The 55,895-nt window shown below is 71.0% G+C and carries 57 protein-coding genes (2 of these 57 cut by a window edge); 34 read left to right on the top strand and 23 right to left on the bottom strand.

Translation table 11 applies throughout. The annotated features are described in order from the left end of the window. The 6 genes in view from paaZ to paaE are tightly spaced (each overlapping or abutting the next) and all read left to right on the top strand, a layout consistent with a single transcriptional unit that may run on beyond the window. A protein-coding gene (gene paaZ / locus QSK39_RS47305) for a phenylacetic acid degradation bifunctional protein PaaZ (protein WP_285484406.1) crosses the window boundary here: on the top strand, positions 1–1,543 show its 3' portion. It extends 488 nt beyond the left edge of the window; the window shows 1,543 of its 2,031 coding nt (coding positions 489–2,031); the start codon falls outside the window, past its left edge; its stop codon occupies positions 1,541–1,543. Continuing rightward, the gene (paaA, locus tag QSK39_RS47310) at positions 1,540–2,472 is read left to right on the top strand and encodes a 1,2-phenylacetyl-CoA epoxidase subunit PaaA (protein WP_285484407.1); all 933 of its coding nucleotides are present in this window, start codon (positions 1,540–1,542) and stop codon (positions 2,470–2,472) included. Before paaZ ends, paaA begins: the two co-directional genes overlap by 4 nt. Next, a complete protein-coding gene (paaB, locus tag QSK39_RS47315; RefSeq protein WP_160701458.1) occupies positions 2,469–2,753 on the top strand; it encodes a 1,2-phenylacetyl-CoA epoxidase subunit PaaB in 285 nt (94 codons plus the stop codon). The genes paaA and paaB overlap by 4 nt, the downstream gene beginning before the upstream one ends. Then, entirely contained in the window at positions 2,750–3,607 is an 858-nt protein-coding gene (gene paaC / locus QSK39_RS47320) for a 1,2-phenylacetyl-CoA epoxidase subunit PaaC (protein WP_285484408.1), read from the top strand. The genes paaB and paaC overlap by 4 nt, the downstream gene beginning before the upstream one ends. After that, a complete protein-coding gene (gene paaD, locus QSK39_RS47325; protein ID WP_285484409.1) occupies positions 3,601–4,089 on the top strand; it encodes a 1,2-phenylacetyl-CoA epoxidase subunit PaaD in 489 nt (162 codons plus the stop codon). Before paaC ends, paaD begins: the two co-directional genes overlap by 7 nt. Beyond that, positions 4,055–5,140: a 1,2-phenylacetyl-CoA epoxidase subunit PaaE gene (paaE, locus tag QSK39_RS47330; protein WP_502873378.1), complete on the top strand. Its 1,086-nt coding sequence runs from the start codon at positions 4,055–4,057 to the stop codon at positions 5,138–5,140. Before paaD ends, paaE begins: the two co-directional genes overlap by 35 nt. On the opposite strand, the gene QSK39_RS47335 is transcribed toward paaE, so the two are convergent. The 4 genes from QSK39_RS47335 to ccrA all read right to left on the bottom strand — a co-directional run bounded on the left by QSK39_RS47335 (position 5,141) and on the right by ccrA (position 9,521). Continuing rightward, positions 5,141–6,253, bottom strand: coding sequence for an adenylate/guanylate cyclase domain-containing protein (locus QSK39_RS47335; protein ID WP_285484411.1), 1,113 nt, complete (start codon positions 6,251–6,253; stop codon positions 5,141–5,143). Positions 6,254–6,257: 4 nt separating this feature from the next. Further along, positions 6,258–6,710 carry a universal stress protein gene (locus QSK39_RS47340; RefSeq protein ID WP_285484412.1) on the bottom strand — a complete coding sequence of 151 codons (453 nt, stop codon included), beginning with the start codon at positions 6,708–6,710 and terminating at the stop codon, positions 6,258–6,260. A 93-nt stretch (positions 6,711–6,803) separates the two neighbouring features. Next, positions 6,804–8,021 (bottom strand): coiled-coil domain-containing protein, encoded by a 1,218-nt coding sequence (locus QSK39_RS47345; protein ID WP_285484413.1) that lies wholly within the window; start codon positions 8,019–8,021, stop codon positions 6,804–6,806. 159 nt (positions 8,022–8,180) lie between these two features. After that, the gene (ccrA, locus tag QSK39_RS47350; protein ID WP_285484414.1) at positions 8,181–9,521 is read right to left on the bottom strand and encodes a crotonyl-CoA carboxylase/reductase; all 1,341 of its coding nucleotides are present in this window, start codon (positions 9,519–9,521) and stop codon (positions 8,181–8,183) included. Positions 9,522–9,717: 196 nt separating this feature from the next. On the opposite strand from ccrA, the gene QSK39_RS47355 reads away from it, so the two are divergent. Together QSK39_RS47355 and QSK39_RS47360 are read left to right on the top strand one after the other, a co-directional pair. Next, entirely contained in the window at positions 9,718–10,086 is a 369-nt protein-coding gene (locus tag QSK39_RS47355; protein WP_284743107.1) for an SPW repeat domain-containing protein, read from the top strand. 28 nt (positions 10,087–10,114) lie between these two features. Continuing rightward, on the top strand, positions 10,115–10,687 hold the full coding sequence (locus tag QSK39_RS47360; protein ID WP_285484415.1) for a TetR/AcrR family transcriptional regulator: 573 nt from the start codon (positions 10,115–10,117) through the stop codon (positions 10,685–10,687). Positions 10,688–10,973: 286 nt separating this feature from the next. Here the strand turns inward: QSK39_RS47360 and mce are convergent, their stop codons facing one another. After that, a complete protein-coding gene (mce, locus tag QSK39_RS47365) occupies positions 10,974–11,429 on the bottom strand; it encodes a methylmalonyl-CoA epimerase (protein WP_285484416.1) in 456 nt (151 codons plus the stop codon). A gap of 137 nt (positions 11,430–11,566) precedes the next feature. On the opposite strand from mce, the gene QSK39_RS47370 reads away from it, so the two are divergent. The 3 genes from QSK39_RS47370 to QSK39_RS47380 all read left to right on the top strand — a co-directional run bounded on the left by QSK39_RS47370 (position 11,567) and on the right by QSK39_RS47380 (position 14,708). Beyond that, positions 11,567–12,754 carry an acetyl-CoA C-acetyltransferase gene (locus QSK39_RS47370; protein WP_284743291.1) on the top strand — a complete coding sequence of 396 codons (1,188 nt, stop codon included), beginning with the start codon at positions 11,567–11,569 and terminating at the stop codon, positions 12,752–12,754. Beyond that, a complete protein-coding gene (meaB, locus tag QSK39_RS47375) occupies positions 12,755–13,720 on the top strand; it encodes a methylmalonyl Co-A mutase-associated GTPase MeaB (protein ID WP_285484417.1) in 966 nt (321 codons plus the stop codon). 262 nt (positions 13,721–13,982) lie between these two features. Further along, complete coding sequence (locus QSK39_RS47380) at positions 13,983–14,708, top strand: peptidylprolyl isomerase (protein ID WP_285484418.1); 726 nt, start codon at positions 13,983–13,985, stop codon at positions 14,706–14,708. Between the two features lie 239 nt (positions 14,709–14,947). Here QSK39_RS47380 and pdxR read toward each other — a convergent pair whose 3' ends face one another. Beyond that, a complete protein-coding gene (gene pdxR / locus QSK39_RS47385; protein WP_285484419.1) occupies positions 14,948–16,318 on the bottom strand; it encodes a MocR-like pyridoxine biosynthesis transcription factor PdxR in 1,371 nt (456 codons plus the stop codon). Positions 16,319–16,364: 46 nt separating this feature from the next. Between pdxR and QSK39_RS47390 the strand changes: the two genes are divergently transcribed. Both QSK39_RS47390 and QSK39_RS47395 read left to right on the top strand, forming a co-directional pair. After that, complete coding sequence (locus QSK39_RS47390) at positions 16,365–16,826, top strand: carboxymuconolactone decarboxylase family protein (RefSeq protein WP_285484420.1); 462 nt, start codon at positions 16,365–16,367, stop codon at positions 16,824–16,826. Next, positions 16,823–17,560, top strand: coding sequence for an isocitrate lyase/PEP mutase family protein (locus QSK39_RS47395; RefSeq protein ID WP_285484421.1), 738 nt, complete (start codon positions 16,823–16,825; stop codon positions 17,558–17,560). Before QSK39_RS47390 ends, QSK39_RS47395 begins: the two co-directional genes overlap by 4 nt. Positions 17,561–17,617: 57 nt before the next feature. On the opposite strand, the gene QSK39_RS47400 is transcribed toward QSK39_RS47395, so the two are convergent. From QSK39_RS47400 to QSK39_RS47455, 12 genes are all read right to left on the bottom strand, one after another. After that, positions 17,618–19,228 carry a monocarboxylic acid transporter gene (locus tag QSK39_RS47400; protein ID WP_285484422.1) on the bottom strand — a complete coding sequence of 537 codons (1,611 nt, stop codon included), beginning with the start codon at positions 19,226–19,228 and terminating at the stop codon, positions 17,618–17,620. Further along, positions 19,225–19,587, bottom strand: coding sequence for a DUF485 domain-containing protein (locus QSK39_RS47405; protein ID WP_284743116.1), 363 nt, complete (start codon positions 19,585–19,587; stop codon positions 19,225–19,227). The genes QSK39_RS47400 and QSK39_RS47405 overlap by 4 nt, the downstream gene beginning before the upstream one ends. Positions 19,588–19,657: 70 nt before the next feature. After that, positions 19,658–21,382, bottom strand: a complete 1,725-nt coding sequence (locus tag QSK39_RS47410) for a sodium/solute symporter (RefSeq protein ID WP_285484423.1) — start codon at positions 21,380–21,382, stop codon at positions 19,658–19,660. Continuing rightward, on the bottom strand, positions 21,382–21,732 hold the full coding sequence (locus QSK39_RS47415) for a hypothetical protein (RefSeq protein WP_285484424.1): 351 nt from the start codon (positions 21,730–21,732) through the stop codon (positions 21,382–21,384). The genes QSK39_RS47410 and QSK39_RS47415 overlap by 1 nt, the downstream gene beginning before the upstream one ends. Next, the gene (locus QSK39_RS47420) at positions 21,729–22,484 is read right to left on the bottom strand and encodes a LytR/AlgR family response regulator transcription factor (protein ID WP_285484425.1); all 756 of its coding nucleotides are present in this window, start codon (positions 22,482–22,484) and stop codon (positions 21,729–21,731) included. Before QSK39_RS47420 ends, QSK39_RS47415 begins: the two co-directional genes overlap by 4 nt. After that, positions 22,481–23,533: a sensor histidine kinase gene (locus QSK39_RS47425; RefSeq protein ID WP_285484426.1), complete on the bottom strand. Its 1,053-nt coding sequence runs from the start codon at positions 23,531–23,533 to the stop codon at positions 22,481–22,483. The genes QSK39_RS47420 and QSK39_RS47425 overlap by 4 nt, the downstream gene beginning before the upstream one ends. 45 nt (positions 23,534–23,578) lie before the next feature. Beyond that, entirely contained in the window at positions 23,579–24,274 is a 696-nt protein-coding gene (locus QSK39_RS47430; RefSeq protein ID WP_285484427.1) for a hypothetical protein, read from the bottom strand. 248 nt (positions 24,275–24,522) lie between these two features. Further along, the gene (locus QSK39_RS47435) at positions 24,523–25,518 is read right to left on the bottom strand and encodes an ABC transporter substrate-binding protein (protein ID WP_285484428.1); all 996 of its coding nucleotides are present in this window, start codon (positions 25,516–25,518) and stop codon (positions 24,523–24,525) included. Positions 25,519–25,548: 30 nt separating this feature from the next. Continuing rightward, entirely contained in the window at positions 25,549–26,592 is a 1,044-nt protein-coding gene (locus QSK39_RS47440; RefSeq protein WP_285484429.1) for an ABC transporter permease, read from the bottom strand. Next, positions 26,589–27,353, bottom strand: coding sequence for an ATP-binding cassette domain-containing protein (locus tag QSK39_RS47445; RefSeq protein WP_285484430.1), 765 nt, complete (start codon positions 27,351–27,353; stop codon positions 26,589–26,591). Before QSK39_RS47445 ends, QSK39_RS47440 begins: the two co-directional genes overlap by 4 nt. After that, positions 27,350–28,387, bottom strand: coding sequence for a class I mannose-6-phosphate isomerase (locus QSK39_RS47450; protein WP_285484431.1), 1,038 nt, complete (start codon positions 28,385–28,387; stop codon positions 27,350–27,352). Before QSK39_RS47450 ends, QSK39_RS47445 begins: the two co-directional genes overlap by 4 nt. Then, entirely contained in the window at positions 28,384–29,367 is a 984-nt protein-coding gene (locus QSK39_RS47455; protein ID WP_285484432.1) for a LacI family DNA-binding transcriptional regulator, read from the bottom strand. Before QSK39_RS47455 ends, QSK39_RS47450 begins: the two co-directional genes overlap by 4 nt. A gap of 304 nt (positions 29,368–29,671) precedes the next feature. Between QSK39_RS47455 and QSK39_RS47460 the strand changes: the two genes are divergently transcribed. From QSK39_RS47460 to QSK39_RS47515, 12 genes are all read left to right on the top strand, one after another. Next, positions 29,672–32,896, top strand: coding sequence for a GH92 family glycosyl hydrolase (locus QSK39_RS47460; protein ID WP_285484433.1), 3,225 nt, complete (start codon positions 29,672–29,674; stop codon positions 32,894–32,896). A 166-nt stretch (positions 32,897–33,062) separates the two neighbouring features. After that, positions 33,063–33,482 (top strand): hypothetical protein, encoded by a 420-nt coding sequence (locus QSK39_RS47465; protein WP_285484434.1) that lies wholly within the window; start codon positions 33,063–33,065, stop codon positions 33,480–33,482. A 32-nt stretch (positions 33,483–33,514) separates the two neighbouring features. Next, on the top strand, positions 33,515–34,078 hold the full coding sequence (locus tag QSK39_RS47470; protein WP_285484435.1) for a phage tail tube protein: 564 nt from the start codon (positions 33,515–33,517) through the stop codon (positions 34,076–34,078). A gap of 16 nt (positions 34,079–34,094) precedes the next feature. Next, positions 34,095–34,403 (top strand): hypothetical protein, encoded by a 309-nt coding sequence (locus QSK39_RS47475; protein ID WP_284743130.1) that lies wholly within the window; start codon positions 34,095–34,097, stop codon positions 34,401–34,403. Positions 34,404–34,501: 98 nt separating this feature from the next. Further along, positions 34,502–34,780 carry a hypothetical protein gene (locus QSK39_RS47480; protein WP_285484436.1) on the top strand — a complete coding sequence of 93 codons (279 nt, stop codon included), beginning with the start codon at positions 34,502–34,504 and terminating at the stop codon, positions 34,778–34,780. Continuing rightward, complete coding sequence (locus QSK39_RS47485) at positions 34,780–36,312, top strand: phage tail protein (protein ID WP_285484437.1); 1,533 nt, start codon at positions 34,780–34,782, stop codon at positions 36,310–36,312. The genes QSK39_RS47480 and QSK39_RS47485 overlap by 1 nt, the downstream gene beginning before the upstream one ends. Next, a complete protein-coding gene (locus QSK39_RS47490; RefSeq protein WP_285484438.1) occupies positions 36,294–37,151 on the top strand; it encodes a phage distal tail protein in 858 nt (285 codons plus the stop codon). The genes QSK39_RS47485 and QSK39_RS47490 overlap by 19 nt, the downstream gene beginning before the upstream one ends. 20 nt (positions 37,152–37,171) lie before the next feature. Continuing rightward, positions 37,172–38,119, top strand: coding sequence for a hypothetical protein (locus tag QSK39_RS47495; RefSeq protein WP_285484439.1), 948 nt, complete (start codon positions 37,172–37,174; stop codon positions 38,117–38,119). A gap of 9 nt (positions 38,120–38,128) precedes the next feature. Then, complete coding sequence (locus QSK39_RS47500) at positions 38,129–39,226, top strand: hypothetical protein (protein WP_285484440.1); 1,098 nt, start codon at positions 38,129–38,131, stop codon at positions 39,224–39,226. After that, positions 39,223–39,633, top strand: coding sequence for a hypothetical protein (locus QSK39_RS47505; RefSeq protein WP_285484441.1), 411 nt, complete (start codon positions 39,223–39,225; stop codon positions 39,631–39,633). Before QSK39_RS47500 ends, QSK39_RS47505 begins: the two co-directional genes overlap by 4 nt. 101 nt (positions 39,634–39,734) lie before the next feature. Beyond that, complete coding sequence (locus tag QSK39_RS47510) at positions 39,735–42,122, top strand: GH92 family glycosyl hydrolase (RefSeq protein WP_285484442.1); 2,388 nt, start codon at positions 39,735–39,737, stop codon at positions 42,120–42,122. A gap of 215 nt (positions 42,123–42,337) precedes the next feature. Next, positions 42,338–42,703, top strand: a complete 366-nt coding sequence (locus tag QSK39_RS47515; protein WP_285484443.1) for a DUF3817 domain-containing protein — start codon at positions 42,338–42,340, stop codon at positions 42,701–42,703. A gap of 58 nt (positions 42,704–42,761) precedes the next feature. On the opposite strand, the gene QSK39_RS47520 is transcribed toward QSK39_RS47515, so the two are convergent. Continuing rightward, entirely contained in the window at positions 42,762–43,262 is a 501-nt protein-coding gene (locus QSK39_RS47520; RefSeq protein ID WP_285484444.1) for a MarR family winged helix-turn-helix transcriptional regulator, read from the bottom strand. A gap of 77 nt (positions 43,263–43,339) precedes the next feature. Between QSK39_RS47520 and QSK39_RS47525 the strand changes: the two genes are divergently transcribed. Beyond that, positions 43,340–43,642 (top strand): thiamine-binding protein, encoded by a 303-nt coding sequence (locus tag QSK39_RS47525; protein WP_285484445.1) that lies wholly within the window; start codon positions 43,340–43,342, stop codon positions 43,640–43,642. Here the strand turns inward: QSK39_RS47525 and QSK39_RS47530 are convergent, their stop codons facing one another. After that, positions 43,643–44,050 (bottom strand): hypothetical protein, encoded by a 408-nt coding sequence (locus QSK39_RS47530; RefSeq protein WP_285484446.1) that lies wholly within the window; start codon positions 44,048–44,050, stop codon positions 43,643–43,645. It lies immediately after the preceding gene. 92 nt (positions 44,051–44,142) lie between these two features. Here QSK39_RS47530 and QSK39_RS47535 point away from each other — a divergent pair, with 92 nt between their 5' ends. Beyond that, entirely contained in the window at positions 44,143–45,123 is a 981-nt protein-coding gene (locus QSK39_RS47535; RefSeq protein ID WP_285484447.1) for a tetratricopeptide repeat protein, read from the top strand. Between the two features lie 52 nt (positions 45,124–45,175). Here QSK39_RS47535 and QSK39_RS47540 read toward each other — a convergent pair whose 3' ends face one another. After that, positions 45,176–46,609 carry a neutral zinc metallopeptidase gene (locus QSK39_RS47540; RefSeq protein WP_285484448.1) on the bottom strand — a complete coding sequence of 478 codons (1,434 nt, stop codon included), beginning with the start codon at positions 46,607–46,609 and terminating at the stop codon, positions 45,176–45,178. A gap of 129 nt (positions 46,610–46,738) precedes the next feature. Here QSK39_RS47540 and glgP point away from each other — a divergent pair, with 129 nt between their 5' ends. Together glgP and QSK39_RS47550 are read left to right on the top strand one after the other, a co-directional pair. After that, positions 46,739–49,267, top strand: coding sequence for an alpha-glucan family phosphorylase (gene glgP / locus QSK39_RS47545; protein WP_285484449.1), 2,529 nt, complete (start codon positions 46,739–46,741; stop codon positions 49,265–49,267). 73 nt (positions 49,268–49,340) lie between these two features. Further along, the gene (locus QSK39_RS47550) at positions 49,341–50,327 is read left to right on the top strand and encodes an LLM class F420-dependent oxidoreductase (protein ID WP_285484450.1); all 987 of its coding nucleotides are present in this window, start codon (positions 49,341–49,343) and stop codon (positions 50,325–50,327) included. Here the strand turns inward: QSK39_RS47550 and QSK39_RS47555 are convergent. Together QSK39_RS47555 and QSK39_RS47560 are read right to left on the bottom strand one after the other, a co-directional pair. Beyond that, positions 50,324–50,719 (bottom strand): rhodanese-like domain-containing protein, encoded by a 396-nt coding sequence (locus QSK39_RS47555; RefSeq protein ID WP_285484451.1) that lies wholly within the window; start codon positions 50,717–50,719, stop codon positions 50,324–50,326. The genes QSK39_RS47550 and QSK39_RS47555 overlap by 4 nt on opposite strands. After that, positions 50,716–51,261: a cysteine dioxygenase gene (locus QSK39_RS47560; protein WP_285484452.1), complete on the bottom strand. Its 546-nt coding sequence runs from the start codon at positions 51,259–51,261 to the stop codon at positions 50,716–50,718. The genes QSK39_RS47555 and QSK39_RS47560 overlap by 4 nt, the downstream gene beginning before the upstream one ends. A gap of 331 nt (positions 51,262–51,592) precedes the next feature. Between QSK39_RS47560 and QSK39_RS47565 the strand changes: the two genes are divergently transcribed. The 5 genes in view from QSK39_RS47565 to QSK39_RS47585 are tightly spaced (at most 54 nt apart) and all read left to right on the top strand, a layout consistent with a single transcriptional unit that may run on beyond the window. Further along, positions 51,593–52,414 carry an ABC transporter ATP-binding protein gene (locus QSK39_RS47565; RefSeq protein WP_285484453.1) on the top strand — a complete coding sequence of 274 codons (822 nt, stop codon included), beginning with the start codon at positions 51,593–51,595 and terminating at the stop codon, positions 52,412–52,414. Positions 52,415–52,468: 54 nt separating this feature from the next. Next, entirely contained in the window at positions 52,469–53,248 is a 780-nt protein-coding gene (locus QSK39_RS47570; protein WP_285484454.1) for an enoyl-CoA hydratase/isomerase family protein, read from the top strand. Between the two features lie 4 nt (positions 53,249–53,252). Continuing rightward, positions 53,253–54,218: a class I SAM-dependent methyltransferase gene (locus tag QSK39_RS47575; RefSeq protein ID WP_285484455.1), complete on the top strand. Its 966-nt coding sequence runs from the start codon at positions 53,253–53,255 to the stop codon at positions 54,216–54,218. Beyond that, positions 54,219–55,412, top strand: coding sequence for a class I SAM-dependent methyltransferase (locus tag QSK39_RS47580; RefSeq protein ID WP_285484456.1), 1,194 nt, complete (start codon positions 54,219–54,221; stop codon positions 55,410–55,412). Between the two features lie 48 nt (positions 55,413–55,460). Then, positions 55,461–55,895, top strand: partial view of an HAD family acid phosphatase gene (locus tag QSK39_RS47585; RefSeq protein ID WP_285484457.1) — the 5' portion only. Its footprint extends 330 nt past the window's final position; the window shows 435 of its 765 coding nt (coding positions 1–435); its start codon is at positions 55,461–55,463; its stop codon lies beyond the right edge, outside the window.

Genomic DNA, 55,895 nt, shown 5'->3' on the forward strand with positions numbered 1-55,895 from the left:
CCCGCTGGAGAAGTTCGCCCCGGCGTTCCTGGCCGGGGTCCCGAGCCTGGTCAAGCCGGCCAGCTCCACGGCGTACCTGACCGCGCGGCTGGTCGAGCTGATCATCGGGTCCGGGATCCTGCCGGAGGGGTCGCTGCAGTTCGTCGCGGGCAGCGTCGGTGACCTGCTCGACCACGTGACCGCGCAGGACCTGGTGTCCTTCACCGGCTCGGCGTCCACCGCCCAGAAGCTGCGCGCGCACCCGGCGATCGTGCGGAACTCGGTGCGGTTCAACGCCGAGGCCGACTCGCTGAACTGCTCGATCCTCGGCCCGGACGCGGTCCAGGGCACCACCGAGTTCGACCTGTTCGTCAAGCAGCTGACCAGCGAGATGACGGTCAAGGCGGGCCAGAAGTGCACCGCCATCCGCCGCGCGTTCGTCTCGGCTTCGCTGCTCGACGACGTCGCCGCGGCCGCCTCGGCGCGGCTGGCGAAGGTGACGGTCGGCAACCCCACCGCCGAGGGCGTCCGGATGGGTGCGCTGGCGAGCCTGGAGCAGCGCGAGGAGGTCCGGCGGTCGCTCAAGGCGCTGCTGGACGCCGGCAGCGTCGTGTTCGGCGACCCGGAGCACGTCGAGGTCGTCGACGCCGACGCCGAGCGCGGCGCCTTCCTCTCCCCGGTGCTGCTCAAGGCGGACCCGGAGCGCTCGGAGCCGCACGAGGTCGAGGCGTTCGGCCCGGTCTCGACGCTCATGCCGTACACGTCCACCGAGCAGGTCGTCGAGTTCGCCGCACGCGGCGGCGGCAGCCTCGCCGGGTCCGTGGTCTCGGCCGACAAGGAGTTCGTGCGCGAGGTCGTGCTCGGCGTGGCGCCGTTCCACGGCCGGCTGCTGGTCCTGGACGCCGACGACGCCAAGGAGTCGACGGGGCACGGCTCGCCGATGCCGCAACTCGTCCACGGCGGTCCCGGCCGCGCGGGCGGTGGCGAGGAGATGGGCGGCATCCGCGGCGTCCTGCACCACATGCAGCGCACGGCGGTCCAGGGTTCCCCGGCGGTGCTCTCCGCCGTCACCGGCCGCTGGGTCACCGGCGCGCCGCGCACCGAGGGCGACGTCCACCCGTTCCGCAAGTCCCTGGCCGAGCTGAAGATCGGCGACTCCGTCGTCGCCGGGCCGCGGACGGTCAGCCAGGAGGACGTCGACCACTTCGCCGAGTTCACCGGCGACACGTTCTACGCCCACACCGACCCCGAGGCCGCGGCCGCGAACCCGCTGTTCGGCGGGATCGTCGCGCACGGCTACCTGGTGGTCTCGTTCGCGGCCGGGTTGTTCGTCTCGCCCGAGCCGGGCCCGGTGCTGGCCAACTACGGCCTCGAGAACCTGCGGTTCCTCACGCCGGTCAAGGTCGGCGACTCGCTGACCGTGACCCTGACCGCCAAGCAGATCACCCCGCGGATCGACCAGGAGTACGGCGAGGTCCGCTGGGACGCCGACGTCACCAACGCCGACGGCGAGTCCGTCGCGAAGTACGACGTCCTGACCCTCGTGTCGAAGGAGCAGCCGTGACCGCAGTGGCTTCCCTCGAAGACCACTTCGAGGCGACGATCGAGCGCGACCAGCGCATCGAACCGCGCGACTGGGTGCCCGAGGGCTACCGCAAGACGATGATCCGGCAGATCGCGCAGCACGCGCACTCGGAGATCATCGGCATGCAGCCCGAGGGCAACTGGATCACGCGGGCGCCGTCGTTGCGGCGCAAGGCGATCCTGCTGGCCAAGGTCCAGGACGAAGCCGGCCACGGCCTCTACCTGTATTCGGCGGCGGCGACGCTGGGCGCCGACCGCGCGGACCTGACCGACAAGCTGATCACCGGCAAGCAGAAGTACTCGTCGATCTTCAACTACCCGACGCTGACCTTCGCCGACGTCGGCGTGATCGGCTGGCTGGTCGACGGCGCGGCGATCTGCAACCAGGTGCCGCTGTGCCGGTCGTCCTACGGGCCGTACGCGCGGGCGATGATCCGGATCTGCAAGGAGGAGTCCTTCCACCAGCGGCAGGGCTACGAGCTGCTGATGACGATGATGAAGGGCACCCAGCAGCAGCGGGACATGGTCCAGGAGGCCGTCAACCGCTGGTGGTGGCCGTCGCTGATGATGTTCGGCCCGCCGGATGTCGACTCGCCGAACACCGCGCAGTCGATGGCGTGGAAGGTCAAGCGCCACACCAATGACGAGCTGCGGCAGCGCTTCGTCGACATGTCGGTGCCGCAGGCGGAGGCGCTGGGCGTCACGTTCCCGGACCCGGCTCTTCGCTGGAATGCGGAACGCGAGCACTACGACTTCGGCGCGGTGGACTGGGACGAGTTCAAGAACGTGTTGAAGGGCAACGGCCCGTGCAACGCTTCGCGGATCGCGCACCGTCGCCGTGCGCACGACGAAGGTGCCTGGGTCCGCGAAGCCGCCGTGGCGCACGCCGAAAAGAAGGGTTCGCGATGAAGCACGACTGGCCGCTGTACGAGGTGTTCGTCCGGGGCAAGCGCGGGCTGAACCACGTGCACGTCGGCTCGCTCCACGCGGCCGACGACGAGATGGCGCTGCACCACGCGCGTGACCTCTACACCCGCCGCAACGAAGGCGTGTCGATCTGGGTCGTGAAGGCGTCGGACATCACGGCGTCGTCGCCGGACGAGAAGGACCCGTTCTTCGCGCCGAGCGGGGACAAGGTCTACCGGCACCCGACGTTCTACGACATCCCCGAGGAGGTGCCGCACATATGAGTTTCGACAACGTCTACGAGTCGCTGACCGAGGAGAACGACGCCCGCTGGGCGTTCGGCACCGGCTTCGAGGACCCGCTGTCCGGTGTGGACACCTCGGTGCCGTCCGGGGTGGACGGCGTCCAGCTGGCGGCGTACTGCCTGATGCTGGGCGACGACGCGCTGATCTTCTCCCACCGGCTGCAGGAGTGGTGCACCAACGCACCCGAGCTGGAGGACGAGGTCGCGATCGCCAACATCGGCCTCGACCTGCTCGGCCAGGCCCGGCTGCTGCTCGCGCGCGCCGGCAAGGCCGACGGCTCTTCGCGTTCGGAAGACTCGTTCGCGTTCGGCCGCGTCGAAAACGAGTTCCGCAACGTCCGGCTCGCGGAGCTGGGCGGCGGGCACTTCGGGCACCTGATCGCGCGGCTGTTCGTGTTCTCGACGTGGCGCCTGGCGCTGCTGCAGCGGCTGGTGACATCGGTGGACCCGGTGCTGGCGGCCATCGCGGACAAGGGCGTCAAGGAGGTGACCTACCACCGCGACTACGCGGCGCAGTGGCTGGTCCGCCTCGGCGACGGGACGTCGTTGTCCCACGAGCGCATGCAGGAAGGGCTCGACGCGGTGTGGCCGTACGTCGGCGAGCTGTTCCGCACGCACCCCGCCGAACTGGTGGACGCGGCCACGCTGCGGCCGGAGTTCGACGCGGTGCTGGACCAGGCTCTGGCGGCGGCGACGTTGTCCGTTCCTGCGGCCGGTGAGCTGGCCGGCGTCTCGGGACGGACGGGCCGCGACGGCGTCCACACCGAGCAGATGGGGTTCCTGCTGGCGGAGCTGCAGAGCGTGGCCCGGGCGATGCCGGACGCGAAGTGGTGACCGCCGAGGCCGTCGCCGCGACGGTCACCGACCCCGAGCTGCCGATGCTGACGCTCGCGGACCTGGGCGTGCTGCGTTCGGTGTCCGAAGTGGACGGCCGGGTGGTCGTCGCGATCACGCCGACGTACACGGGCTGCCCGGCGATGGACACCATGCGCGACGACCTGGAGCACGCGCTGGTCACGGCGGGCTTCGCCGACGTCGAGATCCGGACGCAGCTGTCGCCGGCGTGGACGTCGGACTGGATTTCGCCCTCGGGGCGGCAAAAGCTTTCGGACGCCGGGATCGCCCCGCCGGGCGCGGCACCGCGGCGGTCGGGACCGATCCCGCTGATGCTGTCGGCGCCCGTGTCGGCGGTCCGCTGCCCGTTGTGCGGGTCGGCGGACACGGAGGAGCAGTCCCGCTTCGGCGCGACGGCGTGCAAGGCGCTGCGGCGCTGCCGCGCGTGTGCCGAGCCGTTCGAACACGTCAAGGAGATCTGAGGTGGCGTTCCATCCCCTGAAGGTCGCGGGCGTCACGCGGTTGACCGACGACGCGGTCGCGGTGACGTTCGACGTGCCTCCCGCCCTGGCTTCGGACTTCGCCTTCAAACCGGGCCAGTCGTTGACGCTGCGGCGTTCGGTCGAGGGCCGTGACGAGCGCCGGTCGTACTCGATCTGCGCGGCGGCGGGCACGGCGCCCCGGGTCGGCGTCCGGCTGGTCCCGGACGGGTTGTTCTCGTCCTGGCTGGTGAACGAGGTCCGCGCGGGCGACACGATCGAGGTGGCCACGCCCACGGGGTCGTTCACCCCGGACCTTTCCGAAGGCGGCCACCACGTCCTGATCGCGGCGGGGTCGGGGATCACGCCGGTGCTGTCGATCGTGTCGTCGCTGCTGGCGACCCCGGACGCGACGGTGACGGTGCTGTACGGCAACCGCCGCACGGACACGGTGATGTTCGCGGACGAGCTGGCGGACCTGAAGGACCGGGCGCCGTCCCGGCTCGAGCTGATCCACGTGCTGTCGCGCGAGCCGCGCGAGGCGGAGCTGTTCACGGGGCGCTTGGACGTGCCGAAGCTGCGTTCCCTGTTCTCGTCCCTGGTGCCGGTGTCCTCGGTGGACCACTGGTGGCTGTGCGGCCCGTTCGAGATGGTGACGGGAGCGCAGGAACTGCTGGCGTCCCTGGAGGTCCCGCGTGCGCGGATCCACCAGGAGCTGTTCTACGTCGACACCCCGCCGGCGCCGGTCGAGCACCTCGACCCGGCGGTGGCGGGGGAGTCGTCGGAGGTCCGCGTCGTCCTGGACGGCCGCTCGTCGTCCATGACGCTGCCCCGCTCGACGTCGGTCCTGGACGGTGCGCAGAAGTTCCGCCCGGACCTGCCGTTCGCCTGCAAGGGCGGCGTGTGCGGCACCTGCCGGGCACGCGTCACGGACGGCAAGGTGGACCTGCGGCGCAACTTCGCACTGGAGGAGGCCGAGGTCGAGGCCGGGTTCGTGCTGACGTGCCAGTCCTACCCGGTCTCGGAGACGATCACCGTGGACTTCGACGCCTGATCAGCGGATGCGCCCTCGCCGGCGACGGCGGGGGCGCGCCTCGGTCTCCTCTTCGGCGGCGGGCTCGGCGGTCGGGTCCGTGAGGCCCAGCATCTCCGCCGCCAGCGCTTGCGAGCTCGCGAACATCCCCGTCGGCGCCTCGCTCGCCCGCCGCAGCGCGGCCGGGCGGAGGCGGTTGTAGCCCCGGACCGTCACCGGCCGGCGCGGCCGCAGCTCGTACGCCTTCTCCTCCGCGAGCTCCGCGGCCAGCTCCCGGTCCACCAGGATCGTGCCCGGGCGAGCCACCGACGTCAGGCGGGCCGCCAGGTTGACCACCGATCCGTACACGTCGCCGAAGCGCGCCAAGATCCGGCCCGAAGCCATTCCCGCGCGGACCGCGGGCAGGCTCTCGTCCGCCGTCGTGCGCTCCGTCAGCGCCAGGGCGATCTCGGCCGCGTCGACCGCCGAGTCCGCCACGAACAGGACCTCGTCGCCGATCATCTTCACCACGCGGCCGCGGTGCTCGGCGATCGTCTCCGCCGCGAGCAGCTCGAACGCGTCGAGGACCCGGCTCAGCTCTTCCTCGTCGATCTGGCGCGTCAGGCGCGTGTAGCCGACCATGTCGACGAACCCGACCACCTCGGTGCGCGCCTCGACGTTGTCACCCGCCGCCGCGAAGGCCCGCCCCGCGTACGCCGCGAGGTGCCGGCGCCAGACGAAGTTCTGCACCCGCTCGAGCTCCGGCAGCAGCCGGTCGACCAGGCGGGCCACCTGGCGCTCGCTGCGGCCCAGCTCAGGTTGCTCCTTGATCAGCTCCCAGAGCATGTCGACCTGCCACTCGGCCAGCCGCGACAGGTGCTGGCCGAGCGCGCGCGTCACCGACACCTCGATGCTCGGGTCGATCAGCCCCGACTGGACCAGCTGGTCCGCCGTCCGCATGGCCTCGACGTCCGCGTCGGTGAAGACGACCTCGTCGTCGCGCACCGTCGCGAACCCCAGGGCACGCCAAAGCCGGCGTGACCGCTCCTCGGGCACGCCGGCTTTTTCGGCCACTTCGAGCCGGGTGTACTTCCGCCTGCCGCCGAGCAGGACGCGTTCGAGCCGCTGCTGGAGCTCTTCGCTCGAATCGGCCACGAGCTCAGGTCGTGTGGACGATCAGCACGTCCACGCCGGACTTGCGCGCCACCTCCGACGGCACCGAGCCCAGGATCCGGCCGGCGATCGTGTTCAGGCCGCGGTTGCCGACCACCAGCAGGTCGGCCTCGCGCTCCTTGACCACCTTGCGCAGCGAGTCGACCGGGTCGCCCTTCACCGCGACCGTGTCGATCTTCTCCGCCCCGGCCTTCGTCGCGCGGTCCCGCGCCGACTGCAGGGTGTCCTCGGCCGGGGCCGAGCCGACGACCTGGTACGCCTCGTCACCGAGAGCGTCCTGGGCCTTGTCGACGTCGGACTGACTGGCCGGGTAGAACGCACACGTGATGACGAGCGTGGCGCCCGCGTCGCCGGCCACCGCCGCCGCGCGGTCCACCGCCGCGAACGAGGACTCCGAGCCGTCCGTGCCCACCACCACGGTCCGATATGCCGCACCCATGCGCAAAACCTCCAGGTGATCCCGCGTGAGCAGGGACGATAGCCGGTCGGTACCGACCGTGCCGGCTCGTCCGCGCCCGTGTCGGGAGGAAGGTTACTCGCCAGTCGCTTTCTGCGCTCCGCTTGGCCGCGGACTCGGCTTCGGGGCGGGCTTGGGGGCCTGTTTGGGGGCCGGCTTCGGCTTCGGGACGTCGGACGCCTTGATCCGGATCGTCTCCTCGACGTCGCCCACCGGCGTCGTCTTCCCGGTGTCGGCGGCCGGCTTCTCCGCCTTGAGGTCTTCGGCCTTGAGGTCGGCCGTGACGTCGGCGGGCACCTTCACCTCGTCGCCGAGGACGGTGTGTGCCTCGGCCAGCACCGCCCGCGCCGCGCGGACCTGCTCGGCCAGGCCGCCCCGCACCTTGCGCAGGCTGTCGACGCGCTCGTTGGCCTGGGTGATCCGCCGGTTCGACTCCTCGGTCGCCGTCGTCACGCGGCGCCGCGCCTCGTCGGCGGCCTCCGCGAGCCGGGCGTTCGCCTCGTTGATCGAGTCCTGACGGCGCTTGTTCGCGTCCGCGACCGACTCCCGCTGACGGCGCTCGACCTCGGCCTTGGTCGTCTTCTCCTCTTCGAGGATCTTCGCGCGGATGTCGGCGGCGTCCTGCGTCGCTTCCTGCACGCGGCGCGCGGCCTCGGCCTTGCTCGCCGCCTCCTGCTCGGCCAGCACGCGCATCGCCTCGGTGCGGCGCGAGGCCATCGCGATCTCGAAGTCCTCTTCGACCTTGGTGCGGCGATCCGACGACTCGGTGTCGAGCTTCGTGCGCTCGGCCTCGGCCTTGTCGGTGATCTCCTTGGCCTGCACGCGGGCGTCCTCCAGCACCTTGCGGTGCTCCGCCTCCATCTCCTTGCGGCGCAGGTCGAGCTCGGTGAGCAGCTGCTCGTAGCGGGCGCGCATGGCGCTCGCGTCCGTCTCGGCCTTGGCCCGGATGTGCCCGGCCTCGGCTTCGGCGCGGGCGCGCGTGTCGGCGGATTCGTCCTGTGCGAGGCGCAGCATCCGCTGCAGCCGCTCGGACAGGCCTTCGACGCTCGTCGGCGGCTGGGCGAGCCGGTCGACCTGCCCGCGCAGGTCCGCGATCTCGCCGCGCGCGATCTCCAGCTGCCGGGCCAGGTCGCCGGCCTGCGCGATGGCCGCGTCCCGGTCGGCGGTGAGCATCTTCAGATCGGCGTCCAGCCGTTCGAGGTGCTCGTCGACCTGCGCTCGGCTGTACCCGCGCTTCGCCACGTCGAAGCCGGCTCCCAGCGGCACAAGCTCCCGTTCATCGCCAAGGCTCATGCGCCTACCGTAGTCGCAGCCGGGTCACGGAAGGGTGAGCACCCGTGCGGTGCGCCGAACGTGCCGTGTGGTGCGGCGAAGGGAACTGGCCGGATCCGGTGGTACCCCGGTGGTTTCCGACGCCGGGAGCGGAGCCGCCCCCGGCGTCGTGCTTCCCGGTCAGGCGCCGCGGAAGGCGTTGATCCCGTCGATGTGCTTCGCGCGCTTCTCCTCGTCCCGGACGCCGAGGCCCTCTTCGGGAGCGAGCGCGAGCACGCCGACCTTGCCCTGGTGGGCGTTGCGGTGCACGTCCAGCGCGGCCTGCCCGGTCTCCTCGAGCGGGTACGTCTTCGACAGCGTCGGGTGGATCAGGCCCTTCGAGATCAGCCGGTTGGCTTCCCAGGACTCGCGGTAGTTGGCGAAGTGGGAGCCGATGATCCGCTTCAGGTTCATCCACAGGTAGCGGTTGTCGTACTGGTGCATGTACCCCGAGGTCGACGCGCACGTGACGATCGTGCCGCCCTTGCGCGCGGCGTAGACGGACGCGCCGAACGTCTCCCGGCCCGGGTGCTCGAACACGATGTCCGGGTCGTCGCCGCCGGTCAGCTCGCGGATCTTCGCCCCGAAGCGCTGCCACTCCTTCGGGTCCTGCTCGGTGTCGCTCTTCCAGAACTGGTAGGCCTCGGCACTGCGGTCGATGATCAGCTCGGCGCCGAGCTTCCGGGCGATCGCGGCCTTCTCCGGGCTGGACACGACGCACACCGGGATGGCGCCGCCGTTCAGCGCGTACTGCGTCGCGTAGGAGCCGAGGCCACCCGAGGCACCCCAGATCAGGACGACGTCACCCTGCTTCATGTCCGCGCCGTTGCGCGAGACCAGCTGGCGGTAGGCGGTGGAGTTGACCAGGCCGGGGGAGGCGGCTTCCTCCCAGGTCAGGTGGTCCGGCTTCGGCATCAGCTGGTTGGCCTTGACCAGCGCGATCTCGGCGAGGCCGCCGAAGTTCGTCTCGAAGCCCCAGATCCGCTGCTCGGTGTCGAGCATCGTGTCGTTGTGCCCGTCCGGGCCTTCGAGCTCGACGTTCAGGCAGTGCGCGACGACCTCGTCGCCCGGCTTCCAGTTGTGCACGCCGACGCCGGTGCGCAGCACGACACCGGACAGGTCCGACCCGACGACGTGGTAGGGCAGGTCGTGCCGCTTGGCCAGCGGCGAGAGCTTCCCGTACTTCTTGAGGAACTTGAACGTGGGGATCGGCTCGAAGATCGACGTCCACACGGTGTTGTAGTTGATGGCGCTCGCCATCACGGCGACCAGCGCCTCACCCGGTCCCAGCTCGGGGACGGGGACGTCGTCGACGTGCAGCGACTTGCGCGGGTCCTTGTCCCGGCTCTCGAGGCCTTCGAACATGTCGACCTCGTCCGCGCGCACGGTCACCCCGCGATAGCTCTCGGGCACGGGCAGGGCGCCGACCGCGGCGGACTCGCCGTTCAGGATGGCCTGCTGGATCTCGCGGAGCTGCGTCATCGATTCCTCCGGGGTCAACGGCGTTGGCGGCAGAAATTACTCGCCGGTAACTCGCGGGCACAACTGTACGAGACGGACAGCACGATTACACGTCGAACTGTGACGGAGCAGTCTTGACCGGCCGGCCAGTCAAGCGGATCATCGGCAGTGGGAACACCCACCCGAACAGCAGTTTCACCGACGGAGGTGAGCACGAATGAGTGAAGTCTCTACGCGCGCATGGGCCCGGCCGCACGATTGGGCCGAGGTCGTCATCGGGGTCGTCGCCGCTCTTTCACCCCTTTGGCTGAGCACGGACACGACCGCGATGTGGACGATGGTCGTCCTGGGCGCCTTGATCGCACTCGACGGCCTGGTCTCGCTGGCCATGCCGGGCATGGTCTACGGCGAAGGCATCCAGATCGCGCTCGGCGTGCTGTTCTTCATCGCGCCGTGGGTGATGGGGTACACCGAGTTCAACGGCGCTTCCTGGACGTCCTGGATCGCCGGGGTGCTGACGGTCATCGCCGGCGCGGCAGCGATGCCGGTCGCGAGCGCCGCGCACCGCACGGCAGGCCAGCACTGACGGTTTCGACGCCCTTGGAGGCACCGGAATGACCGAGGATTCGGCGAAGGAGCGCATCCTCTGCGCCGCCGAGGCGCTCTTCGCCGAGTCCGGCTTCGACGCCACCCCGACCTCTCGCATCGCCGAGCGGGCCGGGGTGCCGAAGGGCCTGGTGCACTACTACTTCCGCCACAAGGCGGACCTGCTCACGGCGCTCGTCGAGCGCCTGCCCGACGAGCGCATCGAGCCGGCGGTGGTCGTCGTCCCCGGCGACCTCGTCGCCAGCCTGCGGCGGCTGGTCCGCGAGCTCGACCACCGATTCAGCAGGTCGCTCGGGCTATCGCACCTGCTCTGGCGCGAGGCCGACACCCACCACGTCGTCCGCGACGCCCTCCACGAGCGCTTCCAGGTCCTGGTGCGCCAGGTCCACGCGGTGATCCTGGCGGCAACAGGCGGCGGAGTACCCGCGGCCGACGTCGACCGAGCATCGGGCCTGCTGGCCCGCGCGGTCAGCCACCGCCACGCAACGGCCCGCCACTCGGACGACGACCTCCCCGCCGAGTTCGACGGCGAGCTGACGTTCATCGCGGACGCCCTGGTCTCGAAGACCGCGCCGGCTTAGGAGTGTCGGGTCGGCCCGGTGCCGCCGATCGGCTGCGGCTGCCCGGCGGTTCGGGTCATGCTTCCCCGCCAGCCCGCCAGCCCGCCAGCCCGCCAGCCCGCCAGCCCGCCAGCCCGCCAGCCCGCCAGCCCGCCAGCCCGCCAGCCCGCCAGCCCGCCAGCCCGCCAGCCCGCCAGCCCGTCAGCCCGTCAGCCCGTCAGCCCGTCAGCCCGTCAGCCCGCCAGCCGCACTGTCACGCGCGTGCAGGCCTTCGGCGCCGAACCTGTTATGCCGGAACGGGTTCGCGTCAGTGCACTGCGCTGTCCTTGGCGGGCTCCACCAGCTCCACCAGGACGCCGCCCGCGTCCTTCGGGTGGATGAAGTTCACCCGGCTGTTGGACGTTCCGCGCTTCGCCGCCTCGTACAGCAGGCGCAGGCCCTGCTCGCGCAGTGCCGCCGATGCCGCGTCCACATCGGACACGCGGTACGCCAGCTGCTGCAGCCCCGGGCCGCTCTTGGCCAGGAACTTGCCGATCGCCGAGTCGTCGCGCAGCGGGGCGAGTAGCTGGATCTGTGTCTCCGTGCCCGCCGTTCCCGGTGCGCGCAGCATCGCCTCCCGCACTCCCTGCTCCTCGTTCACCTCCTCGTGCGCCACTTCCAGGCCGAAGTGCGCGCGGTGGAACTCGATGGCCGCGTCCAGGTCCGGGACCGCGATGCCGACGTGGTCGATGGCCGTCACGAACGGCCGCAGGGCGTCATTCATGGACGCAGGATAGGGGGCGCCCGCCCGGCGTTCTCCCAGAATCGTCGCGTGCCCCGCCTCACACTGGCTCCATCAAGAAGCCCACCCTCCGGGTATGGTCGGAAAAACTGCCCATGCGCCGAAGCTTGGAGGACGCCGTGTCCGGTTCCGTGATCCTGGGTGCCGCCCGTACGCCGATCGGGCGCCTGCTCGGATCCCTCAAGGACTTCACGGGGGCACAGCTGGGCGGGGTCGCGATCAAGGCGGCGCTCGAACGCGCCGGGGTCGCCCCGGACGCGGTGCAGTACACGATCATGGGCCAGGTGCTGACCGCCGGCGCCGGCCAGATCCCGGCCCGCCAGGCCGCGGTCGCCGCGGGCATCCCGATGAGCGTGCCCGCCCTGACGATCAACAAGGTGTGCCTCTCCGGCCTCGACGCCATCGCGCTCGCCGACCAGCTGATCCGCGCCGGCGAGTTCGACATCGTCGTCGCCGGCGGCCAGGAGTCGATGACCCAGGCGCCGCACCTGCTGCCGAAGTCCCGCTCCGGCTTCAAGTACGGCGACACCACGCTCGTCGACCACATGGCCTACGACGGGCTTTTCTGCGCCTTCGACCAGGTCGCCATGGGCTCCTCGACGGAGAAGTACAACTCCCGCTACGGCGTCACCCGCGAGCAGCAGGACGCGTTCTCCGCCCGCTCGCACCAGCGTGCGGCCGAGGCGATCAAGAACGGCTACTTCGCCGACGAAATCGCGCCGGTCTCCATCCCGCAGCGCAAGGGCGACCCGGTCGTCTTCGACACCGACGAGGGCGTCCGCGCCGACACCACCGCCGAAGGCCTCGCCAAGCTGCGCCCCGCCTTCGCCTCCGACGGCACCATCACCGCGGGCTCGGCCTCGCAGATCTCCGACGGCGCCGCCGCGGTCGTCGTGGCCAGCAAGGCCAAGGCCGAGGAGCTCGGCCTCACGCCGATCGCCGAGATCGGCGCGCACGGCGTCGTCGCCGGACCGGACGCGAGCCTGCACGAGCAGCCGTCGAACGCCATCCTCGCCGCGCTGGCGAAGGCGAACCTCGGTGCCGACGCGCTCGACCTCGTCGAGATCAACGAGGCCTTCGCCGCGGTCGGGCTCGTCTCGACCGAGAAGCTCGGCCTCGACCCGGAGAAGGTCAACGTCAACGGCGGCGCCATCGCACTCGGCCATCCGATCGGCGCCTCCGGGGCGCGGCTCGCCGTACACCTGATCCACGAGCTGCGCCGCCGCGGTGGCGGGCTCGGCGCGGCCGCGTTGTGCGGCGGTGGCGGCCAGGGCGACGCCCTCCTGCTGCGGGTGCCGTCCGCGTAAGTGGCCGGTGCACTCGACCTCGACGACCTGGTCGGCCGCGCGCGGGACGGGCAGCCCCGTGCCGTCGCGCGGCTGCTGTCGCTCGTCGAGGACGCCCACCCCCGCGTCGCCGAGATCGCCCGGGCGCTGACCCCGCACACCGGGCGGGCCCGGGTCGTCGGGCTCACCGGCCCACCGGGTGTCGGCAAGTCGACTTCGACGTCTGCGCTGCTCACTGCGTTGCGCGCGGAGGGCAAGCGGGTCGGGGTGCTCGCGATCGACCCGTCTTCGCCGTTTTCGGGCGGCGCGCTGCTCGGCGACCGGATCCGGATGACCGAGCACGCCACCGATCCCGGCGTGTTCATCCGCTCGATGGCCACCCGCGGGCACCTCGGCGGGCTGTCGTGGGCGACCCCGCAGGCGGTGCGCGTGCTCGACGCCGCCGGCTTCGACGTGGTGCTGATCGAGACCGTCGGCGTCGGACAGTCCGAAGTGGACGTCGTGAAGCTGGCCGACACCACGGTGGTGCTGCTCGCGCCGGGGATGGGCGACGGCATCCAGGCCGCGAAGGCCGGGGTGCTGGAGATCGCCGACGTCTTCGTCGTGAACAAGGCCGACCGCGAGGGCGCGGACGCGACGGTGCACGACCTCAAGCAGATGATTTCGCTGGCGCGCCGCGAGATCCGGGGCGCGAGCTGGCGCCAGCCGATCGTGCGGACGGTCGCGGCGAAGGGCGAGGGCGTCGACGAGGTCGTGCGGGCGCTGGCCGCCCACCACGACTGGCTGGTGGAGCACGGCGAGCTGGCCCGGCGCCGGGTCGCGCGGGCACGCGACGAGGTCGAGGCCATCGCGCTGCGCCGGTTGCGGGCGGAGCTGGCCGACCTGCGGGGCGGGGGACGGCTCGCCGGGGTGGCCGAGCGCGTCGTGGCGCGGGAGATCGATCCTTTCGCCGCCGCCGACGAGCTGATCGCGGACCTGCGGCGCTAGCGCGTCCTGGATCCATCCGAGCAAGAATCGCGCTGCCGCAACGGGTCTTCGCTTCATGACTGCTCCTTTCGCCGTGCGGTGTCCTCCGCGTGATCGACATCGTGCTCCGGGGGTCCGACAGTTTCGGGGCCTGCCCGATCACGGGTGCCGGGGTTCACCCGACCGTGTGACATGGGCGACTTTCGCCGGTTCTGGCTGTCGGTGCCGGGCCCTAGACTCCGGGGCGCTCCGGAACCGGGCGATCACTGGGAGGGCGTGCAGGATGAAGAAGACACTCGTCACCGCGCTGGCGGCGGGCGCGTTGTTCGTCGCCGGCAACGGCGTCGCCACCGCGGCCGACGCACCACCGCCGAAGACGACGCACGGGCCGTGCCAGTACACCGAGACGCCGGACGAACCGGCGTCGCGACCGGTGCCGCTGCCGCCCGACCCGCGGCACACGCCGAGCCACGGCAAGGTCGACGTCGCCGTCCCGACCAGCCAGGGTGCGCTGCCGCTGCGGCTCGACCGCGCTGAGGCGCCGTGCACCGTGCAGAGCTTCCTGCACCTGGCGAACCACCGGTTCTACGACCACACGGTGTGCCACCGGCTCACTGCGTACCCGACGCTGAAGGTCCTGCAGTGCGGCGACCCGAGCGCGACCGGCGAGGGCGGGCCGGGCTACAAGTACAAGGACGAGCTGCCGGTCGACCTGCCGCCGTCGCCGACCGACCCGACCGGGGCGCGCAAGGTCTACGCGCGCGGGTTGCTGGCGATGGCCAACGCGGGACCGGACACGAACGGCTCGCAGTTCTTCGTCGTGTACGGCGACTCCGCGCTGCGGCCGAACTACACGGTGTTCGGCACGGTCGGCGCCGAAGGGCTGAAGACGCTCGACAAGGTGGCCGCCGGCGGAATCGTGCCGACGGCGGAGGACCCGGCACCGGTCGACGGGACGCCGGCGCTGCGGACGGAACTGCTTCGCGTCCGGCCCGGCTGCTGGTTCTGACGGCGAACGCGGGCCACTCCCGGCTCGGGGGTGGCCCGCGTGCCGGGCATCACGTGTGATTGGAGGGGCATCACACGTGACTGGGGAGGCATCTCGCGTGATTAAAGGGACATCACGTGTGATTGGAAGGTCGACTCGTGTGATTGGAGGGTCGACTCGCGTACCTGGAGGGTCGGTTCGCGTACCTGGGCGGTCGGGTCGCGTGCCTGGAGGGTCGGCTTGCGGGATTCGGGATGGGGTCAGGTGGTGATTTCCCAGAGGGCCTCGATCAGCGTCTGGGTTGCGCCGGCGAAGGCGTGCTTCGGGGTTGCCGCGTAGCCGACTATCAGGCCGCCGGGGCGGTCGGTGTCCATCCAGTAGCCGGTCAGGCCCTCGATGCCGAGCGCGCGGCGGCGGCAGGCCGCCATGGCCGTTGCCTCCGAGGGGCCGTCCGGCGGGAGCATCAGGAGCAGGTGGAGGCCGGCCGCGATGCCTTGCGGGCGCACCGAGTCCGGGAGGGCGGCCAGCAGGCGTTCGCGGCGGGAGCGGTACTCGGCCCGGCTGCGGCGGACGTGCTGGTCGTACCCGCCCGAGTCGATCAGCTCCGCCAGGGCCAGCTGGTTCAGCACCGCCGGCCGTGAACCGCTGTCGGCCATCGCCGCGCGGACCGGCTCCACCAGCGTCCGCGGCAGCACCAGCCACGCCAGCCGCAGCGCCGGGGCCAGGGTCTTGCTGGCCGTCCCCGCGTAGATCACCCGCTCCGGGGCGAGGGCCTGCAGCGCCCCGACCTGCTGGCGGTCGAAGCGGAACTCGCCGTCGTAGTCGTCCTCCAGCACGAACGCGCCCGAGCGCGCCAGCTCGGTGCGGCGGTGCGGGGCCAGCGTGACGCCGGTGGGGTACTGGTGGGCCGGCGTCACGACCACCGCCGGACTGTCCAAAGCGGACACGTCCAGGCCGTGCTCGTCCACCGGGACGGCGACGACCCGCTGGCCCTGCGCCGCCGCGATCGAGCGGTACATCGCCAGCGACGGGTTCTCGAACGCCGTTTCGCTTATGCCCAGCGAGGAAAGCGCGCGGGACACCACGGCGATGGCATGCGAATACCCGTGGCAGACCACGATCCGCTCCGGGTCCGCGACCACCCCGCGGGCCCGGGCGAGGTAGCCGGCCAGGGTGCCGCGCAGCTCGGGCGCGCCCAGCTCCGACTCGTAGCCGAACGCCGCCGCCGGCGTCCGCAGCAGGGCCCGCCGGGTCGCGGTGATCCAGGCCTGGCGGGGGAACGCCGTCAGGTCCGGGCGTCCCGGTCGCAGGTCCCAGCGCGGGGCCGGCTCGCGGGGCGCCTGCCGCGGCGCGGACTGGGGGAGCGAGCCCGCCGTCGCCACGCGGGTCGGCGCGCCCTGGGCCGTGCGCAGGTACCCCTCGGCGGCCAGATCGGCGTACACCCGCGTGACCGTGCCGCGCGCGATGCCCAGGTCATGGGCCAGGGAACGGGTCGACGGCACCGTCGCGCCCGCCTGCCACCGGCCTTCGCGGATGGCCGCGCGGATCGCCGCCGCGAGGCCGCCGCGGCCGGTCGAAGGCGCCCAGTCGAGGTGGACGTCGAGCCCGGAACTGGACCACGAATCCGTCATGTGACTGGACCATACCTGTGGACCAGTTCGGGCTAGCGTGGATGGCATGACGAAGCGAATCGGACTCGGGCGCGCGCCCGAGATCTACCAGGCGATGGCGAACCTGCAGGCCGAGGTGAACAAGGCCGCGGCAAACGCGGGTGTGGAGCCGAAGCTGCTCGAACTGGTGAAGATGCGGGCCTCCCAGCTCAACGGCTGCGCGTACTGCCTCGACATGCACAGCCGCGACGCCCTCGAAATGGGCGAGTCGGCGCGCCGGCTGTTCGTGCTCGACGGCTGGCGCGAGACCGACCTCTTCACCGAAGAGGAAGAGGCCGCCCTCGTCCTCACCGAGGCGATGACCAAGCTGTCGGCGACCCAGAGCGTGCCCGACGACGTCTACGAGCGGGCGACGAAGGTCCTGACCGAGGACCAGTACCGCGCGATCGCGTGGGAGGTCATCGCCATCAACAGCTGGAACCGCATGGCCGTCACCAGCCACAGCCCGCTCCCGAAGCGCGACGCGTGACCGCCGCCGCGCTCAAGGCGCTCCACGTGCCCGGCAAGCCGCTCGTGCTGCCGAACGCGTGGGACGCCGACACCGCCCGGCTCGTCGAGGCCGCCGGGTTCCCGGTCGTGGCGACCAGCTCGGTCGCCGTGGCGTCCGTGCTCGGCTTCCCCGACGGCGAGAAGGCGCCGGCCGAGGAGATGTTCGCCGCGGCGAAGCGCATCGCGAAAGCCGTGAGCGTCCCCGTCACCGTCGACGCCGAGTCGGGCTACGGCCTGTCCGGCGCCGAGCTGGCGGGCCGGCTGCTCGACGCGGGCGCCGCCGGCTGCAACTTCGAAGACACCGACCACGCCACGGGTGACGTGCGGCCGGTCGCCGAACAGGCGGAGCGGATCGCCGCCCTGCGCGAGGCGGCGGGAGACGGCCTGGTGATCAACGCCCGCGTCGACTCGTTCCGCGGCGTCGACCCCCAGGACCACCTCGCCGACGGCATCGCCCGGGCGAAGGCCTACCTCGACGCGGGCGCCGACTGCGTCTACCCGATCCACCTGCGCACCCCCGAGGTGCTCGCGGCGTTCGTGCAGGGTGTCGGCGGCGCCGTCAACGCGCCCGCGTGGCCGGGCAGCCCGGGCCTGGGCGGCCTCGCCGAGCTGGGGGTGGCGCGGATCTCGCTCGGCGGCGGGCTCTGGCAGTACGCCCGCAAGCACCTCGAAGCGACCCTCGCGGGTGTCGCCGAAGGAAAACTGCCGTACTGAATGGCCGAAGGCCGCCGCGAGGGTGACCCGCGACGGCCTTCGGTGTTTCGGGGACCGTCAGTGCGCGACGGCCTTCTCGGCGCCCGCGCCGGTCAGGGAGCGGACCTCCATCTCGGCGTACTTCTTCTCGTCGTGCTCCTTGGACAGGACCGTGCCCAGCCAGCCCAGGATGAACGCGGCCGGGATCGAGACGATGCCCGGGTTGCTCAGCGGGAACCAGGCGAAGTCCACGGTCTTGATCATCGACGTGCTCTTGCCGGACACCGCCGGCGAGAACACGATCAGCACGATCGTGATGGCCAGGCCGCCGTAGATCGACCACAGCGCGCCCTGGGTGTTGAACCGCTTCCAGAACAGCGAGTAGAGGATCGTCGGCAGGTTCGCCGACGCGGCCACCGCGAACGCCAGCGCCACCAGGAACGCGACGTTCTGCCCGTTGGCCAGGATGCCGCCGCCGATCGCGAGGGCGCCGATCACCACCGCGGTGATCCGGGCGACCCTGACCTCCGAGTCCGGCGACGTCTTGCCCCGCTTGACGACGTTCGCGTAGACGTCGTGGGCGAACGACGCGGACGCCGTGATCGTCAGGCCGGCGACCACCGCGAGGATCGTGGCGAACGCGACCGCGGAGATCAGGCCCAGCAGCACCGGCCCGCCCAGTTCGAGCGCGAGCAGCGGGGCCGCGGAGTTGACCCCGCCCGGCGCCTTCTTGATCGTGTCCGGCCCGACCAGCGCACCGGCGCCGTAGCCGAGGACCAGCGTGAACAGGTAGAACACGCCGATCAGCACGATCGCCCAGACCACCGAGCGACGCGCGTCGCGAGCCGTCGGCACCGTGTAGAAGCGCATCAGGACGTGCGGCAGGCCCGCGGTGCCCAGCACCAGCGCGATGCCGAGGGAGAAGAAGTCCAGCTTGGACGTTCCGGTGGCGCCGTACTGCTTGCCCGGGCCGAGCAGCGTCTCCCCGGCCTTGCCCGCCTTGTCGACGGCGGCTTGGAGCAGGCTGGAGAAGTTGAAGTTGTACTTGCCGAGCACCCACAGGGTGATCACGAGCGCGCCGACGATCAGCAGCGCGGCCTTGATGATCTGCACCCAGGTAGTGCCCTTCATGCCGCCGATCAGGACGTAGGCGATCATGATGATGCCGACGACGGCGATCACGAGGGCCTGCGCGCCACCGCCTTCGACGCCGAGCAGCAGCGCGACGAGACCGCCGGCCCCGGCCATCTGCGCCAGCAGGTAGAAGAAGGACACGGCCAGCGTCGACGTCGCGGCCGCGGCCCGCACCGGGCGCTGCTTCATGCGGAACGCCAGCACGTCGCCCATCGTGAACTTGCCGGTGTTGCGCAGCAGTTCCGCGACCAGCAGCAGCGCGACGAGCCACGCGACCAGGAAGCCGATGGAGTAGAGGAAGCCGTCGTAGCCGTTGATGGCGATCGCGCCGGCGATGCCGAGGAACGACGCCGCCGACAGGTAGTCACCCGAGATCGCGATGCCGTTCTGGGGACCGGTGAACGCGCGGCCGGCAGCGTAGTAGTCGGACGCCGTCTTGGTGTTCCGGCTGGCCCGGAACACGATCACCAGCGTGATGACCACGAAGGCGGCGAAGATGAGGATGTTGAGGAGCGGGTTGCTGCCTTCCACACCCGCGGCGAGGTTCGTCGTCATGCCTGCTCCTTCGAGGATTCGCCTTCGATGTCCTCACGGATCTTCTCGGCGACCGGGTCCAGCTTCCGGTTGGCGTACCGGACGTAGAGGCCGGTGATCACGAACGTCGAGACGAACTGCAGCAGGCCGAAGATCAAGCCGACGTTGATGTTGCCGAACACCTTCGTGCTCATGAAGCCGTGCGCGTAGTCCGCGAGGAGCACGTAGAGCAGGTACCAGAGCAGGAACACCGCCGTCATCGGGAAGACGAACCGGCGCAGACGGCTGCGCAGCTCGCGGAACTCGGTGCTTTCGTGCGCCCGTTCCCAGATGGTCTCTGACGTGTCCGGGGGCCCGCCGCCAGTGTCGGTCGTGCTCATCGCTGCTCCCTGCGACGTTGCGGAAAGTGACCTGCGACACCGTAGGGACGTGTGAGTCTCGCGTGAAGATTCAGCGGCTCAACAGCCGGGCCAGACGACGAACGGTTGACGAACGGTCGCGCGGTCCCGTCGAACGGGGTTCGTCGAGATGCAGCCGCAACATCGCCGCCGTCGACCAGGCGGGGGGCCTGCCCCGCAGGGAGACCAGTGCCATTACGCCGAACGCCAGCGGTACCGACCAGGGTGCCGGTTGCTGCACCAAGATCGCCACCCAACCGTGCAGCGGCGGCCCGGCGAGCGCGAACAAGATCGAGCCGGACGACGCGACGAGCCCGGTCAGCACCCCGGCGATCCCGCCGGCCGCGGTCAGCCGCGGCCACCAGATGCCGAGCACAAGCAGCGGGCAGAACGTCGACGCGGCGACGGTGAAGCCCCACGTGACGAGCACCCCGGCGTCGAGTTCGGCCGAGCGCAGCGCCAGCAGCACCATCACGCCGGCGACGCCGAACACGGCGATCCGCAGGCGGCGCAGCCCGCCGGGCACGAGGTCGTGCGCGATGGCGCCGGACATCACCAGCAGCAGGCCGAGCGACGTCGCGAGGAACGCGGCGAACGCGCCCGCGGTCAGCAACGCCGTGAAGAGGCCACCGGCCCAGCCACTGTCCACTTGGTACGGCAGCGCGACGACCACGGTGTCCGTGGCGCCCGACAGGTAGAGACCCGGCACGAGGACGCGGCCGAGGACGCCGTAGACGCCGGGGAAGAGGTAGAAGATCCCCAGCAGCGCCACGGTGATCGCGGCCGTGCGGCGGGCGGCCCGGCCGTCCGGGCTGGTGTGGAAGCGCATGAGCACGTGCGGCAGGCCCATCGTGCCGAGCATGGTCGCGATGAGCACCGCCCACGTCCCGAGCAGCGGGTAGCCCTGGTCGCCGAGGTCGAGCAGCGGGCGCTGCCAGTCGTGCCCGCCGAGCGGGGCACCGCCGCGGACCGCCGGGACCGCGGTGCCCGCGCCGAACACGACCTCGTCCTGGCTGTGCGCGGTGAACTCGCCCGGTGGCAGGGTTTCCGCGACGCCGTTGCGGCGGACGGTGGTCGGCTCGCGGATCTCCATCGTGACGTCGACTTCGAACTTGACCGGCGTCTCGCGGGTGAAGTGGGTGAACTCGACCGGGTTGAGGGCGTCGGTGCGGTTGACGGCGCCGGCCTGCAGCACCAGCCAGATGGCCGGGATCAGGAACAGCAGCAGCTTCAGCACGAACTGGAACGCCTGCACGTACGTCGCCGCGCGCATCCCGCCGAGGGCGAGGGTGATGCTGACCGCGGCGCCCGCCAGCACGACGCCGACCCAGTACGGCGTGTGGCCGACGGCGGTGAGCACCAGGCCGGCGGTGCGGAACTGCGGGACGACGTAGATCGTGCCGATCACCAAGACGACCACCGCGGTGAGGCGGCGCAGCGCGGGGGAGTTGAGGCGGGCTTCGGCGAAGTCGGGGACGGTCAGCGCGCCCGAGCGCCGCATCGGGGCCGCGACCAGGACGAGCATCGCGATGTAGCCGGCGGTGAAGCCGACCGGGTACCAGAGCGCCCCGATGCCGTCCTTGACCACGAGCCCGGCGACGCCGAGGAACGACGCCGCGGACAGGTACTCGCCGGAGACGGCGGCCGAGTTCACCAGCGGCGAGATCCGCCGGGACGCGACGAGGAAGTCCGACGTCGTGCGCATGGCGGCGACCCCGCGCACGCCGATGAGCAGCGTCACGAGCACGACGGGGGTGACGGCGAGCGCGACGCCCACTAGCCGTCGTCCTCGAGGCGTTCGGCGCGGCGCAGCTGCCAGCGCGCGAGGACGGCCATCGCCGGGTACGGCAGGACCGCGATCATCAGCCAGGACACCGGGATTCCGAGCAGCCGCACGGTGTCGAGGCCCGGGAAGATCGCGAAGACGCCCGGCAGGCCGAGGAGGAGGACGAACATCAGGACGAGCGCGGGGACACCACGGCGGCGCTGGGCGCGATACAACGCCGACGCGCGCTGGGTGTCCCCGACGGGGAGCCGGGTCTGGCGCCAGCGGTGCCGGGAGCGGCGCCGGGCGTGGGCGAGGCGGGTCTGCGGGCTGGTGACGGCGACCCGGCGGATCTTGCTCATCGCTGACCCGGCCCGAGCTGCCCTCGTTGAGCGGCTTCCAGCAGCCGGTCTCGCAGGTCCCGCGCGTGCCGGCGGCTGACCGGGACGTCGCCCGCCTCCGTGTGGGCCAGCAGCCCTCCCGCGCTGTCGCTCCGCAGTTCCAGCACCGCCGCGACGGAGAGGAGGAACCCGCGGTGGACCCGGCTGAACCCGGTGCCCTCCCAGTACTCCTCGAGCCGCGAGATCGGCATCCGCACCAGGTGCACGCCACCCCGGGTGTGCAGGCGGACGTAATCGCCGTGAGCCTCCACGAACAGCACGTCGTCGCGGCGGACGTACCGCGTGCGCCCGCCGGACTCCACCGGGAGCGCGGCCATCGCGTCCGGGGTCGAGCGCGACGACGGCGTCGCGTTGCGCGTCACCTTCGCCAAGGCCGCGGCCAGCCGTTCGGCGCGGACGGGCTTGAGCAGGTAGTCGACGGCACCGATGCCGTACGCCGTCACGGCGTGGCCGTCGTGCGCCGTGACGAACACGATCACCGGCGGCTCGCTCAGCTTCGCCAGCAGCCCGGCCAGCTCGAGCCCGTCGAGGCCCGGCATCGAGATGTCGAGGAACACCGCGTCGAACCTGTCGGCCTGAAGCAGCCTCAACGCCTTCAGCGCGTCGGCCGCGCCGACGACTTCGCCGACTTCGGGCGCTTCGCGGAGCATGCGGCACAGTTCGTCCAACGCCGGCGCCAAGTCGTCGACGGCGAGGACGCGAAGCCCGGTCACGGCAGCACCCCGGGCTGGAACCGCGGCACCCGGACGACCACGCGGGTGCCCGCGCCGACCTCGGTTTCCACGGTCAGCCCGTACCAGGCGCCGTAGACGTCCCGCAGTCGTCTGTCCACATTGGCCAGTCCGAGTCCGGCGGGGTCGTCCTCGCCGGTGCGCCCGGCCAGGATGTCCGCCGCGCGCTTCGGGTCCATGCCCACCCCGTCGTCCTCGACGAAGATCACGCAGTCGTTCCCTTCCGCCTGGCCGTGCACCTGGACGAAGCCGGTGCCCGAGCGCGGCTCGATGCCGTGCCGGATCGCGTTCTCCACCAACGGCTCCAGCACGAGGTAGGGCACCGCGACGGCGAGGATCTCCGGGGCGACGCGCACCTGGACGCGCAGCCGTTCGCCGAGCACCGCCCGCTGCAGCGCCAGGTACGTCTCGATCGCGCGGAACTCCTCGGCGACCACCGTGTACTCGCCGTGCCGCGCGAGGCTGTAGCGCGTGTAGTCGGCGAAGTCGAGCATGAGGTCGCGGGCGCGGTCGGGGTCCGAGCGCACCAGCGACGCGATGACGGTCAGCGCGTTGTAGACGAAGTGCGGCGACATCTCCGCGCGCAGGGCCCGCAGTTCGGCCTGGGCCGCCTGCTCCGCCGACGCTTCGAGCCGACCTCGCTCCAGAGCCTGGACGACGAGGTCGGCGGCCTGGGCCGCGACGGCGTCCCGGACGTCGCCGACGACCAGCAGCGCCCCGGCCAGTTCGTCGTGGACGTGCAGCGGCAGCACGAGGACGTCCGGCGCGGAGCCGGGTTCCTCGGTGTGGAGCACGCCGTCGAGGACGGTCGCGACGACCGCGTCCGGCCCCGGCCGCCCCGACCAGAGCAGCGAGCCGGACAGGTCGGTGAGGCCGAGCCCCGGGAAGCCGAACAGCCGGCGCAGGTGGTGCGCGGCGCGGCGGGCCCGGGTGCCGGAGAGGCCGTCGCGCAGGTCGTCGGTGATCCGGCGGGCGGCGGCGAGCACCGGCAGCGGGTCGGCGCGGGACGCCGGGCGCAGGTGCACGGTCATCGGGCCTCCCCTCGGCGACGGTGTCCAGGGGACCAGATCCTACGGCTACGCGGGGTCCTCGCGGTCGGCCAGCACCTGGGCGTGGCGGCGGAAGCGGCGCCAGGTGCGGTAGTCGTCGAGCGCCGGGACGTCACCGAGCAGGGTCGCGTTCGGCGGGTACGGGCGGTCCGGCAGGGCGACCCAGGCGGTCGTGCGGGTCTCCTTGACCGCCACCGGCACCGGCCGGAACGTCGTCGGGTCGAGCGCCTCGCTGTGCCGGACGACCTCGTCGAAGAACCAGGTCGACGTGATCAGCGCCAGCACCCCGCGCGAGGACTTGAGCGCCTTCCTCAACGGCGCGGCCTCCAGGAGCCGGAACGTCTGGTTGATCGCCGGCGCGGTGACCCCGAAGTCGTCGTGGGCGACCTCGCCCGCGTGCAGTGCCATCCGCAGCCGGATCCGGGCCTCGGCGTGGTGGGTCAGGTTGTGCCGGTGCAGCGCCACGGCGAGCGCGTTGGGCAGGTACTCGACGAAGGGTCCCTTGGGGATCTCCGGCGGGGCGAGCACGAAGACGCCGTCCCCGCAGTCCTCTCTCCGGCAGTGCCGCCACGGGACGCCGGCGTCGTCGAAGGCCCGGAACAGCGCGCGGTAGAGCCCTTCGCGCAACGCCAGGCGGTGGGGCGTCGTCCTGCGCCGGTCGCCGTAGCCCTCGACGTCGACGGCGAAGATCGTCCGGTGTGTCGCCGGCCGCTCGTAGTTCATCGCACCCTCCCTGCGATCATGCATGTGCCGATGCATGTGCATTTGAGTGTGACGCGGGACACCCGGATCGGGAACCGGCCGTGCGGTGAGCGGTGCTCCTACCGCGGTGACCGGCAGTGAGCGATCGGCGTTGGTGAAATCGCCTGGTGAGCGGATTGACAACCATCACCGCGGGAGCTGACGGACAGAACGTGAAAGCGGCGGGACCGTGCCGGGTCTCGGCACGGCCCCGCCGCCGGATCAGGGGGTCAGCAGGACTGCTTGTAGAAGTACTGCGAGTTGGCGTCCATGTCCGCCTTGGTGATCGAGTGCAGCTGCGCGGTCAGGTTCCGCGTCACCGGCTTGCCCTCGATGGCCGCCACGGCCTGCTGGACGCCCTGGGTGCCGATCGAGGCCGGGTCCTGGGCGATCAGGGCCTGGTACTGGCCGTTCTTGAGGCCCTCGACCTCCGACGGGCTGGCGTCGAAGCCGATCAGGTTCACCGCACCGACCTTGCCCGCGTTGCGCAGGCCGGTCGCCGCGCCTTCACCGGTGTTGAGGTTGGTCGCGAAGACGCCGATGAGGTCCGGGGTCGACGACAGCGCCGCCGTCACCTTGGCTGCGGCCTGCTCCGGCTCGTTCTGGGTGAACTGGACGCCGATCGACTTCAGGTTCGGGGTGTTCTTCAGCTCGTCCTCGAAGCCCTTCACGCGGGCCGCCGTGGTGGACGTGCCGGCGATCGTGTCGAGCACCAGCACCGAGCCGCTCTTGCCGCTCGCCAGCTTGGCCATCGTCTGGGCCGCGAGCTTGCCGCCCGCGGTGTTGTCCGACGAGACGGACGACGCGGCCACGCTCGTGTCCTTCAGCGAGGTGTCGACCTCGACGATCTTCGAGCCGCGCGCCTTCACCTGCTGGATCGGCGCCAGCATCGCGGTGTCGTCGGTGGGGGCGATGAGCAGTGCCGCCGGCGGGTTCGAGCCGAGGGCGTTGACCAGCTGGGTCTGCAGGGGCGCGTCGAACTTCTGCGGCGCCTGCGTGGTCAGCTCGTAGCCGAGCTTCTTCGCCTCGGCCTCCGCGCCGCACTGCAGCGAGATGTAGAACGGCTCGGCCTGCACACCCGGGATCAGCGCCAGCTTCTTGCCGCCCACCGGCTGGGCCGAGTCACCGGACCCGGTCTGCCCCACCGTGCCGGACCCGCACGCGGTGAGCAGGGCGGCGGCGGAGACCACGGCACCCATGGCGGTGAGAGTCTTGGTCAGCTTCATTCGTAAGCACCTCTTTGTACTCGGGGGAACTCAGCGGGAGTTGCGGCGACGGCGGCGTTGCTGGTCGAACCAGACCGCGGCGATCAGGACCCAGCTGACGATGAACATCTGCCAGAAGTCCTGGACGTGGATGATGTTGAAACCCTTGCGCAGCACGGCGGGGATGAAGACGCCGATGACCGTGCCCAGGATCGTGCCGACCCCGCCGAAGAGGCTGGTCCCGCCCATCACGACCGCGGCGATGGCGTTGAGGTTGTCGGTGGTGTGCCCGGAGATGGTCGTCGAGTTGTAGTAGGCCAGCGAAAGGAAGCCGGCGATCCCGGCCAGGAAACCGGTGAGCGTGTAGACCTTCAGCAGGTGCGCGGTGACGCCGATGCCCACGCGCCGCGCGCCCTCGGCGTTGGAGCCCACCGCGAACGTGTACCGGCCGAACTTCGTCGTCCGCAGCAGCCAGGCCCCGATCACCGTGATCACGATCGCCACGATCACCAGGTTCGGCACCACGCCGAAGGAAGTGCCGTAGCCCAGCGTCTTCGTGAGCTCGGACGGCACCGTGCGTAGGTCCGAACCGCCGTTCAGCAGGTAGGCGGTAGCCAGGGAGGCCCCCATGGTGCCGAGCGTGACGATCAGCGGCGGCAGTTTCGTCAGCGCGACCAGGGCGCCGTTGATCAAGCCCCAGATCGTGCCGGTGACCACGGCGACGACGAGCCCGACGAAGATCACGCCCCAGCCGGCGTTCGACGCGTCGCCACCGGAGAGCGCTTCCATCGTCTTGCCCCCGACCATGCCCGAGAGGATCAGCACCGAGCCGACCGAGAGGTCGATGCCCGAGGTGATGATCACGAACGTCATGCCGACGGAGAGGATGAGCAGGACCGAGGACTCGATGAACAGCGTCTGGAAGGTGAACAGCGTCGGGAAGGTGTCCGGCGCGATCACGCTGAACAGCACGACCAGGGCCAGCAGGACCAGGCCGATCCAGAACGTGTTGGCCTCCACCAGGCGCTTGCCCAGCGGTCGCTTGCCGAAGCCGGCTTCGGGTGTTTCCTGGATGTCCTTCGTGGGGGCGGTCACGCGGCCTCCTCCTGCACGAGCGCGCCGGTCATCGCGGCGACGAGGTCCTCGAGCTTCGTGTCCGACCCGGTGAACCGGGCGACGCGCTTGCCGAGCCGCAGCACCTCGACGCGGTCGGCGACCGACAGCACCTCGGGCATGTTGTGGCTGATCAGCACGACGGCGATGCCCTTGTCGCGCACCTTCTTGATGACTTCGAGCACGCGCTCCCGCTGCACGACGCCCAGCGCCGCGGTCGGCTCGTCCATGAACACGACCTTCGACGCCCACACGACCGACCGCGCGACCGCGACGCTCTGGCGCTGCCCGCCGGACAGCGAGCCGATCGGGACGTCGGTGCTCTGCAGCGTCACGCCGAGGCGCTGGAACTCCTCGACGGCCTGGCGCCGCATCTCGGCCTTGTCGAGCATGCCGAGCTTGCCGAGGATGCCCTTGCGGTGGATTTCGCGGCCCAGGAACAGGTTCGCGGCCGGGTCGAGCTCCGGCGCGACGGCCAGGTCCTGGTAGACGGTCTCGATGCCCAGGCGACGCGCCGTCGTCGGCGAGTCGAAGTGCACCTCGGCACCGTCGAGGACGATCTTCCCGGACGTCGGCTGTTCCGCGCCCGAGAGGCACTTGACCAGGGTGGACTTGCCGGCGCCGTTGTCGCCGATCAGCGCGGTCACCTCGCCCGCGCGGGCCTGGAAAGCCGCACCGCGCAGGGCTTCGACCGACCCGTAGTGCTTCGTCAGGTCGACCGCTTCCAGCAGGATTTCGCTCATCCGTGCCTCTCTTCCGGCGCCGGCGGCCGGCAGCGGATCACCGTCGCCGTGCCGGACAGCTCGGTCTGGCCGGCGTCGAACGGCACGACGTAGGTGTCGCCCTTCGCCAGCGCGTGCTCGCCGCCGTGCTCGGTGCGCAGGGTGCCTTCGCCGTCGAGGACGACGAGCACTGCGAACGACGGGTCGAGTGACAACGTTGTCGTCTTGTCCGTACGCAGCTGGTCGGCTCGGAAGAACCGCTCCGATCCGCCGGCCAGCAGGTCCACTGTGGACGCGTGGTCGCCCGCGGTGCGCTTGATGATGCTCTCCAGGCGCCCGGCGTCCCAGCCCGACGTGTCGAGCGCCTCGATGGCGGTGTCGAACCCGATCCCGAGGTGACCCTTCTCCGGCGACGCGAGGAAGTCACGCCACTCGATGGTCAGCGAGAAGTCGGTCGGCTGCTGCAGTTCGACGACGAACACGCCCTCGCCGATCGCGTGCGGCAGCCCGGCCGGGATGTAGACGGTGTCGCCCGCGGTCACCGGGACGCTGTTCAGCGCGCCCAGCATCGACGGCACGTCCTGCTCCCGCGTCCACTCGGACACGGTCGCCTTGGACAGCGTCTCCTTGAAGCCGGGGTAGACGCGCGGGTCGTCGCCGTAGGTGCCGACCACGATCCACGCCTCGGTCTTGCCGAAGTGCGAGTCGAAGTGCTGCTTCGCGAAGGCGTCGTCCGGGTGGAAGTGCACGGGCAGCCGCTGGCCCGCGTCGAGGAGCTTGACCAGCAGCCCGGTCGACGTCCCGAGCGCTTCGACGTGCTTCGCGCCGAGCCAGGCGTTCGGGTTCTCGAGCACGGCGTCCCGCAGCCAGGCGCCGTCCGGGAGCCGGGTGAGGCCGTTGGTCTCCTGGCCGAACATGGTGCTGACCGAGGCGACCCAGTCCTCCGGGCCGAACTTCTTCTCGGAGGACGCCCCGCGCAACGCCGCGATGGCGTCGCCGCCGCGGTAGAACTGCGGCGGCTGGTTGGCCGGAAGGCGGATCGGTTCGAGGGTCACGGGGCGACCTCACCGGAACCACGGGCGACGAGATGCACGGGCAGGACTACCTTTCTCGGCGGGGACTGATCTCCTTGGACGCGCGCGAAGAGCAGCTCGGCCGCGGCGTGGCCGAGCGCGCTCACGTCGTGCGCGACGACGGTGACCGGCGGGTCGAGCAGGTCCGCCAGCTCGAAGTCGTCGAAGCCCACCATCGCCGGGCGCTGCTCGGCGTGGGCCAGCGCGCGCAGCACGTGCACGGCGACCCGGTTGTTGCCGGCGATCACCGCGGTGGCCGCGTCGGGGCCGTGCAGGAGGCGCTTCACGGCGTCGCCGATGTAGTCCTGCGTCGGCGTCCGCATGGAGACCAGGGACTCGTCGTAGGAGATCCCGTTGCGGACGCAGCCCTCGCGGAACCCGCGCAGGCGCTCGGCCGCGGTGAAGATGTCCGGGCTGTCGCCGAGGAACGCGATCCGCCGGTGGCCGTGCTTCGCCAGGTGGGTGACGGCTTCGATGGTGCCGCCGAGGTTGTCGACCAGCACCGTGTCGGCCACGATGTCGCCGGCCGGGCGGTCGATGAACACCACCGGCGTGCCCGCGCGCATCTCCGGCACCAGGTAGCCGTGCTGCAGGCCGGCCGGGACGACGAGGATGCCGTCCACCCGCCGCGCGCAGAACTCCAGGACGAGCTCGCGCTCGCGGTCGGAGTTCTCCTCGGAGGAGCCGGTGAGCACCTGGCGGCCGAACGACGTCGCGATGCGCTCGACCGCGCGGTTCAGCTCGGAGTAGAAGGGGTTGCCGACGTCCTCGACGATCAGCCCGATGGTGCCGGTCGTCGACCCGCGGCGCAGGTTGCGCGCGCCCAGGTTGCGCCGGAACCCCAGCTGCTCGATGGCCGCCATGACCCGCTCGGCGGTGTCCGGGTGCACCGCGGGTTCGTCGTTGACCACGCGCGAGACGGTCTTGATGGACACGCCCGCCAGCCGGGCCACGTCACTCATGGTGGCCCGCCTGCTCGCGGTGCGCGGTGCGCCGTCGCGGTCCCGGCCGGGAGGAGACAACGTTGTCATAGTGACCGGGATTGAACGCCACCCGGACGTGGGTTGTCAACGGTCTGCGTGCGGATTGTGCCGATTCGGCTACCGACGTCGTAGGTCAGACGGCTGATCATGCTGTCCCGAAGTGGACAGGTCTTGACGGGACCCTTGACTGCCTGGTGAGCCGCTGCCCAAGGTGGCCCCGTTCGACCGACTGCGCGACAAGGTTGTCATTTCGGTCGCGCTGACGACGTGAGAGGCGATGGCCATGGCGCGATTGCGCTTAAGAGCCGGTTTGACCTTTTTGACATTGGCGGTGACGGCAGCGGTGGCTCCCGCTGTCCCCGCCGCGGCCGCCCAGGCGACGGACTTCGCGAAGTGGGTCAACCCCTTCGTCGGCACCCGCCCCGGCGGCGCCGACCACGGCACCGGGGGCGGTGCCGGCAACACGTTCCCGGGCGCGGTCGCTCCCTTCGGGATGGTCCAGTGGAGTCCCGACACGGTGAAGTCCCAGCCCGGCGGGTACTTCTACGACGACAACGCGCTGACCGGGTTCAGCCTCACGCACCTCTCGGGCGCGGGCTGTTCGACCTATCAGGACATCCCGTTCATCCCTTATGTCGGTGAAGTGACGACTTCGCCGGCGACCGACCCGGCGCACTACACGTCGAAGTTCTCGCACGCCAACGAACACGCGACCGCGGGCGCCTACGACGTCACCCTCGACAGCGGCGCGAAGGTCGAGCTGGCCGCGACCCAGCGAACCGGCTCCGCGCGGCTGACCTACCCGGCCGGCGCGTCCTCGACGCTGCTGGTCAACACGTCCGGCTCGGTCAACGGCACCGACGACGCGTCGATCACCATCGGCAAGGACACCATCAGCGGCTGGGCCACGAGCGGCCGCTTCTGCGGCGCGAAGAACAGCTACCGCGTCTACTTCTCGGCCAAGTTCGACACGCCGTTCGAGTCGATCGGCACCTGGAAGAACGGCGCCGTGACGCCGGGCAAGTCCGCCGAAACCGGTGGTGCGAAGGCGAAGGTCGCGCAGCCCAACGGCGTCGACGCGGCCATCGCGCGCCCGGCCAAGGCCAAGCAGCAGGACACCACCGTGTCCGGCCCGGGCAGCGGCGGGTACGTCACCTTCGCGAACCTCAACGGGGCGCAGGTGAACGTCCAGGTCGGACTGTCCTTCGTGTCCGTCGACGGCGCGAAGGCCAACCTCAAGGCCGAGAACACCAAGAAGTCGTTCGACACCGTGGCCGCGGGTGCGCGGAAGGCGTGGAACGACCAGCTGGGCAAGATCGCCGTCACCGGTGGCTCCGACGCCGACATGACGACGTTCTACACCTCGCTGTACCACTCGCTGATCCAGCCGAACGTCTTCTCCGATGTGGACGGTCAGTACCCCGGCTTCGACGGGCGGATCCACAAGGCCGACAAGGGCCACGCGATGTACACCAACTTCTCCGGCTGGGACATCTACCGCTCGGAGGTTCCGCTCCTGGCGACGATCGACCCGAAGGAGACCTCGGACATCGTCCGGTCGATGATGGCCTACGCCGAGCAGGGCGGGTCGTGGGACCGCTGGACGGTGGCCAACGACTACACCGGCGTGATGAACGGCGACCCGTACCACATCATCGTGTCGAGCGCGTACGCGTTCGGCGCGCGTGACTTCGACGCCCAGAAGGCGTTGCTGCTCATGATCAAGGGCGCCACCCAGCCGACGCAGGGCTACACCGAGCGGCCGGGCCTCGACGACTACCAGAAGCTGGGTTACGTGCCGGGTGCCGGCGCGGACACGCTCGAATACACCAGCGCCGACTTCTCCATCGCCCAGTTCGCGAAGCGGCTCGGCGACAGCGCGACGTACACGACGTTCATGAAGCGCGCGCAGAACTGGCAGAACCTCTACAACCCGGGTACCGGTCACCTGCAGCCGCGCAACGCGGACGGCTCGTTCGCCGGCACCTACGACCCCGCCAGCTCGCAGGGCTGGGTCGAGGGCAACGGCGCGCAGTACGAGTGGATGGTGCCCTACGACCTCGGCGGCGTCGTGACGGCGTTCGGCGGGAACACCGCGACCCAGTCGCGGCTGGACACCTTCTTCACGCAGCTGAACGCGGGCACGCAGGAGCCGTACGCCTTCATGGGCAACGAGCCGAACTCCAACGCGCCGTACGTCTACTCGTACGCGGGTGCCCCGGCCAAGACCCAGTCGATCGTGCACCGCTCGATGGACGAGCTGTACAACCCGCGTCCCGAAGGCCTGATCGGCAACGACGACCTCGGCCAGATGTCGGCCTGGTACGTCTGGTCGGCGCTCGGCATCTACCCGGAGATCCCGGGCCGCGCCGAGACGCTGCTCGTCACGCCGCGCTTCGAGCACGCCGTGCTCACCACCGGTTCGGGCAAGAAGGTCACCATCAACGCGCCGGGCACCGGCGACTACGTGGGCAGCCTGAAGGTCAACGGTGGCGCGGCCGCGAAGGCGTGGCTGCCGGAGGCGCTGATCTCCAGCGGCGGCACGCTCGACTACACGCGGTCCGCCACGGCGACCGCGTGGGGCAGTGCCGCGGCCGACGCACCGCCGTCGTTCCGCGAGCAGGAGAAGCCGAGCCTGTCCTTTGTGGACCCGGCGCGCGCGGTGACGCCCGCGGGGGCGACGTCGCAGGCGTCGGTGGGCGTCCAGGACCTGTCCGGCACCGCCCGGACCTGGACCTACAGCGCGGGCAGCGTCGACGGGATCACGCTGACCCCGGCGACGGGCAGCATCGCCGTCCCGGCGGGCGGCAAGGCAAAGGCCGACGTGACGGTGACTGTCCCGGCCGGCCTGGCCGACGGCGCCCGCCGCATCCCGGTGACGTTCTCCGCGCCGGGCGTGGCTTCGTCGCAGGCGGTGCTGACGGTGCTGGTGGCCCAGCCGAACAGCTGGCTGGCCACGGTGGACAACGCCGGCATCTCCCCGGACTCGAACTCGGGCGCGGCGAACTTCGACGGCGGCGGCTGGAGCTACTCGGCCGACGCGCTGGCCGCGGCCGGTGCCACCCCGGGCGGGACGGTCACCAGTGACGGCATCAAGTTCACCTGGCCGTCGTTCCCGGCCGGCGACCCGGACAACGTGGTCGCCGCGGGCCAGACGGTGAACGTGTCCGGATCCGGCCGCCTGGCGTTGCTCGGCTCGGCGTCCAACGGCAACGCGTCCGGCACGCTGACGGTGACCTACACCGACGGCAGCAAGTCCACGGCCACCATCGGGTTCTCCGACTGGACCCTCGGCGGTGGCGGTGCGCAGCCGGCGTTCGGCAACCGGATCGTGCTGTCGACGCCGTACCGCAACGCCGCGGGCAGCGACCCGCAGCAGATCCGCACGATGGTGTTCGGCACCAACCCGATCACCCTGGACGCGGGCAAGACCGTGGCCAGCGTGACGCTGCCGGACAACGTCAGCGGTGGCGCGCTGCACGTGTTCGCGATCGGCGTCGGCGCGTAGTTCCCGAAGACGGAACGGCCCCCTCCCGCGCCGGGAGGGGGCCGTTCCGCGTTCGCGGGGTTGGCCGGATCCGGCCACTGTCATCGCCCGTTCGGCCCCTTACCCGCGATCATCGCTGGGCTAGGTTGGGGCACACCCCAGGGGGAGCGGGAGGTGGGGGTCGATCGTGCCGGTTTCGCAGGAACCACTGGTATTCCCGGACGTCGAGCAGGTCGTCGCGGAGTTCGTGCGCGCGCGGCCCGAGCTGTCCGGCGTACCGGTGGGGTCGTCGGTCCCGCCGGGCTTCGACGGCACGCAGCGCGCCGTCGTGCTCACCCGGCTCGGCGGCTTCTACCTCGACGACGACCGGCTCGACAACGCGGAAGTGCGGCTGGACTCCTACGGTCCGGACAAGACCGCCGCGCACGCGGTCGCGCTGACGGTGCGGGGTGTGCTGCCGCTGCTGGGCGTTTCCGGCGGGACGGTGTTCCCCGACGTGACCGAGCTCCAGGGTCCGTGTTTCGTGCTCGACCGAAGGCATTCCGACGCGAACCGCTACGTCATGCGGTACCGGTTCGTCGCGCAAGTCGAATCCAGACCGGCCTGACCGGGCCGGGCGCCGCAGTGGGAGGGCTGCTGATGCCAGGACTGAACGCCAGCGAAATCCGGGTCGCGGGAACCGGGGCCGTCTACGTGGCCCCGGCGCACACGCCGATGAACTTCACCGGGGAGTGGGCCGCGCCGTGGACCGACCTCGGCTACACCACCGCGGACGGGGTGAAGTTCGTCAAGAAGGACAAGCTCGACCCCGTGGACACGTGGCAGTCGGTGGCCGCGATCCGGTACGTCTTCAGCGATCGAGACTTCTCGGTGAAGTTCTCGCTGCTGCAGCTCAACAGCGACACCCTGCAGTTCTTCTTCAGCTCGCCCGCGCCGAGCGGCGGCGTGTACACCATCGCGGCCGCGCCGAAGGTCGACGAGCGCGCGCTCGGCATCGAATTCACCGACGGCGCGGTCAAGAACCGCTTCTACATCCCGCGCGGCGTGGTCACCGAGACCGACGAAACCGCGATCACGCGGACGTCGGCGATCAAGCTCGGCGTGACGTTCACGGCGATGACGCCGATCAGCGGTGATCCGGAAACACTGGCGCAGTGGTCGATCAGCGGGGCGGCCGCCGCGGCCGCCGGGACGTCCGAGTAACGGGGGAACGCACCAGATGGCGAAGTACGACGTCAACGCCGCGCGCGCCCAGCGCCTGGAAGCACTGGGGGAGCGCTGGGAGTTCGAGCTCGACGGCGACACCTTCAGCCTGCCGACCGAACTGCCGAGGGACGCGGTGAGCGCGCTGGCCGCACTCGACCCGTCCGATTTGGACGGTCTGCTCCAGGTCCTGCTCGGCGACGAGCAGTTCAAGCGGCTGGACGACCACTCGCTCAGCGTCCAGGACGTCCAGGCACTGCTGGAGGCCTACGGTCGCGACACCGGTATGGCGCTGGGGGAATCCTCGGCCTCGACGCGCTCCTGAGCGAGCACGGCGAGGCCGTCGAAGCCGACCTGCTCCGGTTCTACCGGGTCGACCTGCTCGACTACTACCGCGGCCTGCTGTCGCCGCGGCGGCTGCGGGTGCTCATCCGGCACCTGCCCCGCGAGTCCGCGCTGGTGCGCGCGCTGCACGGGGACGCGGCCGAGTGGGGCCTGACCGAGCACCTGCTCGCCGGCGCCGTCGACGAACTGGCCGTCGGCAACTGGCTGTTCGTCACGGCCAACTCCGGCGAGCAGGCCGAGGCACCGCCGCGCCCGCGTCCGGTGCCCCGGCCCGGGGTCGAACCGGAGCCGGACACCGCGGCCACCCCGGCCGAGATCGCCGCGTTCTTCGGCGCGCCCGCACGAGGAGGTGACTGATGCCCGAAGCGACTTCCGTGATCGTCGCGGACGCGCAGGCTCAGGTGAGCGCCCTGGTCACCAGCATCCGCGAGTCCGTGACGAACGCCGTCGCCGACGCGGCGAACAAGATCTCCGAGGACTTCGCCGCGCACGTCGACAAAGAGCTCACCGAGATGACGGCGAAGTTCAAGGCGACGCACCCGGCGGTGACCCAGGCGGTCACCGACGTCGTCGGGTACGCCGACGCGGTGAACACGGCGTCGACCGCGATCCGCGACAGCGCCAAGCAGCTCAAGGAGACGAGCACGGCGGTCAAGCAGCTGCCCGCCTCGATCCGGGACGTCCGCACCGGATTGCGCGAAAGCGCGACGGAGGCCGCGAAACTCGGCCGTGACCTCAAGCAGATGGTCACCGGCGTGCCCGGCATGGTGCGGGACCTGGCCACCGCGATGAAGACGAACCTCATCCAGGGCTTCACCGCCGTGCGCCAAGGGGCGGTGCAGGGCGCGAAGGCCGTGCTCGACTTCGCCAAGTCGACGTTCACGTTCTCGAACATCCAGAAGGCCGCCGCCGTCATCACCGGCATCTTCAAGGGCGCGATACAGGCTCTCGGGAACGCGTTCCGGGCCAACCCGATCGGGTTCGTGGTCACCATCATCACCCTGCTCGTCGGGGCGCTGATCCTCGCCTACCAGCGAAGTACCACGTTCCGGACCATCGTCAACGCGGCCTTCAACGCCGTGCGGTCGGTGGTGACCGCCGCGATGGGCAAGGTCCGCGAGATCATCTCCGCGGTCTGGCCCGCCGTGTCCAAAGTGGTCCAGGTCGCGGCCAAGCTGATCCGCGACTACGTGAGCACCTACTTCGGGGCGGCCCGCAAGGTGGCCGAAACCGTGTGGAACGCGGTGAAGACGGTCGTCACCGGCGCGGTGAACACCGTGGTCGCCACGGTCAAGGGCGTCGGCAAGGTGGCCGGCATCGTGAAGGGTGCCTTCGACCAGGCGAAGTCGGCGGTGAGCGGCGCGCTGTCCGGCATCGTCGGCTTCGTGAAGGGGCTGCCGGGTCAGCTCGTCAAGGCACTCGGGAACCTGGGCCGGACGCTCTACGACACCGGCCGGTCGCTGATCGACGGCTTCCTCCACGGCATCCGCGACATGGCGGGCAGCATCGTCTCGACGCTGCAGAACTCGGTGATCGACAAGATCCCGGGCCCGATCAGGAAAGCGCTCGGCATCAGCTCGCCGTCGCGGGTGATGGCGCAGATCGGCACCGACATCGGCGCCGGGCTCACCACCGGCATCGACTCGACGCGCGACCGCGTGGCCGAGGCGATGACGAAGCTGGTGCCCCTGCCCAAGTCGGCGACCATCGCACCCGCGCTGGCGAGCCTGCGCACGACCCTCGCGGCCACGGTGACCGGCCCGCTCGCCCGCGCGGTGCCCGTCGCGGCCGGCGCGGTCACGGTGAACGTGCACCCGCGCGCCGGGCAGTCGGAGTACGAGATCGGGCGCATCGCGGCCAGGGAGGTGGCATGGGCGGCGAAGCGGTGACCCTGGTGCAGCCGGTGTACGAAGTGGACGGCTGGGCGGCCAACACGATCGACACCGACGGCGTCGAGTGGTGGGTGACCAAGGAGGACGGCTGGTCCGGCGGGCCGGGAGTGCGGCTCGAGCTGTCCGACCGCCCCCAGCGCGACGGCAGCTTCGACGCGCCTTCGTTCCGCTCGGCACGGGTGATCACCCTGGAGGGGACGGCGATCGCCCCGGACGAGTGGGTTCGCGAGCGGGCCAAGGACCGCTTGGCCGCGGTGCTGGCGGACGGGTCCGCGTTGACCCCGCTCGTCGTGGCGGAGAGAACGGTACGCCGGACCGCCCAGGTGCGGCTGTCGTCGGCGATCAAGATCGTGGACACGACCCCGGTGAGCTTCGACTGGTCGATCCAGGTGACCGCCCCGGACCCCCTCCGCTACGGCGACCCACACGACGCAACCTGCGGCCTGCCGCGGCCCGCTCGGGGCATGGCGTTCCCCGTGCGGTTCCCGCTGGTGTTCGGCCAAGGCGAAGGAGGCGTGCTCGCGCTGGTGAACTCCGGAACCGCGACCGTGCGTCCGGTGTGGACGATCACGGGGCCGTGCGACCAGCCCGTGATCCGCAACGACTCCACCGGCGAGCGGATGGCGTTTTCGCTCAGCCTCGCCGAGGGCGACGTGCTGACCGTCGACTCCGCCGCGCGGACGGTGTTCTTGGGCGAGGCTTCCCGCCGTGCCGCGTTGCTCCCCCGGTCGAAGTGGTTCGGGCTGCCGCCCGGCAGCACGACGATCGGGTTCGAAGCTCTGGACAACACCGCGACAGGCAAGCTGACCGCCCACTGGCGCGACGCGTGGATCTGAAGAAAGCAGGGGGAACGGCGATGGTAGAGCGGGACCCGGGTTGGGTGGACGGCGTCGACTCCGCCGAAGCCCGGCTCATCACCGGCGCGTTGGTGCAGGCGGGAGGCATCGGTGACGCGCTCGATCCACTGCGTGCGCGCCCAGGTGTGCGTGACAGCCCCGGAGACCCGGGCAAGGTGGCGCTCGTGTCGAACAAGCTGCGGGTCAACCCTTTCCAGGCGGTGCTGAGCGACTCGGCCAAGCCGGGTGACGGCCCGTACATCGTGACCCTCGACGCGGTGAAGGAGCTGCCGTTCGCCGCGGCGCACGCGTCCCTGTCCCGGTGGGACCTGGTGGTGGCCGAGCTGGCCGGCAGCGGCTTCGTGGTGAACGTCTACACCGGGGTGAGCGCGGCCAGCCCCGTGCGGCCGGTGCCGAACCCGGGACCGAGCCTGGTCCTGGCCGAGGTCCAGGTCCCCAAAGACGGCACGCCACCGACGGTCACCGACCGGCGGCAGTTCACCGCCGCGATGAGCGGGATCCTGCCCGTGCGCGGCGACACCGATCTGCCGCCCGCCGCGACCGCGCACAGCAGCCAGCTCGTGTACCGCGTCGACACCGGGGTCCTCCTGTGCAAACGGGATTCGGCCTGGGTGCCCTACCGGCCGCCCCGCGGGGACAGCTGGCATCCCATGACGCCCCTCGAAGGCGGCTGGAAGAATTTCGTCAGCGGCTACAACACTCCCGCGTACACCCTCATGGACGACGGCTGGGTGCGACTGCGCGGTGTCGTCTGCAACGGCACGATCGGCGAGACGATCTTCACGCTCCCGAACAACTGCAAGCCTCCGGTGCAGTGGCTGCTCGGGTCCAGCACGAGTCCCGACGCACACGGCCTGGTCAACGTCCTGCCGACCGGCGCGATCAAGGCGACCAAGGGCAATCCCGCCTGGATCTCGCTGGACGGCCTGACCTTCGCCACCTACTAGGCGGGGAAGATGGGCACGACCTACACCTACCTCATCGCCGATCTGCGGACCGGGACCATCCTCGACGAGCTGCCCCTCTCCGGCGTCTCCTTCGACAAGAAGCTCAACGACGCCGGCACCTTCCGCGGCCGGCTGCGCGTCGACGATCCCGAGATCCGGATCCGCGAGCCGCGGGTGCTCGCCGAACCCGGGCGCTGTGCCGTCTACGTCGATCGGGATGGTGAGCTGCTGTGGGGTGGCGTCGTCTGGACGAGCCGCTACAGCGCGGCCGGCGGCGTGCTGGAGCTCGGCGCCGCCGACTTCCTTTCCTACTTCGACCACCGGCTGGTGCTCGATCCCGTCGATCCGGCGAAACCCGTCCCCCTCACCGGGGACCAGCTCGACGTCGTCCGGCAGCTCGTCGCCCTCGTGCAGTCCCCTGTGGACGGTGACGTCGCCGTTCGGGTCACCGGTCCCGCGTCTTCCGGGGTGTCCCGCGCCCTGACCTACGCGGCCGCCGATCTCAAGGTGGCCGGTGAGGTCCTGCGCGACCTGGCCGGCACCGACGACGGCCTCGACTTCGCCTTCGACGTCCGCTACGACGGCAACGGCGTGCCCGAACGCCTGCTGAACCTGGGCCACCCGCGGCTCGGGTCCGCGGCCGGCGCGGACGCCTACGTCTGGGAGTACGGCGCGAACCTCGTCGACTTCGTCTGGCCGAGCGACGCGGCGAACATGGCCACTCGCGTGCTGGGGACCGGTGCCGGCGGCGTTGTCGTGCGGGCCGACCCGACCGCGCACGACGCCGGCTGGCCGCTGCTGGAGGCGGCCGCGTCCCCGATCGACACCGCGGACCCGGCGATGCTGGCCGCGCACGTCGCGGGCGAGCTCGCCACGCGGCGGCGGCCCGTCGTGCTGCCCGAGCTGACCGTGCGCGCCGACCTCGATCCGGTGGTGGGCTCGTACTCGGTCGGCGACGACGTCCGGGTGGTCGTCGACGACCCGTTCTTCGCCGGCGACCAGCTCGACGTGACCGTCCGGCTGCTCGGCCTGGCGGTCACCCCCGGCGACGACGCCGGGCAGGAGGAGGTCGTCCTCACCGTCGCACCCCTGCTGGAGCCCTCGTGAGCCGCGTCAACCAGCCGGACACGCTGGTTTCGGTGCTCCGCGAGATCCAGCGGCGCCTGCGTGTACTCGAAAGCACCCGCCGCACCGCGGGATTCGCCGCACGCGCTTCGACGGTGACCGCGTTCCAGCCCGCGCGCCCTGAAGAGTGGCCAAGCACGACCTCCGCCGAGTGGACGCCGCTGGTCCGGTTGCTCACCCGGCCCGGCGACGTCCTGGTCGTCCTCGACGCCGTGGCGGACGACGCGGGCGAGGTACGGGTGCTGGTGGACGGCGAACCGGTCTTCACCGGCGAGGCGGGTCGCCACGAAGTCGCCGTCACCGCGAACGCGGCCGTGGCCGAGCTGACGGTCGAAGCCCGCCGGACCGGCGCCACGGGGACGGTCCGGGTGGCGGCGTTCGCCCTGTGACCCGCTGTCCGGAACGAGACAGGTATTCACCGCCCTCTTGACCGGTTCGTCGGGCGTTGCCGAAGGTGTCGAGGGATGACATCGTTGGCAGGAGGAGCTCAGTGAAGAGCAAGGTCCTGGCGGGCGCGTTGACGCTCGCCGTGGTGGCGACGGGGGTGAGTCCCGTTGCCGCTGAAGCGTCCGGTGGGGACGCCCTCGATGCCGTCAACACGTTCATCGGCACGCAGGACGAGGGCAACACGTTCCCCGGCGCATCGGCGCCGTTTGGGATGACGCAGGTCAGCCCGATCACCTCGCACTACGCCGGCTACCGCTACACCGACACCGCGATCCGCGGCTTCGGGCACTTCTTCCTGTCCGGCGCGGGCTGCTGGGAGCAGGGCGGCCTCGTCTCGACGCTGCCGACGACCGGGGAAGTGGGCCCCGGCAAGGCCTTCGACACGACCAAGGCGTCCACTTTCGACCAGAAGCTGTACGCGGCGCCCTTCACCCACGACGGAGAGGTCGGCAAGCCCGGCTACTACAAGGTCCACCTGACCGGCTACGGCGGCGTCGACGTCGAGACGACCGCGGCCACGCGGGCGGGTGCCGAGCGGTACACGTTCGCGCAGTCCGGTGACGCCAACGTCTTCGTCAACGTCGGGCAGGCCAACGACAAGGAACCGGTGACGGGCAGCAGCATCCGCGTCGTCGACGACCGGACCGTCGAAGGAACCGTGGAGTCGCAGGCCTTCTGCGGCGGCAAGGCCTACACGACCTACTTCACGACGAAGTTCGACAAGCCGTTCAAGTCCTCGGGCACGTGGTCGCCGACCGGTGGCACCCCGGGCAGCCGCGAGTCGAGCGGCGGCGCGGGCCTGCGTGGCGCGTGGCTGACCTTCGCCGGCGGCGGCCAGGTCACCGCCACCACCGCGATCTCCCAGGTGGACGCGCAGGGCGCGCGGGCCAACCTGGCCGCCGAGCGCATCCGGTCGTTCGACGCGGCGAAGGCCGACGTCCAGCGCACCTGGCGCACGGAATTGTCCAGTGTGGACATCAAGGGCGGCTCGACCGACGACCGGACCGTGTTCTACACCTCGCTCTACCACGCGCTCCTGCAGCCGCTGACCGCGAACGACGCCGACGGCCGCTACTACGGCTTCGACAAGAAGATCCACCGCGCGGTCGGCTGGACCTACTACGACTTCTTCTCGCTGTGGGACACCTACCGCTCGCAGAACCAGCTCCTCGCGCTGCTGAAGCCGGACCGCGCGAAGGACATCGCGAAGAGCATCCTCGCCATCCACGACCAGGGCGGCTGGCTGCCGCGGTGGGCGTACGCGAGCCAGGAGACGAACACGATGACCGGCGACCCGGTCACGCCGTTCCTCGTGGACCTTTGGCGGTTCGGTGCGCTGTCGGGCAACGAGATGCGCGCTTACCAGGCGTTGCTGCAGAACTCGACGCAGATCCCGCCCGCGTCGTCGCCGTTCCAGGGGCGCTCGGGCAACGCGAGCTACCAGCAGGACGGCTTCGTCCAGTACGACCCGGACTTCCCGAAGAAGGGCCAGGACACCGACCCGAACCACGGCGCTTCGGCCACCCTGGAGTACGCGCTCGGTGACTGTTCGCTGTCGGTCATGGCCGCGGGGCTCGGCAAGAAGGACGACGCGGCCGCGCTGGCCGCGAAGGGCCGGACCTACCGGACGCTGTGGGACGAAACGCAGACCGATCGCGGCTTCACCGGCTTCTTCCGGCCGAAGGTCGCGGGCGGCGACTGGTTCAGCCCCGCCGACAAGCCGTACAGCCCGCAGAGCCAGGACGGCTTCCACGAGGGCACGGCCTGGCAGTACCAGTGGCTCGTCCAGCAGGACGTCCCCGGCCTGGAGCAGCGGATGGGCGGCCCGGCGGCCACCGGCAAGCGGCTCGACGACTTCTTCGCCTACGACGAACTGGTGAAGAACCCCGCGACCGCGGTCCGCGAAAACTGGGTCGTCGGCCCGTACGACTACTACGACCAGTTCCGCTACAACCCGAACAACGAGCCGGACCTGCACTCGCCGTGGATGTACGCGCTCACCGGCCGGCCGGCGAAGACGTCGACGGTCGTGCGGGCGGCGCACACGCTGTTCACCAACGCGCCCAACGGCGTCACCGGGAACGACGACCTCGGCACGATGTCGGCCTGGTACGTCTTCAGCGCGCTGGGTCTCTACCCCGCCGTCCCAGGGACTGGGAACTTCGTGCTGAACGCGCCGCGGTTCGCGAAGTCCGTGCTGCACCTGGAGAACGGGCGGGACATCACGATCCAGGCGCCGGCTGCGGACGGCTCGAAGCTGCAGTACGTCTCGGGCCTGAAGGTCGGCTCGAAGCCGAGTGATCGCGTGTACGTCAATGTGGACCAGCTGAAGCGTGGCACGACGCTCGACTTCCGCCTGACCGCCGACGCCGCGGCGGCCACGTGGGGGACCTCGCCGTCCTCCGCACCGGTTTCGCCCTGCTCGGGGTAGCCGCCGGACGCTCACGGCCGTGGTCCAGACCACAATGGACCACGGTCGTGAGCATCGTCACGGGCCCCGGTGTTCCCGTGAGGGCCGTCACGCCTCACACTGGTATCAGCACGTCCGACAGCGCCGTTGACGTCCACAGGCAGTCCGCCTTGGACGGTGCGTCGGACGTTTTCTCATGTCACGACCAAAGTGGTGAGACCCCACAGGAGGAAGAAGTGTCCAGCAAGGCCGCTCTAGTTTTCCGCGTGGCCGCAGTTGCCGAAGCCCTGTCTTGGGCGGCGCTGCTTGTCGGGATGTTCCTCAAGTACGTCGTGCACTCCTCCGGTGAGGGCGGCGTGCCCGTCATCGGCATGGTGCACGGCGTGATCTTCGTCCTCTACGTGGTCGTCTCCCTGTCCGTGGTGAAGCCGCTCGGCTGGCGCCCGAAGACGCTGGTCCTCGCCCTGCTCGCGAGCATCCCGCCGCTGTTCACGTGGCTGTTCGAGAAGTGGGCGCTGCGCAACGGCAAGCTCGACGGCCCGCAGCGGCTGTCCCACGGCGGTGTCGGCCTGTTCCAGGTCCAGGAACCCGTCGCCGTCTGATTCCCGGAATGTGAGAAAGGCCCGCACTCCGGTGCGGGCCTTTCTGCTGTCCGGAGTGCTATTCGGTGAAGTCGCCGGCCGCGCGCCGCACCTTCGTCAGCAGGTCCGTGAGCTGCTCGGTCTGCCGGTCGGTGAGCCCGGTCAGCCCGAAGCCGATGTCGTTGACGGCAACGGTCGCGGACTCGCGGCGCTTGCGGCCTTCGTCGGTGATCTCGACGAGCGTCGTGCGCCGGTCGGTCGGGTGCGGGACGCGCTTCACGAGCCCGTCGCGCTCCAGCCGGTCGACTATGTTGGTGACACTGGTGGGGTGCAGCTGGAGCCGCTCGCCCATCACCCGCATCGGCAGGCTGGCGCTGCGGGCGAAGGTGAGCAGCACCAGTGCTTCGTACCGGGCGAAGGTCAGGCCGTGCGGCTTGAGCGCGCCGTCCACCGCGGACTGGATGATCTGCTGGACCCGCATCACGCCGGTGACCGCGGCCATGGTGCCGGAGGGCCCGATCCGGGCCTCCCAGAGCTGTGCCGCGCGGGCGATCGGGTCGAACGGCAGCGGACGGTTCATGACACGCGAAGTTACCAGCGGGTACCGGCGGGTGTCGCACGACCGGCGGAAAGAACACCGAAGAAGGGACTTCCGACATGATCGTCGCGTTCAGTGTCAGCCCGTCCGGAGGCGAGCCGGACGGCGGGGTGAGCGAGGCCGTCGCCCGCGCGGTGAAGGTCGTCCGCGAGTCCGGGCTGCCCAACTCGACCAACGCGATGTTCACCAACATCGAGGGCGAGTGGGACGAAGTGATGGACGTCGTGAAGCGGGCGGTCGAGGCCGCGGGGGAGGGCTCGGCGCGGGTCGGGCTGGTCCTGAAGGCCGACATCCGCCCCGGCTTCGAAGGCCAGCTCGAGGCCAAGGTGGACCGCATCGAAGCCCACCTGCGCGAGGAGTGACTAGGGGAGGGGCGGGGTGAAGGCGACCGTCCAGCGGCCGTCTTCGGTCGTCACCGTCAGCGGGTAGCTGAACGGCTTGCCGTCGCCGAGGGCGCCGGTGACCGTCGCGCGGGCCGGGGCCGCCGCGTCCGGGCCCAGCTCCACCCGCACGTCGTGGACGCCGCGGTCGGCCAGCACCGTGACGTAGTCCTTCGCGAAGTCGCCTCCGCCGGATCCCGGGTAGTCGAGCAGGCCGGCGAAAGCGTCGGCGTCGTGACCGGACAGTGCCGCCACGAGCCGGTCGCGCAGCTCGGCGGGCGAAGCGGCCCCCGGGTCCGGTTCGTGCACGATGAGCAGCGTCACCGCGCCGATCCAGGCGACGGCGGCCGCGATCGACAGGCCCACCTTCACGTCACGCCGGATGTGCACCGGCCGAGCCTGCCCCACACGGCGCCGTCCTGCCAATCGGACCGGCCGGGCACCCCGTGAAACTCCTCCGGCACGCGTGCCAGGATGGAGACGTGACACAACCACGCGGATCTGCAGCGAAGTCAGCGGCCCTGTCCGCCGCCCTTTCCGGCGCGGTCGACCTGTCCGCGCTCAAGGCCCGCGCCGAATCGGCGCAGAGGCAGCCGGCCCCGGCGGCCGGCCCGGCCGGTGGCGACGCGCCGCCGCCGCCCGCCCCGGGTTCGTCCGAGGCCGTGATCGATGTCACCGAGGCCACCTTCCAGGCCGAGGTCGTGGAGCGGTCCCTGCACCAGCTGGTGATCGTCGATCTGTGGGCCGAGTGGTGCGGCCCGTGCAAGCAGCTGTCCCCGGTGCTGGAGCGGATGGCCGCCGAGTCCGGCGGCGCCTGGGTCGTCGCGAAGGTCGACGTCGACGCGAACCCGCGCATCGCGCAGCTGTTCGGCGCGCAGTCCATCCCGACGATCGTCGCCATCGGCGGCGGCCAGCCGGTCGACGCCTTCTCCGGCGCGCTGCCCGAGCCCGAAATCCGCAAGTGGATCAACGCGCTGCTCGACGCCCTGCGCGACAAGCTCCCGGCGATCCGCGAGGCCGAGGCCAACGGCGCCGGCCCGGTCGAGGAGCCCGAGGACCCGCGCTTCACCGAGGCGGAAGAGGCCTTCGAGCGGGGCGACTTCGCCGCCGCGCAGGCCGCGTACGAGCGCATTCTCGACGTCGAGCCGGCCAACGAGCTGGCGAAGAACGCCCTGGCCCAGGTCAAGTTCACCGCTCGCGCGGAGAGCGCCGACCCGGAGGCGCGCGCGAAGGCCGACGCCGACCCGTCCGACCTGGCGGCCCAGCTCGACGCGGCCGACCTGGAGATCGCGGAGAACAACGTGGAGGCGGGCTTCAAGCGCCTGATCGACACGGTCCGCCGCACGGCGGGCGACGACCGCAACAAGGTCCGCGAGCACCTGGTGGCGCTGTTCGACCTCTTCGACCCGGCCGACGACCGCGTCATGAAGGCCCGCCGCGACCTGGCTTCCGCCCTGTTCTGAGCTCGACGAAAAAGGGCCCCCACCGCGGTGGGGGCCCTTTTTCGCGGTCAGGTCAGGCGTACTGCTTCGAGCACACGGACGAGCCTTCGAGGTAGCCGCGCCGCAGGGACTCGACCCGGTCGAAACCGCTGTCCGGGCGCTTCCCGTTGACGTCGGCCGAGATCAGGCTCTCCGGCTGCAGCAGGTCCGCGATCGCCTCGTCGAGGTCACCCGCCGAGAGCCGCAGGTCGCCCGGCCGGTTCGTGAACGCCGCCCACGCGCCCACCAGGCACGCCGTGCGCAGCCCCGCGTTCGCGTTGTCGATCGACGCGCCGACGCCCTTCTGGATACCCAGCGCGTACCGCGAAGCGACCTCCGAGAACGCCGCGAAGTCACCCATGCCGCCGGGGTCTTCGCCCTTCATCTCGGCCTCGCGGTCGATCGGCTGGGCCAGCTGCGAGAGCTTCGCGAGGTCGATGGCCACCGTGTTGTTGTCGGGGCAGTACGACGCCGGCGGCGTGGTCTGGCAGCTGCCGCCGTCGGCGATCTCCGGCGCGGTCACCCCGGCGCCCTTGAATGCCTCGTCGAGGCTCTTCTTCAGCAGCTCGACGGCCTGTTCGTTGAACTTCGCGTCGCCCTTGCCCTTGTCGCCCGGGTCGAACGGGCGCTCGGTGAGGCGGGCCTTGACGTTCTCGGTGTTCATCGCCGCGCACTCCTTCGGGCCCTTCTCGAACCCGGTCTGGAACGCGAAGGTGCGGTCGAACGCCGTGCCGTGCGCGCCGCGGTCGGCACCGCTGGTGCCCGCCTGGTCGCGGATCAGGAACATCGCCGCCATGACCTGGTTCAGGCCCTCGGACGTCGACACCCGGTAGTACTTGCTCTTGTCCTCGGCGACCCAGCGGAAGTAGCCGCCGGCGAAGCAGTCGGCCTGCTGCTCCTTCACGACGGTCGGGGTGCTCTTGGTCATGTTGGCCTTGTCGCCGAGCCGGTACTGGACGGCGTGGCCGAACTCGTGCGCCAGCACGACGACCACGGACATCGGCCCGAACCGCTGGCGCAGCATCGGCAGCAGCACCCCGCGGTCCCACGCCACCGAGTCGTCGACCGAGCAGTAGAACGCGTTCACGAGCTTCTTGACGCTGCCGCAGCCGGTCTTCTCGGTGTCGGTCTGCGAGTCGTAGGACAGCAGCGACTTCACCGGCTCGAACTGCTCCCCGAAGTCGGCGGGCAGCCGCTCGTTCCAGTACGTCTGGACGTCGTCGATCGCGGCGGTGGCGAGCTTGTCGTCTTCACCGCCGTCGGCGTTCTTGACGTCGATGGTGGGCGTGGGCGCGTCCGGCTTGAGGCCGCTCTCGAAGTGCGTCACCGGCAGCCCGGCGACGGATCCGGCGCCGGTGTCCTTGGCCGGGTCCCCGCTCGCGCCGCCCTTGCTGGTGCACCCGCTCACGGCCACCGCCGCGACGGCGAGCAGCGCCACCAGCGCGCGCCGTCCTCCCCCTGGGATCATCTGTTCACTCGCTCTCGTGCCCCGGTACCCGACGGGCAGGACCATACCCAGGGCTTACGGGACGCGTGCGCGTTATCCCCGAACTACTCCCTGCGCATCGTCGCCCTCGGCCCGATATCGTCGCTTCCCATGCGTGCAGTCCGCCGGTTCACCGTCCGCGCCAGTCTCCCGGAGTCGCTGTCCGGCCTGGGCGCGCTGGCCACCAACCTGCGCTGGACGTGGCACCCGCCGACGCGCGACCTGTTCGCGTCGATGGACGCCGAGCTGTTCAACGCCGTGCGCGACCCGCTGCGGATGCTCACCGCGCTGCCGCCGTCGCGCCTCGACGAGCTCGCCGTCGACGACGACTTCCTCGCCCGCGCCCGGGACGCGGCCGCCGACCTGGAGACCTACCTGTCCGAGCCGCGCTGGTACCAGCAGCGTGACGACTCCGAACTGCCGCCGGCGGTCGCCTACTTCTCCATGGAGTTCGGCGTCACCGAAGCGCTGCCGAACTACTCCGGCGGCCTCGGCGTGCTGGCCGGCGACCACCTCAAGGCCGCGTCCGACCTGGGCGTGCCGATGGTCGGCGTCGGGCTGCTCTACCGCAACGGCTACTTCCGGCAGTCGCTTTCGCTCGACGGCTGGCAGGTCGAGCACTACCCGGTGATCGACCCGAACGCGTTCCCGCTCGAACTGCTGACCGTCGGCGGGCGCCCGGTGCTCATCGGCGTCGCGATGCCGGGCGGGCGCGAGCTGTGCGCGCAGATCTGGCAGGCCCGGGTCGGGCGGGTGCCGCTGCTGCTGCTCGACACCGACACCGAGGCCAACGACGACGACCTGCGCGGCGTCACCGACCGGCTCTACGGCGGCGACGCCGACCACCGGCTGCGGCAGGAGATTCTGGCCGGCATCGGCGGGTTCCGCGCGGTCCGGAAGTACTGCGAGATCACCGGCCACCCGCAGCCGATGGTGTTTCACACGAACGAGGGACACGCGGGCTTCCTCGGGCTGGAACGCGCCCGCGAGATCGTGCAGGCGGACGGCCTCGCGTTCGACGAGGCCATGCCCGCGGTCCGGGCCGGCACGCTGTTCACCACGCACACCCCGGTCAGCGCGGGCATCGACCGGTTCCCGGTGGACCTGGTGCAGCGCTACTTCGCCGACGGCAGGCTGGTGCCCGACATCGACCCGCGGCGCGTGCTCGCGCTCGGCGCCGAGGACAACCCCGGCCTGTTCAACATGGCGCACATGGGCCTGCGGCTGGCGCAGCGCGCGAACGGCGTCTCCCAGCTGCACGGCCGCGTGACGCGCAAGATGTTCTCGCGGCTGTGGCCCGGGTTCGACCACGACGAGGTGCCGATCTCGTCGGTGACCAACGGCGTCCACGGCCCGACGTGGGTGGCGCGCGAGCTGAGCACGCTGCTCGGCCGCGAATGGGGCCTCGACGTCGGTGAGGGACCGCTGCGCGACGGCGTTTCGGACGCCCAGCTGTGGGGCCTGCGGCGGGAGCTGCGCGAGAAGCTGGTGCACGAGGTACGCCGCCGGGTTCGGGCGGCGTGGCTGCAGCGTGGCGCGTCCCCGCTGGAGCTGGGCTGGGTGGACTCGGTGTTCGACCCGGACGTGCTGACCGTCGGGTTCGCCCGCCGCGTCCCGACGTACAAGCGGCTGACGCTGATGCTGCGCGACCCCGACCGGCTGCGCACGCTGCTGCTGGACGAGCAGCGGCCGATCCAGGTCGTCGTCGCCGGGAAGTCGCACCCGGCCGACGAGAACGGCAAGCAGCTGATCCAGCAGATCGTCCGGTTCGTCGACGGCGCGGACGTGCGGCACCGGATCGTCTTCCTGCCGGACTACGGCATGTCGATGGCCCGCTACCTCTACCGCGGCTGCGACGTCTGGCTGAACAACCCGGTGCGGCCGCTGGAGGCGTGCGGGACGTCGGGGATGAAGTCCGCGTTGAACGGCGGGCTCAACCTGTCGATCCGCGACGGCTGGTGGGACGAGTGCTACGACGGCAGCAACGGCTGGGCGATCCCGACCGCGGACGGCGTCACCGACCCCCTGCGCCGCGACGACCTCGAGGCGGCGGCGCTGTACGAGCTGCTCGGCCAGCAGATCTCGCCGCTGTTCTACGACCGTTCTCCGGACGGCGTGCCGACCGGCTGGCTGTCGATGGTGTGGCACACGCTGGAGACGCTCGGCCCGCGGGTGCAGGCGTCCCGGATGGTCCGCGAGTACGTCGACAACGGTTATTTGCCGGCGTCCCGCATGGTCGCGGCGGCCACGGGTGACGGCTACCGCGGCGCGCTGTCGCTGGCGGACTACCGCACCAAGCTCGAGGTGTCGTGGCCGCGGCTGCGGATCTTCGACTCGGAGCTGCTGGTGGCGGCGACCGAGCCCCTGGTGGTCGGCACGGAGGTGACGATCCGGGCCCGCATCGACCTGGCCGGCCTCGATCCGTCCGAAGTGGACATCCAGGCGGTGGTCGGCCAGGTGGCGGACGACGACGAGCTCCGCGACGCGGTCACGGTCCCGATGACGGCGGACGGCATCGGAGCGTTCGCGGCCCGGTTGAAGCTGCCGAGGCCGGGATCGATCGGCTACACGGTCCGGGTGCTCCCGAAGCACGGCCTGCTGGCCGCCCCGGCCGAACTGGCGCGCGTGGTGCTGGCCTGATCTGGAGTTACTCCACCTCAAGACGTCCCGAAATCACGCCGCGCCCCGGCCCGCACGGCGTTAAGTTGAACCCATGCGCTTCGGAATCTTCGTCCCGCAGGGCTGGCGGCTCGACCTCGCCGGCATCGACCCCGCGGACCACTGGAAGACCATGCTCGGCCTCGCGAAACACGCGGAAGCCGGGCCCTTCGAATCGATCTGGGTCTACGACCACTTCCACACCGTGCCCGTCCCGACCGAGGAGGCCACGCACGAGGCCTGGTCGCTGATGTCGGCGTTCGCCGCCGCGACCGACACCGTGCGGCTCGGGCAGATGTGCACCTGCATGGGGTACCGGAACCCGGCCTACCTCGCGAAGGTGGCCGCGACCGCCGACATCATCTCCGGCGGCCGCGTCGAGATGGGCATCGGCGCCGGCTGGTACGAGCACGAGTGGCGGGCCTACGGCTACGGCTTCCCCGGCGCCGGCGACCGCCTCGGCCAGCTCGACGAGGGCGTGCGGATCATGCGCGACCTCTGGACCACCGGGACGTCCACACTGGACGGGAAGCACTACAAGACCGACGGCGCGATCCTCCGTCCGTTGCCGCCGCAGGAAGGCGGCCTCCCGCTGTGGATCGCCGGCGGCGGCGAGAAGAAGACGCTCAAGATCGCCGCGAAGTACGCGAAGTACACGAACTTCGCCGCCGACCCGGAGACCTTCACCCGCAAGTCGGAGATCCTCGCGCAGCACTGCAAGGACGTCGGCACCGACTACGACGCGATCGTGCGCTCGGCCAACCACAACATCGTCATCGGTGAGACCGAGAAGGACGTCCAGGACAAGCTGGCCTGGCTGAAGTCCCACCTCGGCAAGTACATCGAGCCCGACGCCGTCGCGCGCTGGGCCGGCAACTTCGAGAACAGCCCGACCACCGGCACGCCGGAGCAGGTCACCGAGAAGCTCGCCGCGATGGGCGAGCTGGGCATGTCGTACGCGATCTTCAACTTCCCGGAAGCCGCGTACGACCGCTCCGGCATCGACCTGTTCGTCGAGAAGGTCGCGCCCGCCCTCGCCTAGGGCACCGCGGGGCTGCCGCCGGTCTGCACGGGCAGGCCGGCGGTGGCCCAGGCGCGGAAGCCGCCTTCGAGGTCGGTCGCGTTCGGCAGCCCCAGCCGCTGCAGGTCCGCGGCGGCCAGGCTCGACGAGTACCCCTCGTTGCACAGCACGACCACCGTCGAGTCGGCCGTCACGCCGGGCAGCCGCCACTCGCTGTCCGGGGCCAGCCGCCACTCCAGGTGGATCCGTTCGACGACCACCGACCCCGGGATCTCGCCCTCGGCCTGGCGATTCGCGAACGGCCGGATGTCGACGAGCAGCGCGCCCGCCTCCTGCAGCTCGCGCGCCCGGGCCGGGCCGACGCGGTCGAGGCCGGAGCGGGCCTGTTCCAGGAACGAATCGATCGCGCTCATCCGTGGACGATAGCGGGCAGCGGCGGGATTTCGGCCGGGACGTCGGCGAGCGACGCGTACTCCCGCGTCGGCACCAGCGGCGGCGAGTACGCGTGGACGCTCGCCGCGGGCGCGTCCCCGATGCCGGTGACCTGGTGGGCGCGGCCGGCACCGAAGCCGATGCCTTCGCCGGGAACGTGCGTGCGCCGCCGGACCGGGCCGCCGGGGTAGCGGTACTCCTCGCCCAGCTCGCCCTGCAGGACGGTGAACGAGCCGGACGCGCCGCCGTGGTCGTGCGGCTTCGTGTGCTGGCCGGGCAGCCACGACAGCAGCCACAGCTCGACGCCGTCGGTCAGGGCCAGCCGGGCCCACCAGCGGCGGTCTTCGTCGAACCGCAGGATGTCCTGGACGTTCGCGGTCAGCTCGGTGGTGACGGTGGCGGTCAGGTCCGCCAGCTCACGCGGCGTCCAGAGCAGCCGCGACGGGTGCAGCAGCTCGGGCAGCAGCGGATCGGTCAGCTGCGGGTGGATCTCGACGGCGGGACGGGCGATCGAAGTGGTCAACGCGGGTGCTCCTCGGACGCGGAAGTGATCGGGACGCGGGAACAGCGCGGCCCGGTCTCGCGCGCCGGAAAGGGCGCGTGGGATCAGCGGAGCCGCGCCCGCGTACACCCGGCCGAGGCGACGAGGAGCAGGTCGATCGCCCGACGGCGCCAGAACGAGCCCCGGGTGACCGGGGTGGCGTGCACGTCGGCTGACATGCTCGCGATCCTGCCACAACCGAGTGGCGCACGGCACTTCCGGCGTGCGTCGTTCCACGTCGTGGACACGTTCCGACCAGCCGGATCGCCGTCTCACCCGGGCGGGTGCGCACGCGCGCGCGACGGCAGACAGAATGGGGCTCGTGAGCGAGCCGATCCAGCCCAGCGAACTTGACGACCTCGTGGTCCGGATGGCCGGTGTCGGCGTCCGCCGGGGGACCAACGACCTCCTCGCCGGCCTCGACTGGAACGTCGAACTGGACGAACGCTGGGTGGTGCTCGGCCCGAACGGCGCGGGCAAGACCACCCTGCTGCGCCTCGCCGCGGCCGAGCTGCACCCGACCACCGGCGAGGTCGACCTGCTCGGCGAGCGGATCGGCCGGGTCAACATCTTCGACCTGCGCCCGCGGATCGGCTTCACCTCCGCCGCGATCGCCCAGCGCGTGCCCGGCGACGAGCTGGTCAAGGACGTCGTGGTCAGCGCCGGCTACGCGGTGCTCGGCCGCTGGCGTGAGGAGTACGACACCCTCGACACCGCCCGCGCGACCGAGCTCCTCGACGCGATGGGCATCGGCAACCTCGCCGAGCGCACCTTCGGCACGCTGTCCGAGGGCGAGCGCAAGCGCGCGCTGATCGCCCGCTCGCTGATGACCGACCCGGAGATGCTGCTGCTCGACGAGCCGGCCGCCGGGCTCGACCTGGGCGGCCGCGAGGACCTCGTCGCGCGCCTGTCCGACCTGGCGCTCGACCCGGACGCACCGGCCCTGGTGCTGGTCACCCACCACGTCGAGGAGATCCCGCCGGGGTTCACCCACGCGCTGCTTCTCCGCGACGGCCACGCGGTGGTGTCCGGCCTCGTCGAAGACGTCATCACCAGCGAAAACCTCTCGAAGACGTTCGACCAAGACCTCGTCCTGGAGCGTTCCGGCGATCGCTTCTTCGCCCGTCGCCGCTAGGGTGGCCTTACCGACCGGTAGCCTGCTGGCAGTCCGTCAACGAGGAGGAGTGACGTGGGAGAGTTCGTAACCCTCGAGGTCAAGGACGGGGTCGGCACGATCCGGCTCGACCGCCCGCCGGTCAACGCCCTGAACGCCCAGGTCACCGCCGAACTCGCCGAGCTGGCGAAGGAGGCCTCCGAGCGTGACGACGTCCGCGCGGTGATCCTCTACGGCGGCGAGAAGACCTTCGCCGGCGGCGCGGACATCAAGGAGATGGCCAGCCGCACCTACCCCGAGATCGCCAAGTTCGGCGCGAACCTCACGGGGACGCTGGCCGCCATCGCGAACATCCCGAAGCCGGTCGTCGCGGCCATCACGGGGTACGCCCTCGGCGGTGGCCTCGAACTGGCGCTGACCGCCGACCGCCGGGTCGCCGGCGACAACGTCAAGGTCGGCCAGCCCGAGATCCAGCTCGGCGTCATCCCCGGCGCGGGCGGCACCCAGCGCCTCGCCCGGCTGATCGGGCCGAGCAAGACCAAGGACATCGTCTACACCGGACGCTTCGTCAAGGCCGAAGAGGCGTTGAAGCTGGGGATCGTCGACGAGGTCGTCGCCCCCGACGACGTCTACGCGGCCGCGCACAAGTGGGCGGCCCAGTTCGCGAACGGCCCGGCCGTGGCGCTGCGCGCGGCGAAGGCGGCCATCGACGGCGGTCTCGACACCGACCTCGCGAACGGGCTCAAGCTCGAGTCGCACCTGTTCGCCGCGCTGTGGGCGACCGAAGACCAGAAGAACGGCATGAAGTCGTTCATCGAAAACGGGCCCGGCAAGGCCACTTTCGAAGGGAAATGACGCCTTGACCGACGTGAACGACCCGGCGCCGAACCCGCACGCCACCGCCGAAGAGGTCCAGGCGGCCTACGCCGACCCCAAGCTGGCGAACGTGCTGTACCACGACTGGGAAGCCGGCACCTACGACGAGAAGTGGTCGATCTCGTACGACGAGCGCTGCATCTCCTACGCCACCGACGTGTTCAACGCCGTCGCGGGCGAGGACGGCCAGCCTTACCAGCACGCGATGGAGCTGGGCAGCGGCACCGGGTTCTTCCTGCTGAACCTCATGCAGGGCGGCGTCGCCAAGAAGGGCTCGGTCACCGACCTCTCGCCCGGCATGGTGCAGGTCGCGCTGCGCAACGCCGAGAAGCTCGGCCTCGACGTCGACGGCCGCGTCGCCGACGCCGAGCGCATCCCGTACGAGGACAACACCTTCGACCTCGTCGTCGGGCACGCGGTGCTGCACCACATCCCGGACGTCCAGGCGGCGTTCCGCGAGGTGCTGCGCGTGCTCAAGCCGGGCGGCCGGTTCGTCTTCGCCGGCGAGCCGACGAAGATCGGCGACTTCTACGCCCGCAAGCTCGGTCAGTTCACCTGGTTCCTGACCACCCGCGTGACGAAGCTGCCCGCGCTCAGCGGCTGGCGCCGTCCGCAGTCCGAATTGGACGAGTCGTCGCGCGCGGCCGCCCTCGAAGCGGTCGTGGACATCCACACCTTCGACCCGTCGGAGCTGGAGTCGTGGGCCCGCGGGGCCGGCGCGCAGGACGTCCACGCGGTCACCGAGGAGTTCGCCGCGGCGCTCGCGGGCTGGCCGATCCGGACGTTCGAGGCCGCGGTGCCGCAGGAGAAGCTGACCGTCCGCTGGCGGCTGTTCGCCTACAAGCTGTGGCTGCGGCTGTCCGCTGTGGACAAGAAGCTGCTGGCGAAGATCCTGCCGCGCGAGCTGTTCTACAACGTGATGATCACCGGGACCAAGCGGCCGTCCTGAGTGGGTTATTCCTTCAGCCTCGGCGACGTCGCCTACCTGCGCTCCGGCGCGGGGACGGCGGCGCTCGCCGAGGTTTCGTCGTTGCCGCTGACCGATCGCATCGCGTCGGTCGCCGCCGTGCGCCGGATCGCGGGCGAGGAGTTCGCGGCCGCCGTCCTGGAAACCGTGCTGCTGCGCCGGAAAGCCGCCGGCAAGCTGTCCGGTGACGGCTGGCTGTTCACGTCGGACGCGCTCCAGCAGGCGAGCGCGTCGCTCGTCGCCCGGCACCGGGCCCGGCGGCTGGCGGGTCTCGACGTCCACGACGTCACGTGTTCCGTGGGCGCGGACCTCGTCGAGATCGCGCGGGTGGCGCGGCGCGCGCTCGGGTCCGATCTGGACCCCGTGCGGCTCGAGATGGCCCGGCACAACGGAACCACGGCGGGGGTCGCGTTCGGACTCGCCCGGGCCGACGCGCTGCGGCCGGTGAGCCGGGACGGCGTCGTCGTCGCGGACCCGGCCCGGCGTGACTCCGCCGGCCGGCGGGCGTGGAAACCCGCGGACTTCACACCCCCGCTGGACGAGCTGGTGAACGCCTACCCGGGCCGTGCGCTGTCGGTGAAGTGCGCGCCCGGCCTCGACTTCGCGATCACGCCGTGGGCCGAAGAGGTCGAGCTGGTGTCCCTCGACGGCCAGGTGCGTGAATCGTGCCTCTGGCGCGGCTTGGGCACCGGCGTCACCCGGCGGGCGACCGTCCTGCGCTCGGACGGGACACAGTGGACGGTCACCGACGCCGAACCGGACGAACTGCCCACGCGGGAGCCGGGGGAGTGGATCGTCGACCCGGACGGCGCCGTCGTCCGGGCCGGGCTGGTCCGCCATTACGCGGCCCGGCACGGGTTGTGGCAGCTGGACGAACGCATCGCGTACCTGACCGGCGACGCACCGCCACCGGGCGTGCGGGCCTTCCGCGTCCTGGAGCACGGGCCGTACAGCGAAAAGTCCTTGAAGGCCGTCCTCAAGCGACACGACGTCGGCCGGCTGGAAATCCTCGTGCGCGGCCTCGACGTCGACCCGGATGCCTTGCGGCGGCGGCTGAAACCCCGTGGCGCCGCGGAAGCATCGGTGGTGCTGACGCGCATCGGGCGGTCTCCGGTGGCTTTCCTCTGCCGCGCCGAAAGGCGAACGGAAACTTTCGAGGGGTGGAACTCCGGGTGAACGTGACGTAGGTTCCCCGAGTCGTCAAGTCTTCACTGGAGGGTCGCCGTGTCCGGAAAATGGTCAGGTCTCGTCAAGCTCGCCGCCGCCGCGGCGATCGGTGCCACCGTCGCTTCGGGGGCCACCGCGCTGGCCGGATCGGACGACGCCACCGCCGCGCGCTCGAAGGAACCGGCCAACATCGGCCAGGTCAAGAACGACGTCAAGGCCTACTACGGCGACTACCTCGACGCCGCCGGCAAGCACCACTACTCCGACACCAGCCGGTTCGTGAAGGACACCAAGAACGTCGTCGCCGACGCGAAGCGCTACCTGCAGCAGCAGCTCGGCCGCGTGAAGAACCCCGCGATCGTGCTGGACGTCGACGACACCGCCGAGGTCACCTACGGCTGGGAGGCCGACAACGACTTCGGCTTCGACCCGGTCAAGCAGCAGCAGGCCATCGACAACGGCACGTTCGTCGCGAACAAGCCGGTGCTGGAG

The organism is Amycolatopsis sp. NBRC 101858 (assembly GCF_030269325.1).
GTDB lineage: Bacteria > Actinomycetota > Actinomycetes > Mycobacteriales > Pseudonocardiaceae > Amycolatopsis > Amycolatopsis ponsaeliensis.

Bases quoted from the DNA above. Each gene is read 5' to 3' on its own strand.
- paaB (WP_160701458.1), top strand. From the start codon at position 2,469: ATGAAGCACGACTGGCCGCTGTACGAGGTGTTCGTCCGGGGCAAGCGC.
- paaC (WP_285484408.1), top strand. From the start codon at position 2,750: ATGAGTTTCGACAACGTCTACGAGTCGCTGACCGAGGAGAACGACGCC.
- QSK39_RS47340 (WP_285484412.1), bottom strand. From the start codon at position 6,710: ATGGGTGCGGCATATCGGACCGTGGTGGTGGGCACGGACGGCTCGGAG.
- QSK39_RS47345 (WP_285484413.1), bottom strand. From the start codon at position 8,021: ATGAGCCTTGGCGATGAACGGGAGCTTGTGCCGCTGGGAGCCGGCTTC.
- ccrA (WP_285484414.1), bottom strand. From the start codon at position 9,521: ATGACGCAGCTCCGCGAGATCCAGCAGGCCATCCTGAACGGCGAGTCC.
- QSK39_RS47355 (WP_284743107.1), top strand. From the start codon at position 9,718: ATGAGTGAAGTCTCTACGCGCGCATGGGCCCGGCCGCACGATTGGGCC.
- QSK39_RS47360 (WP_285484415.1), top strand. From the start codon at position 10,115: ATGACCGAGGATTCGGCGAAGGAGCGCATCCTCTGCGCCGCCGAGGCG.
- mce (WP_285484416.1), bottom strand. From the start codon at position 11,429: ATGAATGACGCCCTGCGGCCGTTCGTGACGGCCATCGACCACGTCGGC.
- QSK39_RS47380 (WP_285484418.1), top strand. From the start codon at position 13,983: ATGAAGAAGACACTCGTCACCGCGCTGGCGGCGGGCGCGTTGTTCGTC.
- pdxR (WP_285484419.1), bottom strand. From the start codon at position 16,318: ATGACGGATTCGTGGTCCAGTTCCGGGCTCGACGTCCACCTCGACTGG.
- QSK39_RS47390 (WP_285484420.1), top strand. From the start codon at position 16,365: ATGACGAAGCGAATCGGACTCGGGCGCGCGCCCGAGATCTACCAGGCG.
- QSK39_RS47400 (WP_285484422.1), bottom strand. From the start codon at position 19,228: ATGACGACGAACCTCGCCGCGGGTGTGGAAGGCAGCAACCCGCTCCTC.
- QSK39_RS47405 (WP_284743116.1), bottom strand. From the start codon at position 19,587: ATGAGCACGACCGACACTGGCGGCGGGCCCCCGGACACGTCAGAGACC.
- QSK39_RS47415 (WP_285484424.1), bottom strand. From the start codon at position 21,732: ATGAGCAAGATCCGCCGGGTCGCCGTCACCAGCCCGCAGACCCGCCTC.
- QSK39_RS47425 (WP_285484426.1), bottom strand. From the start codon at position 23,533: ATGACCGTGCACCTGCGCCCGGCGTCCCGCGCCGACCCGCTGCCGGTG.
- QSK39_RS47430 (WP_285484427.1), bottom strand. From the start codon at position 24,274: ATGAACTACGAGCGGCCGGCGACACACCGGACGATCTTCGCCGTCGAC.
- QSK39_RS47435 (WP_285484428.1), bottom strand. From the start codon at position 25,518: ATGAAGCTGACCAAGACTCTCACCGCCATGGGTGCCGTGGTCTCCGCC.
- QSK39_RS47445 (WP_285484430.1), bottom strand. From the start codon at position 27,353: ATGAGCGAAATCCTGCTGGAAGCGGTCGACCTGACGAAGCACTACGGG.
- QSK39_RS47455 (WP_285484432.1), bottom strand. From the start codon at position 29,367: ATGAGTGACGTGGCCCGGCTGGCGGGCGTGTCCATCAAGACCGTCTCG.
- QSK39_RS47460 (WP_285484433.1), top strand. From the start codon at position 29,672: ATGGCGCGATTGCGCTTAAGAGCCGGTTTGACCTTTTTGACATTGGCG.
- QSK39_RS47470 (WP_285484435.1), top strand. From the start codon at position 33,515: ATGCCAGGACTGAACGCCAGCGAAATCCGGGTCGCGGGAACCGGGGCC.
- QSK39_RS47475 (WP_284743130.1), top strand. From the start codon at position 34,095: ATGGCGAAGTACGACGTCAACGCCGCGCGCGCCCAGCGCCTGGAAGCA.
- QSK39_RS47485 (WP_285484437.1), top strand. From the start codon at position 34,780: ATGCCCGAAGCGACTTCCGTGATCGTCGCGGACGCGCAGGCTCAGGTG.
- QSK39_RS47490 (WP_285484438.1), top strand. From the start codon at position 36,294: ATGGGCGGCGAAGCGGTGACCCTGGTGCAGCCGGTGTACGAAGTGGAC.
- QSK39_RS47495 (WP_285484439.1), top strand. From the start codon at position 37,172: ATGGTAGAGCGGGACCCGGGTTGGGTGGACGGCGTCGACTCCGCCGAA.
- QSK39_RS47500 (WP_285484440.1), top strand. From the start codon at position 38,129: ATGGGCACGACCTACACCTACCTCATCGCCGATCTGCGGACCGGGACC.
- QSK39_RS47520 (WP_285484444.1), bottom strand. From the start codon at position 43,262: ATGAACCGTCCGCTGCCGTTCGACCCGATCGCCCGCGCGGCACAGCTC.
- QSK39_RS47525 (WP_285484445.1), top strand. From the start codon at position 43,340: ATGATCGTCGCGTTCAGTGTCAGCCCGTCCGGAGGCGAGCCGGACGGC.
- QSK39_RS47540 (WP_285484448.1), bottom strand. From the start codon at position 46,609: ATGATCCCAGGGGGAGGACGGCGCGCGCTGGTGGCGCTGCTCGCCGTC.
- glgP (WP_285484449.1), top strand. From the start codon at position 46,739: ATGCGTGCAGTCCGCCGGTTCACCGTCCGCGCCAGTCTCCCGGAGTCG.
- QSK39_RS47550 (WP_285484450.1), top strand. From the start codon at position 49,341: ATGCGCTTCGGAATCTTCGTCCCGCAGGGCTGGCGGCTCGACCTCGCC.
- QSK39_RS47555 (WP_285484451.1), bottom strand. From the start codon at position 50,719: ATGAGCGCGATCGATTCGTTCCTGGAACAGGCCCGCTCCGGCCTCGAC.
- QSK39_RS47565 (WP_285484453.1), top strand. From the start codon at position 51,593: ATGGGGCTCGTGAGCGAGCCGATCCAGCCCAGCGAACTTGACGACCTC.